The sequence below is a fragment of the Bacillus sp. VT 712 genome (assembly GCF_001614195.1).
In the GTDB taxonomy this organism is placed as follows: domain Bacteria; phylum Bacillota; class Bacilli; order Bacillales; family Bacillaceae_H; genus Priestia; species Priestia flexa.
This window is the reverse complement of sequence record NZ_LWBK01000028.1, coordinates 1-40,975: the sequence shown is the minus strand read 5'-3', so window position 1 is coordinate 40,975 and position 40,975 is coordinate 1. Positions and strand designations below refer to the sequence as shown.

At 38.6% G+C, this 40,975-nt stretch carries 40 protein-coding genes, 1 pseudogene and 2 riboswitches; of the genes and pseudogenes, 14 read left to right on the top strand and 27 right to left on the bottom strand.

Annotated features, from left to right (window positions below):
* Positions 1-435: 435 nt before the first annotated feature.
* Entirely contained in the window at positions 436-2,205 is a 1,770-nt protein-coding gene (locus tag A2U94_RS13970) for a B12-binding domain-containing radical SAM protein (protein ID WP_062954643.1), read from the top strand.
* A 329-nt stretch (positions 2,206-2,534) separates the two neighbouring features.
* On the opposite strand, the gene ykzE is transcribed toward A2U94_RS13970, so the two are convergent.
* From ykzE to phaR, 6 genes are all read right to left on the bottom strand, one after another.
* A complete protein-coding gene (ykzE, locus tag A2U94_RS21590; RefSeq protein ID WP_167556157.1) occupies positions 2,535-2,708 on the bottom strand; it encodes a protein YkzE in 174 nt (57 codons plus the stop codon).
* Entirely contained in the window at positions 2,705-2,866 is a 162-nt protein-coding gene (gene ykzP / locus A2U94_RS21585) for a protein YkzP (RefSeq protein WP_025909634.1), read from the bottom strand. Before ykzP ends, ykzE begins: the two co-directional genes overlap by 4 nt.
* 101 nt (positions 2,867-2,967) lie before the next feature.
* The gene (locus tag A2U94_RS13965) at positions 2,968-4,374 is read right to left on the bottom strand and encodes a TrkH family potassium uptake protein (protein WP_225001745.1); all 1,407 of its coding nucleotides are present in this window, start codon (positions 4,372-4,374) and stop codon (positions 2,968-2,970) included.
* A gap of 207 nt (positions 4,375-4,581) precedes the next feature.
* Complete coding sequence (locus A2U94_RS13960) at positions 4,582-5,670, bottom strand: class III poly(R)-hydroxyalkanoic acid synthase subunit PhaC (RefSeq protein WP_025909636.1); 1,089 nt, start codon at positions 5,668-5,670, stop codon at positions 4,582-4,584.
* Positions 5,671-5,755: 85 nt separating this feature from the next.
* A complete protein-coding gene (locus tag A2U94_RS13955) occupies positions 5,756-6,499 on the bottom strand; it encodes a 3-oxoacyl-ACP reductase (protein ID WP_025909637.1) in 744 nt (247 codons plus the stop codon).
* Between the two features lie 78 nt (positions 6,500-6,577).
* Positions 6,578-7,111 (bottom strand): polyhydroxyalkanoic acid synthase subunit PhaR, encoded by a 534-nt coding sequence (gene phaR, locus A2U94_RS13950; RefSeq protein ID WP_025909638.1) that lies wholly within the window; start codon positions 7,109-7,111, stop codon positions 6,578-6,580.
* Positions 7,112-7,493: 382 nt separating this feature from the next.
* Here phaR and phaQ point away from each other — a divergent pair, with 382 nt between their 5' ends.
* The 3 genes from phaQ to A2U94_RS13935 all read left to right on the top strand — a co-directional run bounded on the left by phaQ (position 7,494) and on the right by A2U94_RS13935 (position 8,943).
* Entirely contained in the window at positions 7,494-7,922 is a 429-nt protein-coding gene (gene phaQ / locus A2U94_RS13945) for a poly-beta-hydroxybutyrate-responsive repressor (protein WP_025909639.1), read from the top strand.
* A gap of 171 nt (positions 7,923-8,093) precedes the next feature.
* Positions 8,094-8,606 carry a polyhydroxyalkanoic acid inclusion protein PhaP gene (gene phaP / locus A2U94_RS13940; protein WP_025909640.1) on the top strand — a complete coding sequence of 171 codons (513 nt, stop codon included), beginning with the start codon at positions 8,094-8,096 and terminating at the stop codon, positions 8,604-8,606.
* Between the two features lie 142 nt (positions 8,607-8,748).
* The gene (locus tag A2U94_RS13935) at positions 8,749-8,943 is read left to right on the top strand and encodes an alpha/beta-type small acid-soluble spore protein (RefSeq protein ID WP_025910214.1); all 195 of its coding nucleotides are present in this window, start codon (positions 8,749-8,751) and stop codon (positions 8,941-8,943) included.
* A gap of 248 nt (positions 8,944-9,191) precedes the next feature.
* Here A2U94_RS13935 and A2U94_RS13930 read toward each other — a convergent pair whose 3' ends face one another.
* From A2U94_RS13930 to A2U94_RS13920, 4 genes are all read right to left on the bottom strand, one after another.
* Positions 9,192-10,004, bottom strand: coding sequence for a TerC family protein (locus A2U94_RS13930; RefSeq protein ID WP_025910213.1), 813 nt, complete (start codon positions 10,002-10,004; stop codon positions 9,192-9,194).
* A gap of 97 nt (positions 10,005-10,101) precedes the next feature.
* A riboswitch (yybP-ykoY riboswitch) is annotated at positions 10,102-10,204 on the bottom strand.
* Positions 10,205-10,275: 71 nt separating this feature from the next.
* Positions 10,276-10,413, bottom strand: coding sequence for a response regulator (locus A2U94_RS21225; RefSeq protein ID WP_156413467.1), 138 nt, complete (start codon positions 10,411-10,413; stop codon positions 10,276-10,278).
* Between the two features lie 224 nt (positions 10,414-10,637).
* The gene (locus A2U94_RS13925) at positions 10,638-11,360 is read right to left on the bottom strand and encodes a LytR/AlgR family response regulator transcription factor (RefSeq protein ID WP_226372953.1); all 723 of its coding nucleotides are present in this window, start codon (positions 11,358-11,360) and stop codon (positions 10,638-10,640) included.
* A gap of 355 nt (positions 11,361-11,715) precedes the next feature.
* Positions 11,716-13,371 carry an alkaline phosphatase gene (locus A2U94_RS13920; protein WP_062686734.1) on the bottom strand — a complete coding sequence of 552 codons (1,656 nt, stop codon included), beginning with the start codon at positions 13,369-13,371 and terminating at the stop codon, positions 11,716-11,718.
* Between the two features lie 235 nt (positions 13,372-13,606).
* Here A2U94_RS13920 and A2U94_RS13915 point away from each other — a divergent pair, with 235 nt between their 5' ends.
* The 3 genes from A2U94_RS13915 to A2U94_RS13905 are packed head-to-tail and all read left to right on the top strand — an operon-like array spanning position 13,607 to position 17,380.
* Entirely contained in the window at positions 13,607-15,118 is a 1,512-nt protein-coding gene (locus tag A2U94_RS13915) for a spore germination protein (protein ID WP_062954642.1), read from the top strand.
* A 19-nt stretch (positions 15,119-15,137) separates the two neighbouring features.
* Entirely contained in the window at positions 15,138-16,223 is a 1,086-nt protein-coding gene (locus tag A2U94_RS13910) for a Ger(x)C family spore germination protein (RefSeq protein WP_062686736.1), read from the top strand.
* Between the two features lie 11 nt (positions 16,224-16,234).
* Complete coding sequence (locus A2U94_RS13905) at positions 16,235-17,380, top strand: GerAB/ArcD/ProY family transporter (protein WP_062686737.1); 1,146 nt, start codon at positions 16,235-16,237, stop codon at positions 17,378-17,380.
* A 13-nt stretch (positions 17,381-17,393) separates the two neighbouring features.
* On the opposite strand, the gene msrB is transcribed toward A2U94_RS13905, so the two are convergent.
* From msrB to A2U94_RS13885, 5 genes and pseudogenes are all read right to left on the bottom strand, one after another.
* A complete protein-coding gene (gene msrB, locus A2U94_RS21860; RefSeq protein ID WP_286140559.1) occupies positions 17,394-17,807 on the bottom strand; it encodes a peptide-methionine (R)-S-oxide reductase MsrB in 414 nt (137 codons plus the stop codon).
* A 24-nt stretch (positions 17,808-17,831) separates the two neighbouring features.
* A pseudogene (msrA, locus tag A2U94_RS21855) lies at positions 17,832-18,356 on the bottom strand (peptide-methionine (S)-S-oxide reductase MsrA); the annotation flags it as partial.
* A 121-nt stretch (positions 18,357-18,477) separates the two neighbouring features.
* Positions 18,478-20,070 (bottom strand): MDR family MFS transporter, encoded by a 1,593-nt coding sequence (locus tag A2U94_RS13895; RefSeq protein WP_062954641.1) that lies wholly within the window; start codon positions 20,068-20,070, stop codon positions 18,478-18,480.
* A 65-nt stretch (positions 20,071-20,135) separates the two neighbouring features.
* Positions 20,136-20,576 (bottom strand): MarR family winged helix-turn-helix transcriptional regulator, encoded by a 441-nt coding sequence (locus A2U94_RS13890; RefSeq protein WP_025910204.1) that lies wholly within the window; start codon positions 20,574-20,576, stop codon positions 20,136-20,138.
* A 189-nt stretch (positions 20,577-20,765) separates the two neighbouring features.
* Entirely contained in the window at positions 20,766-21,425 is a 660-nt protein-coding gene (locus A2U94_RS13885) for a MerR family transcriptional regulator (RefSeq protein WP_025910203.1), read from the bottom strand.
* A gap of 381 nt (positions 21,426-21,806) precedes the next feature.
* Here A2U94_RS13885 and A2U94_RS13875 point away from each other — a divergent pair, with 381 nt between their 5' ends.
* The 3 genes from A2U94_RS13875 to A2U94_RS13865 all read left to right on the top strand — a co-directional run bounded on the left by A2U94_RS13875 (position 21,807) and on the right by A2U94_RS13865 (position 25,505).
* A complete protein-coding gene (locus A2U94_RS13875) occupies positions 21,807-22,739 on the top strand; it encodes a sensor histidine kinase (protein WP_082823071.1) in 933 nt (310 codons plus the stop codon).
* Between the two features lie 173 nt (positions 22,740-22,912).
* A complete protein-coding gene (locus A2U94_RS13870; protein WP_025910198.1) occupies positions 22,913-24,214 on the top strand; it encodes an NCS2 family permease in 1,302 nt (433 codons plus the stop codon).
* 115 nt (positions 24,215-24,329) lie between these two features.
* Entirely contained in the window at positions 24,330-25,505 is a 1,176-nt protein-coding gene (locus A2U94_RS13865; RefSeq protein ID WP_062686739.1) for an MFS transporter, read from the top strand.
* 87 nt (positions 25,506-25,592) lie between these two features.
* Here the strand turns inward: A2U94_RS13865 and A2U94_RS13860 are convergent, their stop codons facing one another.
* The 3 genes from A2U94_RS13860 to A2U94_RS13850 all read right to left on the bottom strand — a co-directional run bounded on the left by A2U94_RS13860 (position 25,593) and on the right by A2U94_RS13850 (position 26,976).
* Positions 25,593-25,868 carry a hypothetical protein gene (locus tag A2U94_RS13860; protein ID WP_062686740.1) on the bottom strand — a complete coding sequence of 92 codons (276 nt, stop codon included), beginning with the start codon at positions 25,866-25,868 and terminating at the stop codon, positions 25,593-25,595.
* Positions 25,865-26,137 (bottom strand): hypothetical protein, encoded by a 273-nt coding sequence (locus tag A2U94_RS13855; RefSeq protein WP_061785496.1) that lies wholly within the window; start codon positions 26,135-26,137, stop codon positions 25,865-25,867. The genes A2U94_RS13860 and A2U94_RS13855 overlap by 4 nt, the downstream gene beginning before the upstream one ends.
* Positions 26,138-26,727: 590 nt before the next feature.
* The gene (locus A2U94_RS13850; RefSeq protein WP_062954638.1) at positions 26,728-26,976 is read right to left on the bottom strand and encodes a hypothetical protein; all 249 of its coding nucleotides are present in this window, start codon (positions 26,974-26,976) and stop codon (positions 26,728-26,730) included.
* A gap of 68 nt (positions 26,977-27,044) precedes the next feature.
* Positions 27,045-27,146, bottom strand: a riboswitch (SAM riboswitch).
* A 266-nt stretch (positions 27,147-27,412) separates the two neighbouring features.
* Between A2U94_RS13850 and A2U94_RS13845 the strand changes: the two genes are divergently transcribed.
* The 3 genes from A2U94_RS13845 (at position 27,413) to lepB (ending at position 29,627) form a co-directional block, all read left to right on the top strand.
* Positions 27,413-28,156 (top strand): M48 family metallopeptidase, encoded by a 744-nt coding sequence (locus tag A2U94_RS13845; RefSeq protein WP_061785497.1) that lies wholly within the window; start codon positions 27,413-27,415, stop codon positions 28,154-28,156.
* A 186-nt stretch (positions 28,157-28,342) separates the two neighbouring features.
* Positions 28,343-28,666, top strand: coding sequence for a LapA family protein (locus tag A2U94_RS13840; RefSeq protein ID WP_025910188.1), 324 nt, complete (start codon positions 28,343-28,345; stop codon positions 28,664-28,666).
* 406 nt (positions 28,667-29,072) lie between these two features.
* Positions 29,073-29,627 carry a signal peptidase I gene (gene lepB / locus A2U94_RS13835; protein ID WP_025910186.1) on the top strand — a complete coding sequence of 185 codons (555 nt, stop codon included), beginning with the start codon at positions 29,073-29,075 and terminating at the stop codon, positions 29,625-29,627.
* Between the two features lie 26 nt (positions 29,628-29,653).
* Here lepB and gloA2 read toward each other — a convergent pair whose 3' ends face one another.
* Positions 29,654-30,049, bottom strand: a complete 396-nt coding sequence (gene gloA2 / locus A2U94_RS13830; RefSeq protein WP_025910184.1) for an SMU1112c/YaeR family gloxylase I-like metalloprotein — start codon at positions 30,047-30,049, stop codon at positions 29,654-29,656.
* Between the two features lie 636 nt (positions 30,050-30,685).
* Between gloA2 and A2U94_RS13820 the strand changes: the two genes are divergently transcribed.
* Positions 30,686-32,029, top strand: a complete 1,344-nt coding sequence (locus A2U94_RS13820) for a hemolysin family protein (RefSeq protein ID WP_062954637.1) — start codon at positions 30,686-30,688, stop codon at positions 32,027-32,029.
* Positions 32,030-32,058: 29 nt separating this feature from the next.
* Here the strand turns inward: A2U94_RS13820 and A2U94_RS13815 are convergent, their stop codons facing one another.
* The 8 genes from A2U94_RS13815 to A2U94_RS13785 all read right to left on the bottom strand — a co-directional run bounded on the left by A2U94_RS13815 (position 32,059) and on the right by A2U94_RS13785 (position 40,666).
* Complete coding sequence (locus A2U94_RS13815) at positions 32,059-33,627, bottom strand: bifunctional metallophosphatase/5'-nucleotidase (RefSeq protein ID WP_025910180.1); 1,569 nt, start codon at positions 33,625-33,627, stop codon at positions 32,059-32,061.
* A 119-nt stretch (positions 33,628-33,746) separates the two neighbouring features.
* Positions 33,747-35,456, bottom strand: a complete 1,710-nt coding sequence (gene cydC / locus A2U94_RS13810) for a thiol reductant ABC exporter subunit CydC (RefSeq protein ID WP_062954636.1) — start codon at positions 35,454-35,456, stop codon at positions 33,747-33,749.
* A complete protein-coding gene (gene cydD, locus A2U94_RS13805; protein WP_025910178.1) occupies positions 35,453-37,183 on the bottom strand; it encodes a thiol reductant ABC exporter subunit CydD in 1,731 nt (576 codons plus the stop codon). The genes cydC and cydD overlap by 4 nt, the downstream gene beginning before the upstream one ends.
* Before the next feature lie 35 nt (positions 37,184-37,218).
* A complete protein-coding gene (gene cydS / locus A2U94_RS22340; protein ID WP_373688673.1) occupies positions 37,219-37,320 on the bottom strand; it encodes a cytochrome bd oxidase small subunit CydS family protein in 102 nt (33 codons plus the stop codon).
* Between the two features lie 14 nt (positions 37,321-37,334).
* The gene (locus A2U94_RS13800; RefSeq protein WP_025910177.1) at positions 37,335-38,348 is read right to left on the bottom strand and encodes a cytochrome d ubiquinol oxidase subunit II; all 1,014 of its coding nucleotides are present in this window, start codon (positions 38,346-38,348) and stop codon (positions 37,335-37,337) included.
* An 11-nt stretch (positions 38,349-38,359) separates the two neighbouring features.
* Positions 38,360-39,691: a cytochrome ubiquinol oxidase subunit I gene (locus tag A2U94_RS13795; RefSeq protein WP_062954635.1), complete on the bottom strand. Its 1,332-nt coding sequence runs from the start codon at positions 39,689-39,691 to the stop codon at positions 38,360-38,362.
* 350 nt (positions 39,692-40,041) lie between these two features.
* On the bottom strand, positions 40,042-40,461 hold the full coding sequence (locus A2U94_RS13790; RefSeq protein ID WP_062954633.1) for a hypothetical protein: 420 nt from the start codon (positions 40,459-40,461) through the stop codon (positions 40,042-40,044).
* Positions 40,442-40,666 (bottom strand): helix-turn-helix transcriptional regulator, encoded by a 225-nt coding sequence (locus A2U94_RS13785; RefSeq protein ID WP_025910172.1) that lies wholly within the window; start codon positions 40,664-40,666, stop codon positions 40,442-40,444. Before A2U94_RS13785 ends, A2U94_RS13790 begins: the two co-directional genes overlap by 20 nt.
* Positions 40,667-40,975: the final 309 nt, after the last annotated feature.

The following is a 40,975-nucleotide window of genomic DNA, read 5'->3' as shown; positions in this document are numbered from 1 at the left end:
TCTATGCGCACTTCTTTTCGGACGTACTGACCCAGGTACAGCAGCTTTCCCTCAACTAAATCACCTTTTTAAAAAATCGAACCCGCACCAAGGGATCAGTCTGCCCAAAAACAGGTGAATCCCCATTTTTTAAGCATCAACCAGACTCCTTCACCTATTCATCCATTTGAAATTCACGAAAATTTAAACCATCGTGATCAAAAGTTGAAAAACGAAATGATTTTAGTTAGCTATGAATAATTCAGGCCATTATATTTGTGTAAACCTCTTTACAATAGAGTAAGTATAATACATTCCCTCATTTAAATAAATAAACAGATACTAGAAAAGCAAATTTTCTAGAGAGGATTTCTTATCACTTTTATACTTTGTCCATTAAATGTGCTACAATAGTGAATTGGTTTAAGATTATGTTAAATAAAGGAGCCTTTTTACATGAACATTGTTGTCAGTACATTGAATGCCAAATACATTCACACATCTTTGGCCCTTCGATGTTTAAAAGCATACGCAGAACCTGACTATCACGTTGAGATGGTTGAATATACGATTAAAGATCCAGCGATGAATATCGTGACGGATTTATATAAGCGCAATCCTGATATCATTGGATTTAGCTGCTATATTTGGAACATTGAAGAAACGATTACAGTCGCACAAATGTTAAAAAAAATTAACCCTAACCTAACGATTATTTTCGGTGGACCGGAAGTAACATATGATATTCCGTACTGGCTAGACCGTATCCCAGAAGCTGATTTCATTGTAATTGGTGAAGGAGAAGAAACGTTCAAGCAGCTCTTAGATGAGCTTCATGGAAACCGTCAGTTTGAAAACGTCAGCGGTGTTGCATTTAGACAAGATGGGAAACACGTAGTGAATCCACAGCGCAATAAAATTGATCTTCGCGAAATGCCTTCACCGTTCCGGTTTGAAGAGGATCGCAATTCTTTATCTAAGCGTGTTGTCTATATTGAAACAAGTCGCGGCTGTCCGTTTAGCTGTCAGTTCTGCTTATCTTCTATTGAAGTAGGCGTGCGCTACTTTGACCGCGAGAAAATCAAAGATGACATTCGCTATCTAATGGATAACGGTGCTAAAACCATCAAATTTGTGGACCGCACATTCAACATTAGCCGCAGCTATGCTATGGAAATGTTTCAGTTCTTAATTGACGAGCACAAACCTGGTACTGTTTTCCAATTCGAGATTACGGCTGACATCATGCGTCCAGAAGTTATTCAGTTTTTAAATGACCATGCACCAGCTGGACTCTTCCGCTTTGAAATTGGTGTCCAGTCGACAAACGATGCTGTAAACGAGCTTGTAAAGCGTAAGCAAAACTTCACAAAGCTTACTCGTACCGTTACGATGGTCAAAGATGGCGGTAAAATCGATCAGCACTTAGACTTAATTGCAGGCCTTCCTGATGAAGACTACCATTCGTTTAAAAACACGTTTAATGACGTATTTGCTCTGCGTCCAGAAGAGCTTCAGCTCGGGTTTTTAAAGATGCTTCGTGGAACAGGTTTACGCCTTAGTGCGCAGCGTTACAACTATCAGTTTATGGACCAGTCACCGTATGAAATTCTAAGTAATAACGTTCTGCCGTTTTCTGATGTTGTTCGTATTAAGCACGTTGAGGATATCTTAGAGAAATTCTGGAATGATCACCGCATGGACGAGACGATTGAGTTACTGGTCCAGAACTGTTACGAAACGCCATTTGATTTCTTCCAAAACTTTGGTACTTTCTGGGATGAGATGGGCTGGGCACGTATTGGACACCAGCTTGAAGATTTGTTTAAACGCTTAAAACAATATATTGAAACAGAAAGCTTTAAAAACGAAGCAATCATTGAAGGCTTCATGAAGATTGACTATTTATTCAATCAAAAACACAAGCCTCGCAAACCTTGGTGGGATGATAAGTTAGATAAGCAAGTTCGTTCTCATTACTATCAGCAAATACTTGCAAAGCCAACGGTATTAAGCGATGACTTTGTCGATGAAAACCTAACGGAAAAAGAGCTTTATAAGCACACTGTTCTTGAGCTGCTTCCATTTGATTATGCATACTACAAAAACACTGGAAAAATTGTAGAAAAGCAGTCTTTAATTTTATTCTACTATGATCAAAAAGCCAACGAGACGAAACTGTTTACCTCTCCTGTTGAAGCCTTTGATTTGCCAGTAGTGAGCTAATCGGAAAAGAGTTTGGGACATAACAAAATGATTGCTTCTAAGAGACGAACAATAGCTGTTCCAATCTTTTTGGTTTGTCTGAACACGTTCGTTCCATTGCGCTACGGCCACTCGCTTTCCGCGGGGAGGAACCTGAGCTTCCTCGCTGCGCTGCGGGATCTCAGTTTTCCCTCTCTTTCCCGCAGGAGTCGAGTGTCCTACGCTCCATTCCACCCTGTTTCCAACATTGTTTTCACAATCAACCAAAAAACCTGAACGATTAAAAGTGAGAAACTCTCAATCGTTCAGGTTTATCATTAGCTGAATTACTTATGTCCCAGCCTCTTTTTTTAACAGTTCTTTTTTTGCTTTTTCTTATGTTTTTTCTCAGCTTTTGCAATTTCAGCCATCTCTAAAAACTTAGCTGCGTTTGGATCACCCATTTCAGGTCCAAACTCCTCTTGTAAAAGTTGTGTTTGCTTTTCTTTCGAGTGGGCAAGGTGTCTATGATCTTTTTTCGTCATTTGCTTTGTCCTTGCTTTCCGTGCTTTGAATTACGGTTTGCTGCTTTATATGTGTCTTCTCTGCCATATTCAGCTGAAAATTCTGTATCGGGTAAGCTTTCTTTTGGCGTTTGATTATTTTTTTGTGCTGGATTATGTGCTACTTTACGTTTTGCCATTGTAATAACCTCCTCATAAGATTATAAGCATTTGCTCTATACTAGCTTGTGCAAGTGCATAGATCTTATGAGCAGTAAAACCTGTCAAAACGCTTAATGAATTACCCAATAATAATGCGTTCTTTTGGATAATGATAGTCTGGTTCTGTTTTTGGACGACGAAGCATTAGAATAAATACGAGCATTCCAATTCGACCGATAAACATCAGAATAATAATGAGTATTTTCCCTACATCTGATAAGCCACTCGTGATTCCCATTGATAAGCCTGTCGTTCCAAAGGCTGAACACACTTCAAAAATAATCTCTGTTAAAGAAAACGACTCTGTGATTGTTAAAATAATAACAGAAGTGGAGCAGATAATAATGGCAAACATAGACACAGCTACAGATTTAGTAATATCATCTTCATGAATTTCTCGTCTAAAAATCTTTATTGTTTTACTTCCTCTTGCATAATAAAACAAAAATAAAATATTTAGAGCAAACGTGGTCGTCCGAATCCCTCCACCGACGGAGCTTGGAGATGCTCCAATGAACATCATGGCACTCATGATAAGCAGCGTCGGTAGCGTAAATTCACTAACATCCATCGTGGCTACTCCACCACTTCGGGTTGCGGCTGATTGAAAAAAGGCATAGAAGAATGCTTCATGCCAAGACTTCCCTGCCATAAACGCATTCTGTTCTAAAAGCAAAATTAACAAAGTTCCAACAGCTAACAAGGCTAAGAACATAATAGACGTTAATTTTGCAAAAAGAGAAAACTGAAACTTACGCTTTTCTTTACGCTTTAAAAAGAAGTGCTTAACTTCAATTAGAACTGGAAAACCAATTGCTCCTAGCGTAATTAAGAGCACCGTCACGACTTGAACAAAATAGTCGTTAGCATATGGAACAAACGAAGCTCCAGTTATATCAAACCCAGCGTTTGTTGTCGCACTAATAGATGAAAAAAAACCATGTAAAAATGCTTCTTTCCAATCTAAATAATATTGATGAAAGTGAAGCGTTAATACCAATGCACCAATTGCCTCAATGGCAAAAATAAGAAGCAGTACATTTCTCATTAAATTAACGAGTCCAGATAATTTGGACTGATTATGATCCATCATAATTAATTGTCGTTCTTTTAAGCCAATCTTTTTTCCAATTAAAAGCCAAATAAATGTACTTAGTGTCATAACACCGATTCCACCTATTTGAAAAATAAATGCTAAAATAAAATATCCGAATGTGCTAAACGTCTCAGCTGTTGAAACGGGCGTGAGGCCTGTTACGCTTACCGCGCTAACAGCAATAAATAAACGGTTAATTAAATCTAGCTCCACCCCTGGCTTTAATGCTGCTGGAATGCTTAAAAGTAAAAAACCAACCGTCACGGCTGTCAAATAAAAGCCGACAATAATTTGTGCTGAGGACATTTGCCTAATTCGATGTTTCCAATTTCGACGCATGATAGACATTCCTTTTTTTATAATACATAATAGCTTTCCCTTTTTTTGAATTTTTCTTCCTTATGTATTATTTTCTTTTACTCACTAAAAGAAGAGATAGCTTTATTTAGTATAAAAGAACAAGTGACCGTTGTCATTACCAAACAGGAATTTCAGTATAAAAAGTTCTTTTTCCCATTAATAATAAAAGCTGTACGTGCAGGAAAACCACTACACGTACAGCTTTTATTCTAGCTACATTTCGCTTATTAAAAAGTTTTACTTTGAACGCTTTTGTAGCCAATCACCAATTGTTGGGTACGTTTCTTTAACCGCTTTTGGACCAAATACAACTGAAACGTGTCCTGTTTGAAGAAGCTTATATTCTTTATCTTTGCTTGAAACAGCATCCATTAACGCAGCAACTTGATGAGGCATTGCAATGTGATCTCTGCTTGCAGCAATGTTAAGAATATTAGCCTTAATATTTTTTAAATCAACCTTTTGTCCACGAATATCTAGCTCGCCATTAATCAGCTTATTTTGCTGATAAAAATCTCGAATCCACTGACGATATGCTTCACCTGGGAACGGAATGCCATCGGCTACCCACTTTTGCATAAGCTTCCAGCTTTCAACAAAGCGTTGATTTTCTGAACGATCAACTAGCGTTACGTAAGGACCGTAGAAATTTGTAATTGGCTTTAGCATCTTATTACCAAAGTCAATCATTTCAGGTGGAATGTTACCTAGCGTATCGACGGCTTTATCTAAGTTAAAGTAGCGTTCATCTAGAAATGCGCCGTATAAACCAGTGTCTGAAAAATCAAACGGACTTGTCATAAAGATCAAGTTTTTAATTGGCAATTCATCATGTAAAGCCGCAAAGGCTGCCGTCATCGTACCACCCATACAATAACCTAACACGGACAAGTTAGGTGCTTTTGAGTGACGCAGTACTTTTTTTGCAGCGCGCGGAATGTAGTCCATGATATAATCATCCAATTTCATACCGCTATCTTCTACGCCAGGCGTACCCCAATCTAACAGGTACACATCAAAGCCACGCTCTAATAAATATTCCACTAGGCTATTGCCAGGTGTTAAATCGAGAATATATGGTTTATTGATAAGAGCATATACAAGTAAAATTGGCGTCTTGTGTAGTTTTTCTTGAGTTGGAGTGTAACGATATAGCTTCGCTTTATTCTTTTTCCAAATCACTTCTTTTGGCGTCAATCCTACCTCTGGCTCTGCTTCCGTTGTGACAATTTCATAAGCACGCTTAAAGCGTCGAGCTGAGCTTTTATATTCGCTAGGCATTGATTTGATTAACTTTTCCCATTCTTGGATATATGGAGTTGCCATGAAAACATCCACCTTTCTTTTTAATCATGAGCGAAAAAGCACAGCCCCGACAAAACGTCAGGGCTACTTTTATATGAACGAATAATTACATGTATAAGCCACCGTTAATGTTTAGTTGTTGACCTGTGATATAAGCTCCGTCTTTAACTAAGTACACAACGCCACGTGCAATTTCATTTACTTGACCAAAGCGGCGCTTTGGAATTTTCGCAACAATATTAGCACGTACTTCTTCTGGAATTGCCATTACCATTTCAGTTTCAATAAAACCAGGGCAGATAGCATTAACCGTTACGTTTGTTTTTGCTAACTCAAGTGCCAGCGACTTTGTGAAGCCTACCATACCAGCTTTTGCAGCTGCATAGTTTGTTTGACCGAACCCGCCTGCTTGACCGATAATAGATGAAATGTTAATGATGCGGCCTGCTTCTGCTTCTACTAAGTCACCTAAAGCAGCAGAAGTTGTGTTATACACACTATGTAAATTAACATCAATCACTTTCTTCCAATCTTCTTCTCCAAGCTTTTTGAAAGAACGATCGCGCGTAATACCAGCGTTATTTACTAAGATATCAAGCTGGCCAAACGCTGCTTTTGTTTCTTCAACAAGGTGTTTAGCTTGATCTGCATACGATACGTCCGCTTGAACAGCAATCGCTGAACCGCCGTTTTCTCTAATTTCATTGACAATAGCTTCTGCAGATTCTTTACTACTGTTATAGTTTACAGCTACCTTAACACCTTGTGATGCTAATTCACGTGTAATAGCCGCTCCAATTCCTTTAGATCCACCTGTTACGATTGCTACTTTACCTTGTAATTCTGTCATCAAAAATTCCCCCTGGCCTCATCAATTGTAATTGTTCTACATAAACAGTAGTATGATGTGTTTACTTGTCCCCTTGTCTTACTTTTGAGCCGGTTGCTCGCTCGGCTTTTCTACTTTTACTTGCTCCAACAGCTCGGCTTTTAGCTGTTCACCTTGCTCTTGAATTTGCTCTTGAATTAACTCTTGCAGCACAGCTTGCGTATCCTGCTGCTCTTCAAGCAGTGACAATACCTTATCTAGCTTTTTGTCTAACGACTTTACATCTGACTTCAGCTTAGTGACTTCACGCTTGAAAGCTGGACTATCTTGCTTGTCTTCAAGATCATCGAAACGATCTTCTAACGCCTCTACCTTTTCCTCTACATTAATAACAAGTGAAGCTACGTTTGCTACATCTTCCTTTGTTGGAATGTTGACCTGTTGAAAATAGCGCCCTGTTACTTCGTTAATAGCTTGTTGATACTGAAGGTTCATGTTCAGAACGTTTCCCATCATTTGTGAGAACTCTTCTCTGTTCATATTGTCTCCAATAACTTTTCCCCAGTAAGACTCAGTTTTGTCATATACGTCTTTCCATGCTTGAAACGGATCTAACATCTTTTGCTGTTCCAATTTTCCATCTCCTTTCCACGTAATTAAAAGTGATGGCTCTCAATATGCTCATGACGAAAACGCATGTGGACATATTAGGAAGCACGAAGTAAACGCAATCATTATCATCAATAAGAACGCTTACTATTGTTTAATTTGTTTTCTACTTGCGCTAACAAAATGTAAAAGTGTTAAAAATATCTTACGTATACTATTATAGAGTTGTTTGATACGATAAACAATTCCCAATATTTGATTATTTTTGAAAAGTTTTGACAAAAATTGTCGAAACCTTTTGTTTTTTTGTCGTTTTCTAAAAAAACCCAAGGGAATGATTGACTTTTATCTCATCTAGGTGTAAATTACACATATAGAGACAAATTACCAAAAAGGGGTGATTAACTTGAGTACAAGTAAAGAAGATAACGCCTCTGCTTCAAACTCCGCTAACCTTGAAAAATCGATTAGTGGTGCACCAAAAAACTTTATGATTCCTTTTTTATTACTGAGCCTTCGGGGTTGGAATTTACATGGTTATAAGCTAATTCAACAGCTAATGAGCTTTGGCTTTACATCCGTCGACCAAGGAAACGTATATCGCACCTTGAGACAGCTTGAAAAAGATAACCTTATTACTTCACAATGGGATACATCTGCTGAAGGACCAGCTCGACGTATCTACTCATTAACGGAAGCTGGCGAACAATACTTAACGATGTGGGCTTCATCATTAGAGCAATATCAAAATATGTTGGATTCATTCTTTTCCATGTATACCGACATGTTTTTTCCATTCAGCTCAGGTACAAAAAAAGATGAGAATCAAAAGTAATTTGCATGTACAAAAGGAGTCACGTAGTTTGATGCTGCGTTTCCTTATATAAAAATAACGGCTATTTCGCGAGCTAGCTGAAATGTTAAGCCTTACACCTACGACAAACACCACTAACGTTTCATAAATTTATTCTGTTCGCAAGCCAATCAACCGAGGAGGAATTTGATTATGGCAACAGTAAAGTATGAAACAGTAATCGATGCAATGTGGGATCAATGGACAAAAGGATTAGAAAACATCGCTGAAGGAAATAAGCAAGTTGAGCTTTGGACGTTAAAAACATTAGAGCAACAGCAAGAATTTGTCTCAAAAGCAGTTGAACAACTTCAAGAAGTTGATAAGCAATGGAAAGCTGAGCTTGAAAACCTTCAGAAAAGAACAGTTGAAAATTTACGTAAAACTGCAGGCAACGCTGTGGCAGACTCATACGAAGAGTGGACGAATCGCATGAGCGAAGCATTAAGCAAGCTACAATCATTATCTGTAAACCAAAGCAAAACTGGTTATACAATGGTGAAACAAGCACAAGAGCAATACCACCAAGTCATCACACAGCTACTAGAAGAGCAAAAGAAAACGCGTGAAGAGCTTCAACAAGTATCTGATGCGTACGTAGAGCAAGTAAAATCTCTACAAAAATCATTTGCTCAATCAGTTGATCAATATGCAGTTGTAAAATAAAACAAGAAAGCCTAACTTCTTCTGAAGTTGGGCTTTTTATTATCTCCTTCAAACCATTACCAGTATGGCAAGAAAACGAGAGTACATACTACGACTACAACGATAATTATTCGTTGAACTTAAAAAAGGAGAGAATGAAACCATGGCTAAATCAAATAAATTATTAGTTCCTGGCGTTGGACAATTTTTAGATCAATACAAAGCAGAAATCGCTCAAGAATTTGGAGTAACTTTAGGCTCTGATACGGTTGCTCGTAGCAACGGATCAGTTGGTGGCGAAATTACAAAACGTCTAGTACAACAAGCTCAAGCTCATTTAAACGGGCAAAACAAATAATTTTAACAACTTCATAACATGGCTAAAAGCAGGTGCTCTAGGCACCTGCTTTTCTCATGCAAAAAAAGAGGGTGGGACATAACAAAACAAATTTCCAAAAAGAAGAACAATTCCTTTTCTCACCTCTTTACGTTGTTAGAATACGTTTGTTTTCACAATCAACAAAAAACCTGAATGATTAAAAGCGAGTAACTCTCAATCGTTCAGGTTTATCGTTAGCTGAATTACTTATGTCTCAGCCTCTTTGATTATTGATGATCTACTTTTTCCAATGCATCTTGTGCATCATCTGAACCTTCAATTTCACTTTGATTTTTACCTTTCGATAAGAACCAGCCGCCAACAGCAATTGCAATCAGCACGATCCAAAAGAAAAGTTTCCATCCTTTTGACTCTGGGAAATGCTCATCAACAATTGCTAATTCAGGGTGAGCAAGCGTATATACTGCTAATTTAACCCCTACCCAACCAACAATTAAGAACGCAGCCGTTTCTAAACCTGGGCGTTGATTTAATAATTTTACGAACCATGTTGCTGCAAAACGCATGATAATTAATCCAATTAATCCACCTGCAAAAATAACGGCGAACTGTCCACCATCTAGCCCACCAATCTTAGGTAGTGGAGTATTTGGAAGCGTGACAGCAAGAGCTACCGCTGCAAGAATTGAATCGACCGCAAACGCAATGTCTGCTAATTCTACTTTTAAAACAGTCATCCAAAAACCTGAACCCTTTTTTTCCTTTGTAACGGTTTCATCATGTTTTGACTTTTTCAAATAGCGCTTTACGAGGTGATTAATCGCGATAAACAGTAAATATACTGCTCCGATTGCCTGTACTTGCCAAACATCCACTAAGAACGAGATTGCAAATAGTGAACCAAAACGGAAGATAAATGCCCCCGCTAACCCGTAAAATAACGCTTTTTTACGCTGCTCTTCTGGTAAGTGCTTTACCATAATTGCCATTACAAGCGCATTATCGGCAGCTAAAATTCCTTCTAAGGCGATGAGAACAAGCAACACCCACCCATATTCTAATAACAATGATGCATCCATAAACATTCTCCTCTCTTTTCTCTCTTACTAATCTTTTTCCCTAATTCGGCAAAGAAAACACAAAAAGACCTTTGCCAAATATGGCAAAGGTCTTGCTAAGCATAAATAAACTCGTTATGCCAACAAAGCCGATGGACAGAATCCATGGAATGACGACTTTGTTTCAGGTTTCCCTGACGCTACTCCCCTTTACTCCTTAGACGAAGTAAGTGTATTAAGTTATTATCATAATACGTAACTTTTTCCAACTTGTCAATGGAAGAATAGTTATTTATTTCTTTCCATTCAGTATACGTGCTAACTTGTGTAAAAATGTCTCAAAATGGATGGGTTTGGTGATATAATCTTCAAGCCCCATGTTCACTTCTTTTTCAATATCATCTTGTAGCGCATTCGCTGTAACTGCCATCAACACCCATTTTTTATGAGGCGTGATGAGCTACTGCTTCTTTCAATTAAGTCTAAGGCTGTATAAGCAGCTAGAATGCCCACTACTATTGCCAGCAAAACGGTAAATAAATTATAATTCCCTTCCAGAGTCATTCGCTCCTTTCTCATAAGCAAGACGTAAAAACAGACGAACCGTTTCAAAGATTCGCCTGCTGTTACGTGCAAGTGTATTTAATTCAACTGTTAATTGACCATTAGATCATGGAGCTGCTTTTGCACTTCTTGAATTTTCAATTTCGAGATATGAGCATATTCATCAAAATTCAAAAAGTAGACTAGGTACGTTTCATTTCTAGGAGTAATATGAGAGACCTTTTCCAGATTAACAATATAAGATCGATGCGTTTGGCTAAAAACGTTTGGATCTAAATACATATAAATATCACTGATGTTTTCATATGTTCTCAACTGTGTGAATATTAAACATTTCTTTCCTGATTTTTCAATAAAAACAATCTCGTTAATTGGTATATAGTAAGTAGATCCGTTAAATTTAACAGGTAATCGCTTTGCTCTTGATTTAGTTGAGTTGTCTTTTTCTTGTTTAGCAAGCGTTTTTTTAGCGCGCTCTAAAGCTACATATAAACGCTGATTTTCAATCGGTTTAATAATATAATCAAGCGCAGATAATTCGAAAGCTTCAACCGCAAACTGATCATACCCTGTTATAAAGATAAAGCGTAAATCTGGTTTAATCTTCAAACATTCTTTGACAGCTTCTAATCCGCTCATGCTCAGCATATTAATATCTACCAAAATAAGCTCTGGACTTTGTACCATTACTTGCTGAATTAACTCTTCACCATCCCTGCAAGAGCCAATGACATCAAAGCCAGGTACCTGAGAAATAAAATATTCTAAGATTTCAATTGAATCTATATTATCATCTGCAATTAATACTTTCACAAACGTCGCTCCTTCTAACATTCTTTCTATTCCTTTTACATTATCTATTCCGTCAAATTAAAAACAAAAATGAACATTTATGCTAAGGAGAAAAATCTCGTTAGTTTCTCTCAAATTTAGTAAGTATTTGGATATCAAAAGTGTAGCATATAACCGTAACAACATATATATGAGAAATGAACTAATCAATTCATAAACCAAGTCTATCATACTACACTTCTTCCACTTATGCATAAATAAATGCCTAAAAATCGTATTTTTATATAGGTCTTTTTAACTATTAATAAGAGATGAAACATAAACAAATAAGCCCACCAGAAGAATTCACTTCCGGTGAGCTATATGCTTCACATGCTTATTTGCCTTTTTTTACAATGTCTTGTGCTTGCTTTGATACAAAGAAGCGGCCGTTTTTATCTTGTACGACAACGCTATTCATTTCAATTTCTTTTCCATTCACAACCGCAATATTTTTGTTAACAGGAAACTCAACCGTACGCTTGTTTGATTTTACAACTAGTACAGGGTTTTGTGGATCTTGTTTATTTACTGTTACGTTAGCACCCTTAAATGCTTTTGTAGCTTCAATAAATAGCTCATCCGTTAGTTTATCTAAGTCGAAATTCATTGCTTTTGCCATATGCTTAGCAAGATCAGTATTATCGTAATGCCCCACAGGACGATCTACTCCGTATGAATACAAGAACATGTCTTCACCCGTATGACCACCTGTCGTAAAGCCTAGGTTTGCACGATTTGCCAGCAGTTTAGATAATGTTACTCCAATTGCATTTTTATCTTTCGCTGCATCTAACTGTTTCTTTTCATCAACCGTTAAGTTGTCTAGCCCGTATAAAGCAGCCACTTCTTCTTTGTTTGATAAGTCTTTATTTAGAGAGCCCATTGCACCTTCTAACGTCATTTTCGCTTTTTTCAATGGGTCAATGTACGCTGAAACAGGCGTTGTATCATAGTTTTTATCTGTATTTTTACTTCCGATTGAAATACCGCTATTACCGTGATCTGACACTACAATAACCATTGTATTTTTATCTTTTTTCGCAAATTCAACTGCTTCTCCTACAGCTTTATCAAAAGCTAACACGTCGCTTACCATTCCAACAGGATCGTTTGCATGTGCCGCCCAGTCTGGCTTACTGCCTTCAACGAATAAGAAAAATCCATCCTTGTCCTTTGAAAGCGTAGTAAGTGCTTTATCCGTCATTTCTGAAATTGTCGGCTCTTGAGGCTTTGTTTGTTTACGGTCCATTTCGTAAGCAAGCGCTGAATCTGAGAATGAACCCCAAATTTTATCTGATTTTGATTTCAATAACTCATCGCGATTTTCTACAAAATCATAGCCCTTTTCGTCAATTACTTCAACTAAGTTTTCACCGTCTTTACGGTTTTTACTACCTTCTCCTGTAACAAGTGATTGCTTACCACCACCGAGTACAACGTCTATGCCTTGGTATACTTGCTGCTCACCTAGTACATCAAAGTTATTACGATCGTGATGATGGGCTGAAAAACCAGCTGGCGTTGCGTGTTGAATTTCAGAAGTTGCCACAATTCCTGTTGCTTTTCCAGATAGCTTTGCTCCTTCTAGAACATTTGCTACTGGGCGGTACTTGTCTTCTTCTTTTATTTGTTCAACACCAGGTGTTGTGACAAGTGAAGGAAGCACTCCTACGTATCCAGAGTTAGATTTATTACCAGTAGCCAATGCTGTTCCTGCTGGTGCTGAATCCGTAATTGCTGATTCAGCTGAATAAGCGCGAACCCCTCCAGCCATTAACTGATCCATATGTAGAGGTGCACCTTTATACCATCTTGCTAATGTTGTTGTGCTTGAGCTTGTTCCGTCCGTTACCATCATAATAACGTTTTTTGGTTTTTTCTCCTGCTGTTTTGGCCCCTTCGCTTCAGTTTCCATTAATGCATTTCCTAATCCAAAAGAACCGAGTGCTACAGCACCAGCAAGCGTTGCCCCTAATAATTTCTTTTTCATTTCATCGTGCTCCCTTCATATCGCTCTTTTTTCTACATGCTTAAATCTAACAATTCTTTGTAAATGCACTTTTATGGCAATGTAAAGATTCGTTAAAATCGCGTAAATACCTGTTTACAAGCCAAAAAATCCTTCAAATGCACTAATCCTTCAGGAGAAAAGTTTCATCGCATAAAAAGGAAACACATGAACAAACTACCAATAACAGATGAGGATTGATGACAAGGAGATACTTATGTTCAAAAATTTATTTAAAAAGAACAATGCTGATCAACAACCAAAGAAAACCCTAGATGAAATTATTGAGCAATTTAGTAAATCCAGTGATTTTACGACGCTCGCTATTGGAGCTCAGCATAAGAAATACGTCATTACGTACTTTAAACAGCTCGTCCAGATGCAAAGCGTTGAAGATAAAATTATAAAGCCTATTCAGCTCATTGATTTTACGTTAACAAACGTCAACGAAGTCGAAAACGTATTACCGATTGAGGATATCTCTATCACTAAAGATACTCAAGAAATTTCAGAAAAAATGCTTCGCGGGTATGTTATGTTTCAGCTTCATACTGATGATAAAGAAGTTGCGTTAATTAAAGTTCAAAGCTTTGATACGGGATTTCGAACAGAGAATGAAACTGAAAATGAGTTTAGCGTCGTAGGTCCAAAGCTCGGATTTGTAGAAGACCTAGACGTTAATTTATATCTCATGCGAAAGACATTAATTTCTGAGCATTTGGTATTCAAGGAAATTACGGTCGGACAAAAGTCTAAAACTCGGGTAGTAATCGTTTATTTAGAGGACATCACGAATCCACAGCATGTAGATACCATGACAAAGCGCTTAGAGTCCCTTGACTTTGACGTTATTTTTGATAGCACCATGCTAGAGCAGCTCATTTCAGATAACTCCAATACTCCTTTTCCTTTGTTTTTAACAACGGAGCGAGTAGACCGCGTATTGTTTACCTTGCGAAACGGTCAAGTTGCTTTTTTCTCAAGCGGTTCTCCATATGCAGTGACGGGACCATCCACGCTGCTTGATTTTTTTATTTCACCTGAAGACTATTATTTACCGTGGGTGCTAGGCTCATTCTTTCGCTTAATTCGAATGTTTGGCGTATTTTTTTCTATTTTTGCAACGCCGCTATATGTTGCCGTTGTTACCTATCATTATGAAATGTTGCCAAAGGATTTACTGGGACCAATTATTTTCTCAAGAACAAATGTCCCTTTTCCTCCCGTAGTAGAAGTGTTGTTCTTAGAAATAACCATCGAACTGCTTAGAGAAGCCGGAGCCAGACTACCTTCTAAAGTCGGCCAAACGCTTGGAATCGTTGGGGGAATTGTTATTGGGCAAGCAACCGTTGAAGCTGCTTTAACTAGTAACGTTTTGCTCATTATTGTTTCTCTAACTGCGCTCGCATCGTTTACAACGCCAATTTTTAAGATGTCTAATACGATTCGACTTTTGCGCTTCCCTTTTGTACTGTTTGCAGCCTTGTATGGACTGGTCGGTATCATGTTTGGCTTTTGCTACTTAATCGTTCATTTAATTCGATTACAATCCCTGGGTATGCCTTATTTAGTTCCTGTCTATCCATTTCGAGCAAAAAGCCAACGAGATACGTTGCTTAGACTTCCATATAGCAAAACGGCAAAACGCCCTGGGTATTTAAGACCTTTAAGCTGGTTCCGCTATAATCCTGAAAAATCAAAAAAGAAACAAAACCTAGACCGAGAGTAAGCAAGGAGGATATACAGCAATGAAAAAATTAATAATTATAGCTTGTTGTAGCATCTTTCTAATTAGCTGTGCGGATCGAGAAGTGATTGATGAGATACAAGTCGTGAATGCGATAGGATACGATTACGATAAGGACGAAGACAAGATTCGAGGAACCATTTTATATCCGATCTTTAAATATGGACCAACGGAAGAACCAAGCATCATTGCAGCCAAAGGCGATAGTTCTTTTGATGTCCCTCTCCATTTAAATGTTAAGTCTTCACTCCCTTTGGCATTTGGCCAATTGCGTAGCGTCATAATTGGTGAAGATTATGCCAAACACGGAATGCACGATTTAGTCAATACGCTTGCTCGAAATCCTGACTTAGGGCGTACGATTAAAGTAGCCATCACAGATGGTAATGCACATGAGATGTTAAGCTCTGTTACGAGAAAGAAAATTAAAGATTATCAGTTTATCTCAAATCTAATTGACCAGAATATTAAAACTGAAAACCTACCGCGAACCAACTTACAAACGTTTTTATTTAGTTTTTTTAGCGACGACCGCGATCCTTTTTTACCGTTGTTATCCCAAGAAAAAGATGCAATTAAATTAGAAGGAGTTGCATTGTTTAAAAATGAAAAATACATTTCTTCAATCGATATGAAAGAAGCGTTTTTAATGAAGCTACTCCTGGATGGGACGAAGCACGGTCGCTATACAATGGATATGAAGCACAAAGGGCATTCAGGCGAAGTTATTTTAGAAAATCTGCGAACCAAAACGAATTACGAATTAAAAGGGAACCGTCATAATCCCATCATTGTTGTCCATTTAAATATTGACGGCCTTGTAAAAGAGTTTCCACAATGGCTGAAACTAACAAAGCCATCTAATGTCAATATGCTTGAGAAAAAGCTAACTACGAACTTAGAAAAAGACAGTGATCGCTTAATTAAAAAGCTGCAAAAGCTTGGCGTTGACCCCATTTGTTTTACGGATTACGTTCGTAGCCGTACGCGGAACTTTGACAGCCAACGCTTTAGAGAAAACTATTCGGACATGGATATCCATGTAAAAGCGCATGTGAATCTAGTTCAAACAGGCATTAGTCAGTAGGAGGGAACAACATGGAAAACAATGTGAAAGAACAATTTCAAGTCTCTCCGTCTTTTCTGTTCTTTTTGATTCATTCCGTGCAAGTAGGGGTTGGAATGCTGGGGTTTCAAAGATATATTGTGAAGGGTGGCGGACATGACGCTTGGATTTCAGTTATTGCTTCTGGCTTAGCCGTCTCTGTGCTGTTTTGGATGTGCTTTTATGTACTAAAACGTGAAAATACGGATGTCATTCAAATTCATCGCCTGTATTTTGGAAAATGGATTGGCAATCTATTTAATATCATCTTATGCCTATACTTTTTCTCTTTTGCAATCACGATTTATCGAACATATATTGAAGTCCTCCAAGTCTGGATGTTCCCGCGGCTCACCACTTGGAGTATTTCACTTATTTATCTTCCTCTCATCTATTATATTATTTCAGGTGGTTTTCGCGTCATTACAGGTATTGCATTCTTTGGAGTCGTCCTTCCATTACCTTTATTTTTTTCATTGTTTTATCCACTTTCGCTAGGCGAAGTAAATAATATCTTACCGATTTTAGATCATAGCTTTGGTGAGTTGTTTACTTCTTTTAAAACAATGACGTTTAGCTACTTGGGGTTTGAATCGATTTTATTTTTTTATCCCTACATTAAAAATGGACCCTCTAGTTACAAGTGGGGGCAAGCTGGGCTTTTATTTACAACCGTTCTCTATACATTTTTAACAATTGTAACATTTGTTTATTTTAGTCAAGGGCAGCTTTTAAAAACGATTTGGCCGACGCTCACAATGGCTAAAATTATTGAAATTCCCTTTATTCAACGATTTGAATACGTTGTAATTTCATTATGGCTTCTTGTTGTTCTGCCAGCAATTTGTACAACCTTATGGTGCAGCGTTCGAGGGATGAAGCGAACATTTCGAGGAAAGTCTACTATTTACCTATTGGTATTTATACTAACCTTATTAGCTCTTTCAATTTTCTTTGATAATCGAAAAAACATTGACCTTTTAAATAATACCGTTTCTCAAATAGGGACATACGTTATTTATTTTTACATTCCTTTTCTATTTATTTTCAGCATTATTCGTTCGAAAATAAAAGGAAGCAAACGAACACCTGAACCACAGCAGGAACCTCAAAAAAAGAGTGAGTCACCTTCATCGTGACTCACTCTTTTTATTAGTTAAATAGCGCTACATATTCACCGTATCCCTCTTCTTCCAGCTTATCTTTAGGGACAAATCGAAGAGCGGCTGAGTTGATGCAATAGCGTAACCCTCCAGCTTCCGTCGGACCATCTTCAAAAACATGACCTAAATGTGAATTTGCAGCTTTACTACGCACTTCCGTTCGAACCATATTATGACTAACATCCATGTTTTCCTCTACCTCTTCCTTATTAATTGGCTTGGTAAAGGACGGCCAGCCGCACCCAGCATCATATTTATCTCGTGAGCTAAAGAGTGGTTCTCCAGAAACAATGTCTACATAGATTCCTTCTTCTGTATGATTCCAGAATTCATTTCGAAATGGAGGTTCGGTTGCGTCATTTTGTGTTACCTCGTATTGAATTGGCGTCAAGCGTTTTTTCAACTCTTCATCTCTACCGATATCTTTCCAGTTCTCTTTAATAAACCGATCGCGTCCGGAACCTCGACGGTACATTGAATAGCGAAATTTATTCTTTTTGTAGTAATCTTGATGATACTCTTCCGCTTCATAAAACGGCTTTGCAGGTAAAATTTGAGTTACGATAGGGCTTGAAAAACGGCCGCTCTCTTCTAGCTGTTGCTTTGAAGCTTCCGCTAGCTGCTTTTGCTCATCATTATGATAAAAGATTGCTGTTCGATAAGAGTCTCCGCGATCAGCAAACTGTCCTCCTGGATCGGTTGGATCGATTTGAGGCCAGTAAAGCTCCAATAATTTTTCATATGGAAACACTTCGGGATCAAATGTAATTTGAATCGCTTCATAGTGTCCTGTCGTTTCTGAACATACTTCTTTATACGTTGGATTTTCAGTATGGCCTCCAGTATAGCCCGATACAACTTTTAGAATGCCTGGCTGTTCGTCAAACGGCTTTACCATGCACCAAAAGCAGCCTCCAGCAAACGTGGCTAATTGATGGTTAGATTGTGTCAACGAGAAGACCTCCTCTTGATTATTTATGTTTATTATACGACTGATTAATTGAGATACCAACTATCTTGCTTCACCGACTATTATGTATAGAAAAAAAGGAAGCTATGAAGCTCCCTCTTCGTTACCCTGCCTTATTTTCATGTTCTTCGTTTTCTTTTTCATCTACGCGCTGACTCATTCGAAGCGGAATAGCTTTAATAAAGAACGTTAGGACTACACCCGTTACAACAATAAAACCAGCAGTTAGATAAACGCCTGTTAGTGAATAGCTTAGCGTTTCACGAAGAATAGATACAAAGCCATCAAATACTTGTTGCATGGATGCTGGTACCTGTTTTTGAATATCTGCTAAGCGCGCAGGATCCATTAGTACCTGTGGATCTAGCCCCTGAAGTTTCGAAGCTAATTCAGGAGGAACAGATGCTCCGCTTACCTCTTCTGTCATATGGCTAGACATACGTGAGTTCATCATTGTTCCCATAATCGCAACCCCAACTGTACCACCAAGCTGACGGAACAATTGACTGGATGCTGTTGCTACACCTAGGTAGCGCTGTTCAACAGCATTTTGAATGATTAGCGTAAATACTGGGAAGCTCATTCCTAATCCTAAACCCACTAAAATATTGTTGATGATTACGTTTGTTGACGTCGAATCTTGATTCATTGCTGACAGTGAGAACATTCCTGCTGACATGATAGCTAAGCCAATGATTGCTAAACCTTTATACTTACCTGTTTTCGTAATATATTGTCCACCGAGCGTACTTGCAAGTACCATCGCAAGCGTCATTGGCATCATAATCAATCCAGACGCCGTTGCAGAACGACCGATAACACCTTGAATAAAGAACGGAATATACATCGCTGCTCCAAACATTCCAGCACCTAAAATAAACCCAACAACGTTTGAGAGCGTAAAGATGTTGTTACGGAATAAGTGAAGTGGTAATACCGGACTTTTTGCTTTTCGCTCGACCATAATAAAAATAGCTAACGATACAATGGTTCCAATAAACAAGCTGATGATTGGTGTTGACACCCAATCATACTTAGAACCAGCCCACGAGAACGCTAGTAGTAGCGGTACAATGGTTGTTGTTAAGAATAGTGAACCCGCATAGTCGACCTTTTCACCTTCTCGTTTTTCAACGCTTGGAAACAGCATCCAAATTAGAACGAATGCAACGATACCAAACGGTAAGAATACCCAGAAAACCCAGTGCCAGTTCGCATTATCAACAATCCAACCGCCAAGTGTTGGACCGAATACACTGGCTAAACCAAAGACTGAGCTTAGTAACCCTTGCCAACGACCGCGCTCACGCGGCGTAAATAAATCTCCAACTGCTGTAAATGCAGTCGACATAATTAAACCTCCACCCAGGCCTTGAACAGCTCGGAAGATGATCAATTGAATCATTGTATTTGAAAAACCTGCACATAGTGAACCGATGATGAAAATACCGATACCTGTTAAAATAAACGGCTTGCGTCCGTAAATATCTGAAAGCTTCCCTACTAAGATAGCTGTGATACTGGAAGCTAACATAAAGCTTGTAAATACCCAGCTATAATACTCAATTCCCTGTAGCTCAGCAATAATACGTGGCAATGCAGTACCCACAATCGTTTGGTTTACGGCTGTAAACAGCATTGCTGACATAATTGCAATCATAATGGCTACTTTTTTTCGATGTTCTAAATGTTCCATATGTCTACTCCTTTCGGTAACTAAATAATTCACCTAGTGAATCATTTTTTCGGCGTACCTGTCTCTTAGTTTGACTGTCGCTCCGCAGAACGATCAATTTTTTGAAATAATGTATTCATAATTTGAATTTCCTCATTTGTAAAATCGTTAAACCGTTCAAAAAAATATGCTCTTTTTTTTGCTTCAATTTCCTCAAATATAGCATGCCCTTTTTCAGTAATGACAATTTCAACAATTCTTCGATCTGCCTCTGACTTTTTCCGTTCCACATACCCTTTAGATAAAAGCAAATCCGTCAAAGCCGTAATATGACTAGCGGATACCTGCAGGTGCTTTGAAATGTCCGTTGATTTTTGAGGACCTTCATTTCTTAACATGCGAAGAATCATAAAAGCATTAGTTGATAGCTCCGAATCAAATACGCTGTTAATTTCTTGTCGAAGCTGACGAAATACACTGCGAAACAACAACTCCATTTCATGGAGAAGCTCATGACGTTCTTTCACTATACACACTCCTTCCTTTTACTTATATGATTAAAAAGTTAATAAAATATTTATTTCACTTAGTTAACTAAAATAGTTTTATCAAATAAACATGCTTATCGTCAAGATAAAACTTCCTAAAAGATAGTATTTTCTTTTTTCAGAAAAAAAGCCATAAAAAAAACATGCTTGCGATAAGCGTAAGCATGTCTAATACGTAAATAATCCTGTTAAAAACGTGCGCCATTTTGGAGGCTTTTTCGCGGCTGCAAACTGACTGTCTTTTAAGCGCGTTTCAAATTCCTCTACCTTTGCTTGGAGCTTTATCATCTTTTTCGTTAACTGATCAATTTCTTTTCGGTGCTCAAGAAGCTGAAACGTGACCACTTCTCCTGCTTTTTCTTCCGTTCTTTTTTCATTTTCAATTAAGCGCATTAATAGCTGGTCAATTTGCCGTTGCATTTCTTGATTAGGCTCTTCTACTTCTTTGTGCTTTGCAGACTGATAAGCCTCAAGCTTTTCTTGCAGTACAGATACCTGAGCTTCTACATCATGTAGCTTTTGGTTGTCCTTATCATCAACCGCTACTGAAGCCGCCACTTCTTCATGAGCTGACCACTTCTCATAAAGTTCATCCATTTGTTTTTGAAGCTGCTCAATGCGATCATCACTTGCTTCAACCACTTTCACAACCGCTTGGCGATTCCGATTGTTCTTAAACTCCTCAAGCTTCGTAACATTTTCTTCTGTAAACTCCCAGTGTCCAGCATCATTTCGTTGAATATCAATGTCTGCAAGCTTTGCCCATTTCAAAACCGTACTCGGATGAATTCCTAACTGTTTGGCCACGTCAAGCGTTTTTATTGCCATCGTAATCCCTCCATCTTCTTGTTATACTAGCAACTTCGCTACGAAACAAAGATTCCCTTCATTCGTGACAAAACTAGAAGGAATTCGGCAAAGAAAGTGGGAATTCAACAAAGAAGGAGCTGCAACATAACGAAATAATCCCTTCTCAAAGACGAAACATTATTTCTTCAACATCACTAGGTTGTAAGAACAAGCTCGTTCTATTACGCTACGGACACTCGCTTTTCGCGGGGAGGAAGCTGAACCTCTACATTTTTGGTTTTAATTACATACGAAACACTCTTATTCCATTTCGTTTCAACAAACCAATCAAACGGCACTTATTACGAAAGGAAACTTAGACCTATTACAGCGACATTACTTCTAAAGGAGCTTGTTTGTATGAAATATCTCTTATTAATAACAGCTCTATGTACCACAGCTGTTTTACTCTTCAAACCATTATCCACTTGGACCATCATATTTATCTGTACAGTCATGTGGAGCAGCGTATATTTGTACATGAAACGAGTTTCTTTTACCCATCCTATTTCGTGGATTTCATGCACGTTCTCAATTTGTATAGTCAGCGGCATGTGGTGTACTAACTCACCTTTACTACTCCTACTATTACTGGCTGTGCTATTGATGTACTACTTTGAAATCGCAAGCGTACATAATTACCTATTCTCGATTAGTAAACGCGAACTTGCAGCATCAGCTGAACTCTCAAAAGTAAATGAAGTATTCCAACAAATTCGGGCTGAGCGACATGATTTTATGAAGCATATTAGCGCCGTGTCCTACCTTATGGATAGTAAGCAACATCAAAAAGCCAATGCATATATGCAGCAATATGTGGATGCACTTCAGAACACCAATACATACATGCAAGGCGAAAGCGGACATATCGCTTCCATGCTATATCAATGGAAACAACAAGCAGCCCAAGATAACATTGAGCTAGTCTTTCAGTTTGAAAACCCGTTATCACAGCTTCCTATCACAAAGCTTAATCAAATGAACCTATTGGTAAACCTTTTGGAAAATGCCTTTGATGCGGCACGGTGCACAGACGAGAAGTATATTTGTATTAAATCTCTAGTTAAAAGTGGAATTTATATACTGGAAGTGACCAATTCCACACCTCCACTCTCTAATGAGCTGCAGGATCAACTATTCAAACAGTTTAACAAAACCACCAAATCAGGAAGCCATGAAGGACTTGGGACATTTGTCATTCATGAGCTAGTTCGGCACTCTAACGGCTATCTGGATTATCTTTATTACCACCAGCGTTTAACCGTTAAACTGAAATTTCCAATTGTTGTATAGCCTTTTAATTTGTTAGCAATCGTACAAACTAATGATACACGCTGGCAAAAGTCCACCTTGTGAAATCATAGGTAAAATAATATTCTTTTTTAATTAAATGGCTTGCATTTATCTCTAAAAACGAATATTATATATCATGTTGCTTTTAATGTTCGTTATTTTTGGAGGTACTTATGTTTAAGTTACAAGAAGCTAACACGAATGCTAAAACAGAGGTTTTAGCTGGAATTACTACGTTTTTAACAATGGTTTATATCGTGGTTGTAAACCCTGTAATTTTATCAGATGCAGGTGTACCGTTTGATCAAGTATTTATGGCAACCATCATTTCAGCCGTTATTGGTACGTTGTGGATGGCACTTGCCGCCAATTATCCAATTGCAATTGCGCCAGGTATGGGATTAAACGCATATTTTGCATACTCTGTTGTCGGTTCACACGGTAACATCGATTATAGAATTGCTTTTGCGGCCGTGTTTGTCGCAGGTATTATTTTCGTTATTTTGTCGCTCACGCCGTTTCGTGAGAAATTAATCGAAGCCATTCCAGGCAACTTAAAACATGGAATTACAGCTGGTATTGGCCTTTTCATCGCCTTTGTCGGCCTTCGTTCAGCAGGTATTATTGTCGCAAACGAATCCAACCTTGTAGGCTTAGGAGATCTTCAATCTCCTGGCGTTGTACTCACTTTAGTGGGATTGGCCATTACCATTGCGCTATATGCAATGAATATCAACGGGGCATTGTTTTTCGGTATGCTTATTACAGCCGTTATCGCGCTTTTCACAGGTCAGCTTTCATTTGACCAAGGGTTTGTGTCTGCCCCTTCTCTACCAGAAGGACTCCTAATTACCAATCCGCTAACTGCGTTTGGTGACGTTATTCAGCACGGTTTGTATGCTGTTGTATTTTCTTTCTTACTGGTAACCATTTTTGATACAACAGGTACGATGATTGGTGTAGCACAACAAGCAGGATTAATGAAAGATAACCATATGCCAAAAGCACGCCAAGCTCTTCTTGCAGATTCTTTTGGTACATCAATTGGTGCAATGTTTGGAACAAGTCCAACAACTGCTTTCATTGAGTCTTCAGCTGGTGTTGCTGCAGGTGGACGTACAGGTTTAACTGGCGTAACCGTAGCTCTTTTATTCATTATTGCTGCGTTCTTTAGCCCGCTTGTAAGCGCCGTTTCAGGCATTGCAGCGATTACGTCTCCAGCTTTAATTATTGTAGGTAGCTTAATGATGGGCTCTATTGCAAAGATTAACTGGAGCGAATTTGATGAAGCATTCCCTGCGTTTCTTGTTATTTTAACAATGCCTCTGACATCAAGCATTGCAACTGGAATTGCGCTAGGTTTTATCTCACATCCACTAATGAAGATTGTAAAAGGTAAAGCAAAAGAGGTTCACCCCCTTGTTTATGTATTTGCTGTTCTATTCTTATATCAACTTGTGTTTTTACCACACTAAAAGCGATGCTTATGCATCGCTTTTTTATTTGAGATACGTTGGATTTAAGTGGAATCCTTTTCGTTATTTGGTATACTGAATATACAGAAAACGTCTTCATTGAAAGGAGCTTCATATGAAAAAACAGCTTGGCACGCTTATGTTTATCATGTTTATGATTTTTGTCGGATTCGGCATTATTATTCCGATTGTGCCAGAAGTCATTCGCATAACTGGAGCTAGCTCAGTTAACCTTGGACTCTTAATGGCAAGTTATTCTATCGCATCTTTCTTGATCGCTCCATTTTGGGGAAGTCTATCTGACCGAAAAGGTAGAAGACCCGTTCTTCTTACGGGCTTAATCGGATTTAGCGCTAGTTTCTTTATTTTTTCATTCGCTAATGACTCACTCGTTCTGATGTACATATCACGTATTCTTGGAGGTTTATTTGCCGGAGCGGTTATTCCATGTGCATTCGCTTACGCTTCTGATATTACCACGGAAGAAAATCGCACAAAAGCAATGGGCCTTTTAGGAATGACAATCGGGCTTGGCTTTATTTTTGGACCAGCATTAGGTGGACTGTTATCGTCCGTGAGCTTATTTTTCCCATTTACCATTTCAGGGATATTGGCACTAATTATGACGACCTATGCTTTCTTTGCATTACCGGAATCGCTCCAGCAAGAAAGCGTCTCTCAGGAAAAGAAAACTACGCTGCAAGATTTCAACACGGATTTTAAAGGCGCAATGAAGTATTTATATTTACTCTCCTTTTTTGGAACGTTTACGCTAGCTGGCCTTGAAGCAACTTTTCAATTTTTTCAAATCGAACGCATTGATGTAACCCCTACCATGATTGGCTGGATGTTTATGGCCAGTGGCGTTACGCAAGCTGTTATTCAAGGCGGGGTTTTACAGCGATTTAAGCAAGGAAATGAGAAAAAGCTAATTGCTGTTGGTTTAATTGTCTCAGCGGTCGGATTTGCATCCATTTTATTTTCATCCAATTTATTTAACGCAACGGTTTTCCTTTGCATCTTTACAGCCGGCAATGCCCTTATTCGCCCTTGTGTACTCGCTCTGATTACCCTTAAAACGAATATCGGCTATGGGTCAGCTTCAGGTATTAATTCATCAATGGATAGCTTAGGAAGGATTTTCGGGCCTCTGATGGGAGCCTTTGCTTTTGAACTGAACAGCATGTATCCATTTTTAATTGGAGCTGTATTAACATTCGGTGCGCTCCTTCTGCTTCAACGTCATATTGAACTCGACTATTCACCCAAAGAAATAACACCTAGCTCTTAACTAAGAAAAGACTTTAGCTTTTTTGGCTAAAGTCTTTTCTTATCGCTTGAAATACCTGGACGATTTCATCATAAAACACCATAGTACCTAAACCGATAACCAACAGTATAGTTGAATTGAAAGCACACCCACATCTAAAAAGACGCTCCTCACTATTAAGATGAGGCCAACAACGAAACCGCGATCAGAAGGAGCTTTTAAATCATCAGCTTCTTTCTCTTCTTCATATAGTTCGCTCTCTGATTTATCTTCAGCTACTTGTTCAGTGCTTGACTGTTTTTTCAAAAGCTCATCTAACGTCACATTATAAAATTCAACTTGCTCAATGTATACTGCTTCCTCTTTATCATCTAAGAATTTCACCGTGTACTTATTGTAATATTTTCAATTCTCTTTTCCGATTTTAAGTTATTATCTCCATCAAATTCTACCACTCCAAATTTATGATCGATTGTTTCATAAAAAGCTAATAAAGAGTTTGCAACAGGTTGTGGAGTTGTTTGTAACAGAACGTCTAATCCTTCTAATTCTTTATATTTACTAAACTCCCTCACTAATTGTTCCGGTGAATTGCTACATGCTGATAAACATAGTAAGAAAAGTGCTAACACCGCTATAAAAAGCTCGTTCATATAATTCCCCCTCCTTTTTAATTCTACATCCATTACAATTAATTTCCTATATATCCATAACATAAAAATTACCATTTTCGTCAATTTTATTGCTTTGGAAATAAAATTGACGAAAATAGCACATCCTCAAATTAAAAAGTAAATACCATGAGATTTCATTGCGTGAAGGGGGAAATGGCGAAAGTTTAGCAATCTTTAATAAAATAACCCTTAAGCTTATAATGCTTTTCTGACTCAATATAAGCTCTTTTTCTCTTTTACAATACATTTACGTTTACGACGAATAAAAGCCCAGAAGCAATCTTCTAGGCTTTTATTCGTCGTCCTCTAAGAAGTCTAGTACGCGATCAATAAATTGTTCGCTACCTTCGTCATTTCCGTGCTCAATTAACAGCTCCATGTTCAGCCTCCTTTTGAAATTGTTAGAATATTCTTGTTTTATACCTTACCACAATTCCAACCAAGTTGTAACGGTTATTTTGTGTGAAAATTTCGACAAATATCATCTCTTTTCAACGAAAAAAGAAAAGAGAGAAGATAAGCATCTTATCATGATTATAGACAAGACTGCAATTGATATGAATACAACCTTAAGCGTATGTACCTTTCAGCCATCCAACTCGCTTTAATTTTGCTATACAAGCTTCTTTTAAACCTTCTTCTGTGTAGCCCTCAATAACTTTGCAGTCAATTCCAATGGCATACGTATCCCTTCCGCTCTTTACTACAATTTCGTAAAACGTCTCAAGCTTTCTACAGGTAAAATCATCAATCTCCTTCAATTGATTTAATACATCGTTTAGCACTTCTTCATGATTCTTTATAATCGTTTGTGTCATCCGTATCTCTCCTTCTAATAAAATCAAAAAAGCTCATTTTGCTTTAGATGCAAAATGAGCTTTCACCCGTCTTATCACCCAAAGCTAATGCTTTGCTGGTAGGAGCACCTTACGTTGGTAGGTTGCTGTGGAGTCATAGAGCCAGATCTCTCGTCCACTCGTGATAACTTTTTAAATTAGATTTCATTATACCAAATATCTCCTATTTAGCAAGAGTATTTTTTAAATTTTTCTTTTTTTCAGTTTTGTCACTCTTTTTAACCTATGCATAGTAAAGCGAGAATATTTTCCTTTCTTTACGTAAAAACTAACAAAAAAAACGTAATGTAATTCTTTAATTAAATCCTTGGATAATTTTCTGATTATTCTTTCATTTGACCAAACTCTACCTTTGCTTATAAAATGAAGATTTGTAGAAAGGAGCACGAAAAACTATATGTATACGTATCAAATTGGCAATCAAACAATTGACTACAAAATTAAAGTCGTTCCAAATAAAACCGATATTACGGTCCAAATTTGTGACAATGAAGGGGTAACCGTAATTATCCCACGAGGCTTAAACGAGCACAACGTTCGCTCTGTTATTTCTCGTAAAGCGACTTGGATTTTAAAACAACTTAACGGTGGTAATCAACCAACCGAAGCAAAAAAACCAGCTGCTAAAAAAGCCGAAAAAGCAAAAACTGAGAACAAAACGCCAGCTGCACCTAAAGCAAAGACGTCATCTTTTGAAAACGATGACAAATTTTCGTATTTAGGTCGTCAGTACCGCTTAAACATCGTTCGTGATAATGTGGAGCAACCTGAGATGACGTTCCGTGCTAAATTTATCGCAACAGTGCCATCATCCTGGTCTGAACAAGAAACAAACGAGGGAATTCAAAACCTTTTAACAGAATGGTACCAAGGACGAGCAAATGAAAAATTCAGCGAAGCACTAAAAACAGTGAAAAAACAAGCAGCAGATGCACCTGACTCTGTAGCGTGGAAGGAACTGCAAGATACATATGCAACGATGGAAAACGGTGAGCTAGTATTGAACTGGCGTCTACTTCTAGCACCATTAACAACAATTGAATATGTGATTGCTTCACAATTTACAGATGCAGACTCATTATTTGAAGATGCAGCAGAGCGTAAACAATGGTTAGAAGAAAATAGCTTACAAGCATTCTAATCAGCTAACAGCAAAACACCCATCCTAAACTACACAAAGGACGGGTGTTTTTGCATATTGTGTTTTGTTAAAACTTAATTATAATAAAAAATGTTTATAGTTGAATAATATAGGTTAAGTATATGTAAAGGTAGTATAAAATTTAATTTTGCTCCTTTATCTATCTTCAGAAAGGATGTGCACCTAATGAAAGGACAAAGCTTTTTCATTTTAGGTCTTATTTTCGCTCTTATTATTGCTATCTTAGCTGTCATCAACAATGAGCCAGTTCAATTTAACTATGTCTTTGGCTCACAAGACTGGCCACTTATTTTAATTATTTTAACATCGGCTGTATTCGGTGGTGTCGTCGCTGCTTCACTAAGCTTTGTTAAAATCACTCAGCTTAAAAGTAAAAACAAGCAACAAACAAAACGAATTGCCGAACTAGAAACGCAACTAGCCACTCACTCAGAACCACAAGCTGATCTAGAAAAACCTTTATCAACGCAAGGTGAACCATCAGCTTAATATAGAGATATACTAAAATCCTGCTTTCCCAACACTACGGGAGGGCAGGGTTTTTTGTTTTTCCTCCTTACCCCCTATAACCAATTATTATAATAAAGGGTGTATTAGCTATGTCAGTAGCCTGTGAGTGAAATGGGAAATGTTTGACTCCTACGGAATTACCAAGACGGCTTGAAACCCCGCAGAAACGCAATGACGAGGAAGGCAGGCGCGAGCCACGTGGAAAGCGAACAATTCGAAGTGAAAATCACGACCCATTGCATGCGTCTTCCCTCCTATGAAAATATGAATAACACGCATATACAAATGGAAATCTTTAGCTAACAATGGTACAATCAATTCTGTTCTTTATTCTTTCTATTTGATTTAACAAAACGATTCACTTAAAAAAGAAGGTGCTCTTATATTGAGAAAAACTCGCATAAAACGAGAAATCATAATCTACTGCTCCATCATTCTCGGAACACTTCTCTTTTCTCTTATTGTGCAACAGTATTTCTTTCAGCCTTATACCGTTAAAGGAGACTCTATGAATCCTACGCTTCAAGAAGGCAACCGTATTATTATTAATAAACTAAGCAACTATCAACGCTTCGATCTCGTCGTCCTTCACTCTCCTCATGACCAAGACGAGTACCTCGTTAAAAGAATAATCGGTGTTGCAGGCGAAAAGATTGAATACATTGATGACCAGCTCTATATTAATAACCAAAAAGTAAGTGAACCTCACTTACATAAATACCTACAGCATATCCCGACATACGAACGCTTCACTGAAAACTTCTCTACCGAAGAACTCGTAAATGACGGCATCATTCCTCATGGATTCGTCCTTGTACTCGGAGACAACCGTAGAATAAGCCGCGATGGCCGACACTTCGGATTAACACCTGTCTCAGACATCGTTGGTGAAGTCGATGTGAAATATTGGCCTCTGACTGATCTCAAACTAATGCACTAAAAAAAGGAGCGGCGTCCGCTCCTTTTTTAATACCCATTCTCTTCATACAACTCAAGCGGAAGGCCGTCTGGATCTGCAAAAAACGTAAATAACCTTCCTGTTAACTCATCCACTCGAATCGGTTCTACCTCAATGCCTCTACTCTCTAACTCTACTTTTGCTGCTTCCACGTCTTCAACAGCAAAAGCTAAATGCCGAAGACCACAAGCCTCTGGTTGTGATGGACGAGCTGGAGGATTTGGAAATGAAAACAACTCAATTTGTACTCCTGGCGCTAGCTCTAAGTCTAGCTTATAAGAGTCGCGATGCTCTCGATATGTCTCTTCTAAAATACGCGCTCCTAGCTTTTCTACATAAAACGCTTTTGATTGCTCATAATTACTTGCGATGATTGCTACATGGTGAATTCTCTTAAACTCCATCCTTGCCCTCCTATGTAATCATTGCTTTCATCATAACCGAGCAACTAAAAAAAGAAAAGACACATTTACTATTTTAGGAAATTCTCTTTCCGTTCGTATCGTTTAAACTAATTTCCCACTCTGTTCAATCGTTTTTTTGTCATCAAACATAGTTTTATAGTATACTATTTTTCAAATCAATTTTTGAGCGACTATACTATTTATTCCTATTACTACTTGAAGGGAGGTGGTTTTCTGATGGGATTGCGATGTATAAAATTAGCAAGCTTGCAGAGATGGCATTTATAACAAAACGCACGGTAAATTACTATTCAAAAGAATTACTCGTACATCTTCGTCTTATTGAAGCTTTAAAACAAAAAGGGCTTTTGCTTAGAAAAAGGAAGCAACAATTGGAGAATACATCCCATATAGAAAACAAGACCCTCCTTCATAAAGACGAGCTTATAACAACATCATTATACACGACGACAAAAAGTGTAGCGTCAAGAATAAAAGGCTTAATGACGGTGAAAAAACTTCTGTTAAGCAATCACTAGAGCCACTCTCACGCACTCACTTCTCATGCTCTTGTCGTAATTTGATTATTTACAGGAGGTGTTTACTTACTTTGCTTACGCAGAGTAAGTATGTTCATTGATAACCATTAATTTAATTTTAGTTGCCTTTTTAATTGCTTTAACTGCTTATTTTGTTGCGACAGAGTTTGCGATTGTAAAACTTCGTAGCTCTCGTGTCGATCAGCTCGTAGCAGAAGGTCGAAAAGGAGCGGTCGCAGTGAAGACCGTCACGACTCACCTAGATGAATACTTATCCGCATGTCAGCTTGGTATTACCATTACAGCACTTGGATTAGGTTGGCTAGGTGAACCAACAGTTGAGCGCATTTTAAATCCAGTTTTCGCAGACTTAGGTGTTCCATCTTCCGTTTCACACGTGCTTTCGTTTGTAATCGCTTTTGCGTCGGTTACGTTTTTCCACGTCGTTGTTGGAGAGTTAGCACCGAAAACGGCGGCGATTCAAAAAGCTGAAACGGTGACGCTTCTGTTTGCACCACCGTTAATTGTCTTTTATAAAGTCATGTTTCCTTTCATTTGGTTACTTAACGGTTCAGCTCGCTTATTAACAGGCTTATTTGGATTAAAACCAGCCTCAGAGCACGAGCTAGCGCACAGTGAAGAAGAGCTTCGCATCATCTTATCAGAAAGCTATAAAGGCGGCGAAATTAATCAATCTGAATATAAATATGTAAACAACATTTTTGAATTTGACAACCGCGTTGCTCGTGAAATCATGGTGCCAAGAACTGAAATGGCCGTTGTTTCTGAAGACGATACAATTGACGAATTTTTAAAAGTGGCTGTAGAAGATCGCTATACTCGTTATCCAATTATCATTGATGGGGATAAAGATAATATTATCGGCCTTGTCAACATCAAAGAAATTCTAAACGATGTGGTCTTAAACGATGCTGTGCGTAATCAGCCTGTCAAAACGTATATGAAACCAATTATTCAAGTCATTGAATCAGTCCCAATTCAAGATTTACTACTATCCATGCAGAAACAGCGTACGCATATGGCGGTGCTTATTGATGAATATGGTGGTACAGCTGGTATTGTAACGGTTGAAGATATTTTAGAAGAGATTGTTGGGGAAATTCGCGATGAGTTTGATACAGATGAAAAGCCGTATGTTCAAAAGCTTAGCGATCAACACTTTATCTTCAATTCAAAAGTATTGCTTGATGAAGTAAATGAAGTGCTTGATATTCAACTTGAGCACGAAGACATCGATACGCTCGGTGGATGGATGCTTCTTCAAAACATTGATATTCAAGAAAATGAATCCGTCACTCTATACGGATATGAATTCACGGCAAAAGAAATGGACGGACATCAAATGAAAGAAGTAGAAGTTCGTCAATTATCTCAGGAAGAAAACGAAGTGCAACAAGAAGCACTAAAAATTGAAATATAACCGAAAAAGCTGCCTCGAGGCAGCTTTTTTCATTTCTGAACAACTAATGGATAGCTATCTTCAAAATGCATAGCTACAGCATCTACTATAAGCGGACCTTTCTGTAAAACTTTCGTACTTGTAAGTTTTGAAAAGCCATCTCCACCTTCTTGCAGATAGTTTGACAGAGCAATCGTATACGTTTGAGTCAGTTCAATCGGCTCACCGCTTTCTGCTTTAATCTCTTCAATCCGCTCACCAAACGGCGCTAAGTCATTCCATTCCACTGTAATGCCCACTGTTTGTAAAGCTGCATCATATTTTTCACTCCACTGCTGTTCCAAAATTTCGTACAGGTCTCCCCCTGTTACTTCAATCTTGACGAGATGATGCTCAAAAGGAAAAGCTGTATACAAATCTTTTTTCGTCACGTCGCCCTTCGGAAGGCTCGCTCGAATTCCCCCATGATGAACAAGCGCGATATCCGCCTGCATTTCTTTTCTGCTTGCTTCTGCCACAAGCTGAGCAAGAGGCGACTCAGCTCGCTCATTTTTTTTACGCGTCAGCTGATAAGGAAGCGTTCCAATGCTTTTACCAGCATCCGTACCAAGCTGATCTTTATACGTTTGTAAAAACGTCATTACTTTTGGGTCTGGCTTTACGGATTCATGTTCTACGGGTACAATTTCCGCTTGTTTGTAAGCAATCTCTTCAGTACGCTTATCAACCCCAAGCTCAACTTGTGAAAAAGCTTTTCCATAGGAGTAAGCCTGAACGAGCAGCTTATCATCGACAACGGTATTAGCGTACTGATGGTTATGAGCTCCTAGCATGACGTCTACTTCGTCATCTACTTTATATGCCATTTCAGCTAAATCTTCCTTTGGATTCCCACCATTTTGATCAGACTGCACAGAAACATGAGCTAAGACGACAATAGAACGTATGCCCTGCTCTTTCAGTTGTTTTACGCTTTTGTTAATGGCATTTACCTCATCGGTAATCATTACTTCTTCTCGACTATTTGCCAAAACAAAATCGTTTGTATCCGTTGTGACAACTCCGATAAAGCCCATGTTCACTCCGTTTATTTTTTTGATGACATACGGCCGAAACACGGTTTCACCCGTTTTCTTATCTAAAATGTTGGCTGAGGTGTACTGTGCTGTAGCTCCTTTAAAGTTTCCTTTTTCCTGAGGGGATTCACCATGAATTAAGCGCTTCATTTCTGCTACTCCACGATCAAATTCATGATTGCCTGGCGTACCAATATCAACGTTTAGCAAATTTAAAAATTCAATTGTTGGTTCATCATTAAATAACGAAGAAATAGGAGGGCTCCCACCGACCATATCACCGGTGTGAACGAGAAGCGTGTGCGGATTTTTTTCTTGGTATGCTTGCAAATGAGAAGCGAGATACTCAGCTCCTCCTACTCGTTTACCTTGGAGCTGCTGATATTGATCTAACTGACCGTGAAGGTCGTTTATTCCTAAAAGTTGCACGTGAATTAAATCATTAGACGAGGCTGTAAAATGCGTTTGGAAAGCATGGTGATACGTGGTAAACAATAAGATCCCTACAAGTAAAAGCATAGCTATACGTTGAAATAATCTCATTTCATATCCCCTCCTCATGCTGTTATCGTTAGGCTACCATAGAAGCATTAAGGAAGTATGAACGATATGTAAAGACAAATATAACAAAAAGCGCATCAGCTAGGTCTGATACGCTTTTATCATGAAAATAAAATGCTTTTTTCTACTTGCTTTAAATGATAAAAGTAACCTTTCTTACTCATCAGCTCAGAGAACGAACCAACTTCAACCACTCTGCCTTCATCCATGACAATAATTTGATCCATCCGCTCTAAGCCAGCAAGACGGTGGCTAATGAAGATAAGCGTTGCGTCCTTTGCTTTTTGTGTTAGCTCGGCAATCACTTTTTGTTCCGTTAGCAAGTCCATTGATGAGAAAGGTTCATCTAGTAGCCAAACTCGGCCTTTTTTCAAAAATGCACGAGCCATTGCTAACTTTTGACGCTCGCCTCCAGATAGGTTTTCACCTTTTTCTAAGATGCGATCATCGAGCTCATACGCATGTAGCTCCACCGCTTGTAACGCTGCTTTTAACTCGATATCAGACGCGTTATCATTTGCTAGCAGGAGGTTGTCACGAACCGTCCCGTAGAAAAAATGATTTTCCTGCATCACGACATTCGTATAGCTCCACAAATCTTCTTGTTCAACATTCGTTAAGAACTCTTGATTAATGGATATGGTGCCTGAGGTAGGCTCATACAGCTTGACGAGCAGTTGAAACAAAGTGGATTTACCAGAACCACTAGGTCCTACAATTGCCGTTTTTGAGCCAGCTGAAAACGTAACAGAGACATCATCTAATACGTTGCGATTTCCATACGCAAATGATAGATTTCTCACTTCTACGTCCATCGGTTCATCTTGAAGCACAGCTGAAACAGGCTTCTTTACTTCTTTCTGGTTACCCATAACAGAAAACAGCTGCGCCGAAGAGCGACGGCTATCCTCGAAATGAGTCGGAAATGCAGCCATTGGAACTGCATATTCAAATACATTCAGTCCAATCATAATAAGCATTGCTAGGAATAACCCGTCCAGCTCGCCTCGCGTGACGTCATAGACGCCGAATAAAGTTACGGCCCAGCATACGAACATGGAAATAACTAAGCTCCACGATTGGCTTGCGTTTTCCGCTTCTTGCTTTCTTGCTTGAGCGCTTAAATAACGCTTAGATAATTCAGTTAGCTTTCCTTGCTTTTCTTCTACTTTTTGATGAACTTTTAAATCTCGAAACCCGTATAAAAACTCCGTTGTTTCTGCTGATAGCTCACTTCTGAGTTCTTGAGTAGATGCTTTTAAACGCTGCTGCCTCCACGCAGCAAGCATGGGTACAACAACCCCCGTGAGGAGCATTCCAATAGCTAAGGTCACGCTAATCCAAACTGAGTAAAACAATGTAAAGAAAATGGTGCTAACGAAAACAAAGAAAAAAACGATTGGCGGATAGAATACCCGCAGGAAAAAGTTTTGTAAATTTTCTACGTCTCCAACAATTCGTGCTAGTAAATCCCCGCTGCGGTACTGATGAAGTACGCTAGGCATGAGCGGTTCTAATTTTTCAAAAAAGCGTACGCGCAGGTTTCCCAAAATCGTAAAAGTTGCTCGGTGTGAATAATAACGCTCCGCATATTTTGTTACAGCTTTTGCAATACCAAACAGCTTTAAAAGCGCAAGCATAACCGTTAACGTATACAGCGGTGGAATAAGAGCTGCTTTGGAGATGACATACCCGCTTGCACCGAATAAAGAGATGCCGATGAGCCCTGCTAGTACACCGAATATCGTCGTATATACAATATCCTTTTTTTCTTTCAGTACAATTGTGCTGATTGTCAGTAAATTTCTCATCTAACACCCTCTCCTTGCTGCGCCTGCATCATGTCGCGGTAGCTGTCAATGCGCGTCATTAATTCATCATGCGTTCCTGAATCAATGACTTTTCCGTCTTGCAAATAAACAATTTGGTCCGCATTTCGAATCGTATAAAGTCGATGAGCAACGGTAATCATGGTTGCTCGCTCACTTAGCTCTTTAATGGATGATTGTAGAATTTGTTCCGTTACTAAATCGAGACCAGTTGTCGGTTCATCAAATACAATGAGAGAAGGCTGCTTAATAAATGCACGAGCTAGTGCAAGGCGCTGTTTCTCACCGCCAGAGAGGCCTCTTCCCCCTTCACCTATCAGCGTATCAAAGCCCGCTTCCATCGACTGAATAAGCGGTAACAGCCCCGCTTTTTCGGCTGCTTTTATAAGTTCTGCTTCCGTCACTTGAGTTTGTGTACCAAGGCAAATATTTTCTTTAATCGTTCCGGAAAATAAATACGGGTGCTGAGAAATATAGCTGATAGATTCAAACCAATCCGCTTCGCTAATGTCAGTTCGCTGTTTTCCATTAATGACTACTTGTCCTTCTGTTGGATCAATTAAACCCGAAATCAATCGAAGCAGCGTTGTTTTTCCTGATCCGTTTGGACCGATAATCGCTACTTTTTCAAACGGCTTAATGATTAACGAAACGTCACGTAATGAAAATGCTCCTTCTTGATAAGAAAAATGAATATCATCCAGCACGATATGAGCAGGTTGCCCTTGCTCTACTCGATGATTTCCCCACTTCACTCCGTGTTCGGAAGCTTCAAGCTCTTCTTTGATTTTATTCGTTGCCCCGATGCTACCTCTTCCAGCGTGAAATGCACTACCTAAATCTCGAAGCGATAGATAAAAATCCGGTGCGAGAATTAAAATAAAAAACGATGCAAAAAACGTAATATTTTCAAATACAACAAGGCGTAGGCCAAGCTCAAAGGCGATGAGACCAACGCTTAGCATCGCAATAAACTCCAGTGCCAGAGAAGATGAAAATGCTGTTTTCAAAACATCCATTGTCGCATCACGAAATTCAAAGCTTTTCTCTTTCATCTTGTCTTTTTGCACCTTTGCTTTGCGCATGAGCTTCAGCGTCGTTAATCCTTGCAGAACATCGAGGAAATGACCTGAAAAAGCCGTCATTTTTTCCATTTGAACATCCGCTTTTTTTTGCGTTTTTAACCCGATCACAATCATATAAATCGGGAAAAATGGTGCGGTTATCATCATTAATAATCCTGAAAACCAGTGCTGCGTAAACACGGCAAGTAAGATAATAAGCGGCAAAATACTCGTTTGGATGACCTGCGGAATATAGAAGCTAAAGTAGTTATCCACTTCATCAATCGCATCCATCGCTACGCTCGCTTTTTTACCCGTTTGGCCGCTTAACGAAGCTTGTAAAGGGTTGTTTGCATATTTTTCAAAAAGCTCTTCTCGGATTTCACCCTTCACTTTTTCACCAAGCTTAATTCCTAGTTTTCTTGATAGATAGATAAACAGCACCCGAGCAGTTAAGACAATTAATAAATAAATAAAAGAAGGAAGCACGTCTTGAAACGACGCGTCCTTCAAGAAGATTTGGTCGACAATGTACACAAAGAAATATGCTTGGCCAACTAACATCACACCGTTTAGCAACGATGATAGGATGAGCGGAATCATCATTTTTTTATGTGCAAATGCTCGTTTTCTCAGCAGTTCCATACACAATCGGTCTCCTTACGTTTAGTTAGCAGTACTTACTGATAAGGGCTTTTTCCTTTTGCCCCCCAGATGAACAAAAACACAATTGCACCAACCACAAGCAACACAGGTGCTATCATAATCAAAAACGTATTCACATTTCGTCCCTCCTTCACTTCTTACCCTGCACGTACTCGTTATCAAATAGAAACAGTCGCATCAATAAGTATAATGATGGAACGAGCAAGCATAGTCCTGCAAGAAAGGAAATGATAAGCGTGATGGCCATTGTATCGTTTGTGAAGCTATCATAAATCGTCACGTGCGGATAGAGTAAGTACGGTAAATGCGCCGCTCCGTACCCGTAAAATGCTGTGGCAAACTGCAGCATGACAAAGATAAATGATAAACCAAGACGCTTTTTCTTCCAGATAAAATAAACGGCTCCGACAAAGAACAAGAATGACAAAACAAACAGCCACGATACATTTAACATTTTCGCAAAGTGCTCACTGTTATGATCTGACATGGCCCAAAAGACAAGGAAGCTAGCCAAAATCGTAGGTGTACTCCAAAACAATGCGTATTTACGCAAAATGCGAAATGCCCCTTCATCTCCTGCTTTGTGCGCGTAAAAGGTTAAAAAACAAGCAGAAATATACAGAACGCTCACCACTGCAAGAAGCACAACGGCCCATGAATAAAAGCTGGTGAACAACGCCCCGTAGTCAAGTGAAACATTCGTGCCGTTTAGCTTAATATAACCACCTTCTGAAATCGTCAAGACGATGGAAAGTGAAGCCGGAATTAAAAGTCCCGTTGCTCCGTATAAAAGTTGATAGCCTAGACGCCCTTTGTTTCCATAGTGGTGAAACGCATAGTACGAACCGCGAAGCGCAATTAAGATAATTGCGATGCTTCCAGGAACCAACAGTGCCGTTCCGTAATAATAAGCAAGAGACGGGAAGAAACCAACTAATCCAACATAGAAGAAAATCAAGAATACGTTCGTTACTTCCCATACCGGAGACAAGTAACGATTGATTACTTTTTGTACAACATGTCCTTTCCCTGTCACCGATGCATAGTAGTTAAAGAACCCTGCTCCAAAGTCAATTGAAGCAACGATTAAATAACCGTATAAAAATGTCCATAGTACCGTGATACCAATTACTTCATAGCTCATAGTAGTCCTCCCTATTCAATCCCGCGTTTTTTCAATTCTTTTTCGACAGGATTTGCTCTAAAGGTACGAATAAGAACCGTCACGGCCGATACAATTAAAATGACGTATAAAGCAGCGAACAGATAAAGCATAACATCAACGTGCTGAGACGTTGTTGCTCCTTCTGCTGTACGCATAACGCCTCGAATAATCCAAGGCTGACGTCCTTCTTCTGTAAAGAACCATCCTGCTTCAATCGCAAGCATCGCTAGCGGCCCACCGGCTACTATTAAGCTAAGAAGCGGTTTGTTAAGCGGATTCCATGATTTTTTCTTTTTCATCACAATGTAAATAAATGAAATGAACGCAAGTCCCATTCCAATTGCAACCATCAAGTCGAACATGTAGTGAACAACAAGTGGCGGCCAATCTTCCTTAGGGTATTCTTCAAGCCCAATGACTTCAGCTCCCGGAGTTCCGTGAGCTAAAATACTGAGCGCATACGGAATTTCAAGCGCGTACTTCACTTCGTTATCTTCGGTTAAAATACCGCCTAAAATTAGCGAAGCTTCTTCCATTGTTTCAAAATGCCATTCAGCCGCTGCGAGTTTTTCAGGCTGATAGTTTGCTAAATATTTGCCTGACAAATCTCCAACAAGTGCCGTTACAATGGCAAAGACAAACGCAACGACCATTGATAAATGCAGCGCTTTTTTATGATAAACGTGATCGCGTCCTCGTAAAATTGCAAAAGCTGCAATAGCTGCAAGCACAAACGCAGACGTTAAATAAGCCGAGGATAAAACGTGCGACACTTTTGTCGGCGTCGCCGGGTTGAACATAGCCGCAATCGGATTAATATTTGAAAGCACGCCGTTTTCATATGTGAAGCCCAGCGGTGCGTTCATAAATGAGTTTACCGTTGTAATAAAGAAACCCGATGCGGTTGCACCAAGCGCAGCTGGAATTAACAGCAGCAAGTGATACATTTTATTTTTGAAGCGATCCCACGTATATAAATAAATTCCGAGGAAAATAGCTTCAAAGAAGAACGCAAATGTTTCTAAAAAGAGCGGAAAGCTAATGGTTTGACCAGCTACCTGCATAAAGTTTGGCCATAGCAAACTCAGCTGCAGTGCAATCGCTGTACCTGTCACAACTCCGACAGCAACCGTGATGATATATCCGCGTGCCCATCTTCTAGCGAGCAAGTGGTAGTGTTCATCGTTTCGTTTAATTCCTATCCATTCAGCAAGTGCAATTAAGAGTGGAACCCCGACTCCTAATGTTGAGAAAATCGTATGCACAGCTAGTGTTAAACCGGTTAAGATTCGACTATACAAGACCGGATCATACTCAAACACAAACATTTCCTCCTTTATGTAGGAAGAGAATTTTCTCTTCTCTTAGCAGATTGTAGTTCCTAGTATAAAAACTTCTTTTATAGTTGACCATACTGTTCACCATTTTGTTAAAGTTTGTTCACAATTTCACAATCTTAATTTCGACACAATTTTAGAAGGTCCTGTAAAAAAACAAGCTGAAATATAAAACAGTCATGATCCCTTCTCAAAGAAGAATCATGACTGTTTTAACATCGTTAGGTTGTAAGAACACGTTCGTGCCATTCCACTCTTTTTTTAAATTGGTTTCCGAATTATCTCTCAATCGTTCCGATAAATCGCTAACCGAAAGACTTATGTCTCCGCCTCTTTTACTCTTCATTTCTCTTTTTTACTAAATAGTGTCCGTATGTAAAAGTTAGAAAAAACACAAGTCCTACAACGCTTCCTACTAGCAATCCACTTTGAAGATTTCCATCGGGACCAGCTGTCACAATTAGTGTAAACACTCCTCCAAGCAGGAAGCTGCCAAGGGGAATAATATAATAAGGAACAAGATTTTCACGTTTGTTGTCATAAACATCCACTAATATCTTCAAATTTAAGTAACCTAATACAACAGCCGTTAAAATAAAAATAAACCAAAGGGGGTTTTCATAAGCATGTAAAATACCGTTTTGTAACCCGTCATAAACTAATAAGGATAAAATCCCTAATGTTTGAATGATAAAAGCCACTCGAATATTTTTTAAGTTTTGAACAATAAGGCGTTCATCTTTTATTTTCCTCATTGGAGCCCTCTCTTTCTACCCAAAAAACATCGTTAAGCGTTTGATCGACTGCATAACAAATTTCTAAACATAGTTTTAAAGTTGGATTATATTTCCCTTTTTCAATTAGGCTAATCGTTTGCCTTGTTACGCCAACCTTCTCAGCCAACTCACTTTGAGTTAAATCTGCTTGAACTCGAAATAACTTCACATTATTTTTAACTATATACCAATTACTTCCATTTTAATTGTAACATATACATGACATAATTCAATATATATATTACCACTAGCGTCGCATTAAAATAATTCAAAGCCCTTTATAAATCTGAATTTTCTGCAATATTATTCATGCACAAAAAAATCCTTTATAATGGTTGGGTGGTAATAAACCATCCAAATCCAAAATAAAGGACAATAAGCATGGATAAGTTTACACGAAAAACATCATTTGAACAATGGTTTTCACCGATTTTCTCCACAAAACTCGAGGAATTGGTTGAAAGCTATCAATTAAATTCCTATACAAAGAAGC

Excerpts from the sequence above, each read along its gene's own strand:
- A2U94_RS13885 (WP_025910203.1), bottom strand. The coding sequence starts at position 21,425 with ATGGCAATAAAAACGCTTGACGTGGCCAAACAGTTAGGAATTCATCCG.
- A2U94_RS13905 (WP_062686737.1), top strand. The coding sequence starts at position 16,235 with ATGGAAAACAATGTGAAAGAACAATTTCAAGTCTCTCCGTCTTTTCTG.
- A2U94_RS13895 (WP_062954641.1), bottom strand. The coding sequence starts at position 20,070 with ATGGAACATTTAGAACATCGAAAAAAAGTAGCCATTATGATTGCAATT.
- A2U94_RS13970 (WP_062954643.1), top strand. The coding sequence starts at position 436 with ATGAACATTGTTGTCAGTACATTGAATGCCAAATACATTCACACATCT.
- A2U94_RS21225 (WP_156413467.1), bottom strand. The coding sequence starts at position 10,413 with ATGGCAGTTACAGCGAATGCGCTACAAGATGATATTGAAAAAGAAGTG.
- A2U94_RS13790 (WP_062954633.1), bottom strand. The coding sequence starts at position 40,461 with ATGAGGAAAATAAAAGATGAACGCCTTATTGTTCAAAACTTAAAAAAT.
- A2U94_RS13955 (WP_025909637.1), bottom strand. The coding sequence starts at position 6,499 with ATGACAGAATTACAAGGTAAAGTAGCAATCGTAACAGGTGGATCTAAA.
- cydC (WP_062954636.1), bottom strand. The coding sequence starts at position 35,456 with ATGAGAAATTTACTGACAATCAGCACAATTGTACTGAAAGAAAAAAAG.
- A2U94_RS13870 (WP_025910198.1), top strand. The coding sequence starts at position 22,913 with ATGTTTAAGTTACAAGAAGCTAACACGAATGCTAAAACAGAGGTTTTA.
- ykzE (WP_167556157.1), bottom strand. The coding sequence starts at position 2,708 with ATGACGAAAAAAGATCATAGACACCTTGCCCACTCGAAAGAAAAGCAA.
- ykzP (WP_025909634.1), bottom strand. The coding sequence starts at position 2,866 with ATGGCAAAACGTAAAGTAGCACATAATCCAGCACAAAAAAATAATCAA.
- A2U94_RS13815 (WP_025910180.1), bottom strand. The coding sequence starts at position 33,627 with ATGAGATTATTTCAACGTATAGCTATGCTTTTACTTGTAGGGATCTTA.
- gloA2 (WP_025910184.1), bottom strand. The coding sequence starts at position 30,049 with ATGGAGTTTAAGAGAATTCACCATGTAGCAATCATCGCAAGTAATTAT.
- A2U94_RS13920 (WP_062686734.1), bottom strand. The coding sequence starts at position 13,371 with ATGAAAAAGAAATTATTAGGGGCAACGCTTGCTGGTGCTGTAGCACTC.
- cydD (WP_025910178.1), bottom strand. The coding sequence starts at position 37,183 with ATGGAACTGCTGAGAAAACGAGCATTTGCACATAAAAAAATGATGATT.
- A2U94_RS13840 (WP_025910188.1), top strand. The coding sequence starts at position 28,343 with ATGAAAGGACAAAGCTTTTTCATTTTAGGTCTTATTTTCGCTCTTATT.
- A2U94_RS13850 (WP_062954638.1), bottom strand. The coding sequence starts at position 26,976 with ATGACACAAACGATTATAAAGAATCATGAAGAAGTGCTAAACGATGTA.
- phaP (WP_025909640.1), top strand. The coding sequence starts at position 8,094 with ATGGCAACAGTAAAGTATGAAACAGTAATCGATGCAATGTGGGATCAA.
- A2U94_RS13935 (WP_025910214.1), top strand. The coding sequence starts at position 8,749 with ATGGCTAAATCAAATAAATTATTAGTTCCTGGCGTTGGACAATTTTTA.
- A2U94_RS13910 (WP_062686736.1), top strand. The coding sequence starts at position 15,138 with ATGAAAAAATTAATAATTATAGCTTGTTGTAGCATCTTTCTAATTAGC.
- A2U94_RS13855 (WP_061785496.1), bottom strand. The coding sequence starts at position 26,137 with ATGAACGAGCTTTTTATAGCGGTGTTAGCACTTTTCTTACTATGTTTA.
- A2U94_RS13875 (WP_082823071.1), top strand. The coding sequence starts at position 21,807 with ATGAAATATCTCTTATTAATAACAGCTCTATGTACCACAGCTGTTTTA.
- A2U94_RS13845 (WP_061785497.1), top strand. The coding sequence starts at position 27,413 with ATGTATACGTATCAAATTGGCAATCAAACAATTGACTACAAAATTAAA.
- A2U94_RS13865 (WP_062686739.1), top strand. The coding sequence starts at position 24,330 with ATGAAAAAACAGCTTGGCACGCTTATGTTTATCATGTTTATGATTTTT.
- A2U94_RS13915 (WP_062954642.1), top strand. The coding sequence starts at position 13,607 with ATGTTCAAAAATTTATTTAAAAAGAACAATGCTGATCAACAACCAAAG.
- A2U94_RS13930 (WP_025910213.1), bottom strand. The coding sequence starts at position 10,004 with ATGGATGCATCATTGTTATTAGAATATGGGTGGGTGTTGCTTGTTCTC.
- A2U94_RS13800 (WP_025910177.1), bottom strand. The coding sequence starts at position 38,348 with ATGAGCTATGAAGTAATTGGTATCACGGTACTATGGACATTTTTATAC.
- A2U94_RS13960 (WP_025909636.1), bottom strand. The coding sequence starts at position 5,670 with ATGGCAACTCCATATATCCAAGAATGGGAAAAGTTAATCAAATCAATG.